Annotated in this window: 45 protein-coding genes and 2 tRNA genes; 17 read left to right on the top strand and 30 right to left on the bottom strand. The window is 61.2% G+C overall.

Annotated features, from left to right (window positions below):
- The 14 genes from rpoB to PLL20_08330 all read right to left on the bottom strand — a co-directional run.
- Positions 1-2,653 (bottom strand): DNA-directed RNA polymerase subunit beta (rpoB, locus tag PLL20_08395; protein HPD29997.1); only part of this gene is annotated, 2,653 nt, incomplete at its 3' end.
- Between the two features lie 614 nt (positions 2,654-3,267).
- Positions 3,268-3,684, bottom strand: coding sequence for a 50S ribosomal protein L7/L12 (gene rplL / locus PLL20_08390; protein ID HPD29996.1), 417 nt, complete (start codon positions 3,682-3,684; stop codon positions 3,268-3,270).
- 185 nt (positions 3,685-3,869) lie between these two features.
- The gene (gene rplJ / locus PLL20_08385) at positions 3,870-4,391 is read right to left on the bottom strand and encodes a 50S ribosomal protein L10 (protein ID HPD29995.1); all 522 of its coding nucleotides are present in this window, start codon (positions 4,389-4,391) and stop codon (positions 3,870-3,872) included.
- Positions 4,392-4,467: 76 nt separating this feature from the next.
- Positions 4,468-5,193, bottom strand: a complete 726-nt coding sequence (gene rplA, locus PLL20_08380) for a 50S ribosomal protein L1 (GenBank protein HPD29994.1) — start codon at positions 5,191-5,193, stop codon at positions 4,468-4,470.
- Between the two features lie 131 nt (positions 5,194-5,324).
- On the bottom strand, positions 5,325-5,753 hold the full coding sequence (gene rplK, locus PLL20_08375) for a 50S ribosomal protein L11 (GenBank protein ID HPD29993.1): 429 nt from the start codon (positions 5,751-5,753) through the stop codon (positions 5,325-5,327).
- A gap of 140 nt (positions 5,754-5,893) precedes the next feature.
- Positions 5,894-6,571, bottom strand: a complete 678-nt coding sequence (nusG, locus tag PLL20_08370; GenBank protein ID HPD29992.1) for a transcription termination/antitermination protein NusG — start codon at positions 6,569-6,571, stop codon at positions 5,894-5,896.
- A complete protein-coding gene (secE, locus tag PLL20_08365) occupies positions 6,568-7,095 on the bottom strand; it encodes a preprotein translocase subunit SecE (protein ID HPD29991.1) in 528 nt (175 codons plus the stop codon). The genes nusG and secE overlap by 4 nt, the downstream gene beginning before the upstream one ends.
- 110 nt (positions 7,096-7,205) lie before the next feature.
- Positions 7,206-7,279: transfer RNA gene (locus PLL20_08360), tRNA-Trp, on the bottom strand.
- Between the two features lie 92 nt (positions 7,280-7,371).
- Positions 7,372-7,539 carry a 50S ribosomal protein L33 gene (rpmG, locus tag PLL20_08355; GenBank protein ID HPD29990.1) on the bottom strand — a complete coding sequence of 56 codons (168 nt, stop codon included), beginning with the start codon at positions 7,537-7,539 and terminating at the stop codon, positions 7,372-7,374.
- Positions 7,540-7,654: 115 nt separating this feature from the next.
- On the bottom strand, positions 7,655-8,860 hold the full coding sequence (gene tuf / locus PLL20_08350; protein HPD29989.1) for an elongation factor Tu: 1,206 nt from the start codon (positions 8,858-8,860) through the stop codon (positions 7,655-7,657).
- Positions 8,861-9,099: 239 nt separating this feature from the next.
- A tRNA-Thr gene (locus tag PLL20_08345) sits at positions 9,100-9,171 on the bottom strand.
- A gap of 601 nt (positions 9,172-9,772) precedes the next feature.
- Positions 9,773-11,440: a creatininase family protein gene (locus tag PLL20_08340; GenBank protein ID HPD29988.1), complete on the bottom strand. Its 1,668-nt coding sequence runs from the start codon at positions 11,438-11,440 to the stop codon at positions 9,773-9,775.
- Positions 11,441-11,584: 144 nt separating this feature from the next.
- Positions 11,585-12,241, bottom strand: coding sequence for a hypothetical protein (locus PLL20_08335; GenBank protein HPD29987.1), 657 nt, complete (start codon positions 12,239-12,241; stop codon positions 11,585-11,587).
- A 141-nt stretch (positions 12,242-12,382) separates the two neighbouring features.
- Positions 12,383-13,492, bottom strand: a complete 1,110-nt coding sequence (locus PLL20_08330; protein HPD29986.1) for an endonuclease/exonuclease/phosphatase family protein — start codon at positions 13,490-13,492, stop codon at positions 12,383-12,385.
- 191 nt (positions 13,493-13,683) lie between these two features.
- Between PLL20_08330 and PLL20_08325 the strand changes: the two genes are divergently transcribed.
- Both PLL20_08325 and PLL20_08320 read left to right on the top strand, forming a co-directional pair.
- Positions 13,684-13,872, top strand: coding sequence for a hypothetical protein (locus PLL20_08325; GenBank protein HPD29985.1), 189 nt, complete (start codon positions 13,684-13,686; stop codon positions 13,870-13,872).
- Positions 13,857-14,165 carry a type II toxin-antitoxin system RelE/ParE family toxin gene (locus PLL20_08320; GenBank protein HPD29984.1) on the top strand — a complete coding sequence of 103 codons (309 nt, stop codon included), beginning with the start codon at positions 13,857-13,859 and terminating at the stop codon, positions 14,163-14,165. Before PLL20_08325 ends, PLL20_08320 begins: the two co-directional genes overlap by 16 nt.
- A gap of 316 nt (positions 14,166-14,481) precedes the next feature.
- Here PLL20_08320 and PLL20_08315 read toward each other — a convergent pair whose 3' ends face one another.
- The 4 genes from PLL20_08315 to PLL20_08300 all read right to left on the bottom strand — a co-directional run bounded on the left by PLL20_08315 (position 14,482) and on the right by PLL20_08300 (position 19,738).
- Complete coding sequence (locus PLL20_08315; GenBank protein ID HPD29983.1) at positions 14,482-15,642, bottom strand: phosphoserine transaminase; 1,161 nt, start codon at positions 15,640-15,642, stop codon at positions 14,482-14,484.
- 274 nt (positions 15,643-15,916) lie between these two features.
- Entirely contained in the window at positions 15,917-16,591 is a 675-nt protein-coding gene (locus PLL20_08310) for a ThuA domain-containing protein (protein HPD29982.1), read from the bottom strand.
- Positions 16,592-16,796: 205 nt separating this feature from the next.
- Positions 16,797-17,660: a sigma-70 family RNA polymerase sigma factor gene (locus tag PLL20_08305; GenBank protein ID HPD29981.1), complete on the bottom strand. Its 864-nt coding sequence runs from the start codon at positions 17,658-17,660 to the stop codon at positions 16,797-16,799.
- Positions 17,661-17,914: 254 nt separating this feature from the next.
- On the bottom strand, positions 17,915-19,738 hold the full coding sequence (locus tag PLL20_08300) for a 30S ribosomal protein S1 (protein ID HPD29980.1): 1,824 nt from the start codon (positions 19,736-19,738) through the stop codon (positions 17,915-17,917).
- 350 nt (positions 19,739-20,088) lie between these two features.
- Here PLL20_08300 and PLL20_08295 point away from each other — a divergent pair, with 350 nt between their 5' ends.
- Entirely contained in the window at positions 20,089-20,808 is a 720-nt protein-coding gene (locus PLL20_08295; GenBank protein HPD29979.1) for a hypothetical protein, read from the top strand.
- Here PLL20_08295 and PLL20_08290 read toward each other — a convergent pair.
- On the bottom strand, positions 20,805-21,182 hold the full coding sequence (locus PLL20_08290) for a DNA polymerase ligase N-terminal domain-containing protein (protein HPD29978.1): 378 nt from the start codon (positions 21,180-21,182) through the stop codon (positions 20,805-20,807). The genes PLL20_08295 and PLL20_08290 overlap by 4 nt on opposite strands.
- Before the next feature lie 105 nt (positions 21,183-21,287).
- Between PLL20_08290 and PLL20_08285 the strand changes: the two genes are divergently transcribed.
- The gene (locus tag PLL20_08285; GenBank protein HPD29977.1) at positions 21,288-21,884 is read left to right on the top strand and encodes a tetratricopeptide repeat protein; all 597 of its coding nucleotides are present in this window, start codon (positions 21,288-21,290) and stop codon (positions 21,882-21,884) included.
- 55 nt (positions 21,885-21,939) lie between these two features.
- On the opposite strand, the gene PLL20_08280 is transcribed toward PLL20_08285, so the two are convergent.
- The 3 genes from PLL20_08280 to PLL20_08270 form a co-directional block, all read right to left on the bottom strand.
- The gene (locus tag PLL20_08280; GenBank protein HPD29976.1) at positions 21,940-22,944 is read right to left on the bottom strand and encodes a DUF4922 domain-containing protein; all 1,005 of its coding nucleotides are present in this window, start codon (positions 22,942-22,944) and stop codon (positions 21,940-21,942) included.
- 129 nt (positions 22,945-23,073) lie between these two features.
- Entirely contained in the window at positions 23,074-24,207 is a 1,134-nt protein-coding gene (gene proB, locus PLL20_08275; GenBank protein ID HPD29975.1) for a glutamate 5-kinase, read from the bottom strand.
- A complete protein-coding gene (locus tag PLL20_08270) occupies positions 24,185-25,657 on the bottom strand; it encodes a 3-deoxy-D-manno-octulosonic acid transferase (protein HPD29974.1) in 1,473 nt (490 codons plus the stop codon). Before PLL20_08270 ends, proB begins: the two co-directional genes overlap by 23 nt.
- A 235-nt stretch (positions 25,658-25,892) precedes the next feature.
- On the opposite strand from PLL20_08270, the gene PLL20_08265 reads away from it, so the two are divergent.
- The 3 genes from PLL20_08265 to PLL20_08255 all read left to right on the top strand — a co-directional run bounded on the left by PLL20_08265 (position 25,893) and on the right by PLL20_08255 (position 29,243).
- Positions 25,893-26,744, top strand: a complete 852-nt coding sequence (locus PLL20_08265; protein HPD29973.1) for a hypothetical protein — start codon at positions 25,893-25,895, stop codon at positions 26,742-26,744.
- A gap of 631 nt (positions 26,745-27,375) precedes the next feature.
- The gene (locus PLL20_08260) at positions 27,376-27,999 is read left to right on the top strand and encodes a GNAT family N-acetyltransferase (GenBank protein ID HPD29972.1); all 624 of its coding nucleotides are present in this window, start codon (positions 27,376-27,378) and stop codon (positions 27,997-27,999) included.
- A gap of 17 nt (positions 28,000-28,016) precedes the next feature.
- Positions 28,017-29,243 (top strand): PTS transporter subunit EIIC, encoded by a 1,227-nt coding sequence (locus PLL20_08255; protein ID HPD29971.1) that lies wholly within the window; start codon positions 28,017-28,019, stop codon positions 29,241-29,243.
- Between the two features lie 463 nt (positions 29,244-29,706).
- On the opposite strand, the gene PLL20_08250 is transcribed toward PLL20_08255, so the two are convergent.
- On the bottom strand, positions 29,707-30,648 hold the full coding sequence (locus PLL20_08250; GenBank protein HPD29970.1) for a PEP-CTERM sorting domain-containing protein: 942 nt from the start codon (positions 30,646-30,648) through the stop codon (positions 29,707-29,709).
- Positions 30,649-31,201: 553 nt separating this feature from the next.
- Between PLL20_08250 and PLL20_08245 the strand changes: the two genes are divergently transcribed.
- Complete coding sequence (locus tag PLL20_08245; protein HPD29969.1) at positions 31,202-31,363, top strand: hypothetical protein; 162 nt, start codon at positions 31,202-31,204, stop codon at positions 31,361-31,363.
- Positions 31,364-31,868: 505 nt separating this feature from the next.
- On the opposite strand, the gene PLL20_08240 is transcribed toward PLL20_08245, so the two are convergent.
- A complete protein-coding gene (locus tag PLL20_08240) occupies positions 31,869-32,066 on the bottom strand; it encodes a PspC domain-containing protein (protein ID HPD29968.1) in 198 nt (65 codons plus the stop codon).
- 1,136 nt (positions 32,067-33,202) lie between these two features.
- Here PLL20_08240 and PLL20_08235 point away from each other — a divergent pair.
- The 6 genes from PLL20_08235 to PLL20_08210 all read left to right on the top strand — a co-directional run bounded on the left by PLL20_08235 (position 33,203) and on the right by PLL20_08210 (position 36,420).
- Entirely contained in the window at positions 33,203-33,400 is a 198-nt protein-coding gene (locus PLL20_08235) for a hypothetical protein (GenBank protein HPD29967.1), read from the top strand.
- Positions 33,397-33,825 carry a PIN domain-containing protein gene (locus PLL20_08230; protein HPD29966.1) on the top strand — a complete coding sequence of 143 codons (429 nt, stop codon included), beginning with the start codon at positions 33,397-33,399 and terminating at the stop codon, positions 33,823-33,825. The genes PLL20_08235 and PLL20_08230 overlap by 4 nt, the downstream gene beginning before the upstream one ends.
- Before the next feature lie 82 nt (positions 33,826-33,907).
- The gene (locus PLL20_08225) at positions 33,908-34,096 is read left to right on the top strand and encodes a hypothetical protein (GenBank protein ID HPD29965.1); all 189 of its coding nucleotides are present in this window, start codon (positions 33,908-33,910) and stop codon (positions 34,094-34,096) included.
- An 80-nt stretch (positions 34,097-34,176) separates the two neighbouring features.
- The gene (locus PLL20_08220; GenBank protein HPD29964.1) at positions 34,177-34,431 is read left to right on the top strand and encodes a hypothetical protein; all 255 of its coding nucleotides are present in this window, start codon (positions 34,177-34,179) and stop codon (positions 34,429-34,431) included.
- Complete coding sequence (locus PLL20_08215) at positions 34,428-34,826, top strand: type II toxin-antitoxin system VapC family toxin (protein ID HPD29963.1); 399 nt, start codon at positions 34,428-34,430, stop codon at positions 34,824-34,826. The genes PLL20_08220 and PLL20_08215 overlap by 4 nt, the downstream gene beginning before the upstream one ends.
- Positions 34,827-34,890: 64 nt before the next feature.
- Entirely contained in the window at positions 34,891-36,420 is a 1,530-nt protein-coding gene (locus PLL20_08210) for a YifB family Mg chelatase-like AAA ATPase (protein HPD29962.1), read from the top strand.
- Between the two features lie 325 nt (positions 36,421-36,745).
- Here the strand turns inward: PLL20_08210 and PLL20_08205 are convergent, their stop codons facing one another.
- Positions 36,746-38,455, bottom strand: a complete 1,710-nt coding sequence (locus tag PLL20_08205; protein ID HPD29961.1) for a CTP synthase — start codon at positions 38,453-38,455, stop codon at positions 36,746-36,748.
- Between the two features lie 115 nt (positions 38,456-38,570).
- Positions 38,571-39,347 (bottom strand): 3-deoxy-manno-octulosonate cytidylyltransferase, encoded by a 777-nt coding sequence (gene kdsB / locus PLL20_08200; GenBank protein ID HPD29960.1) that lies wholly within the window; start codon positions 39,345-39,347, stop codon positions 38,571-38,573.
- 242 nt (positions 39,348-39,589) lie between these two features.
- On the opposite strand from kdsB, the gene PLL20_08195 reads away from it, so the two are divergent.
- The 3 genes from PLL20_08195 (at position 39,590) to lptB (ending at position 44,512) form a co-directional block, all read left to right on the top strand.
- On the top strand, positions 39,590-41,392 hold the full coding sequence (locus tag PLL20_08195) for an NCS2 family permease (GenBank protein HPD29959.1): 1,803 nt from the start codon (positions 39,590-39,592) through the stop codon (positions 41,390-41,392).
- A gap of 157 nt (positions 41,393-41,549) precedes the next feature.
- Positions 41,550-43,424, top strand: a complete 1,875-nt coding sequence (locus tag PLL20_08190; GenBank protein HPD29958.1) for a S26 family signal peptidase — start codon at positions 41,550-41,552, stop codon at positions 43,422-43,424.
- Positions 43,425-43,732: 308 nt separating this feature from the next.
- On the top strand, positions 43,733-44,512 hold the full coding sequence (gene lptB / locus PLL20_08185; GenBank protein ID HPD29957.1) for an LPS export ABC transporter ATP-binding protein: 780 nt from the start codon (positions 43,733-43,735) through the stop codon (positions 44,510-44,512).
- Positions 44,513-44,592: 80 nt separating this feature from the next.
- Here lptB and PLL20_08180 read toward each other — a convergent pair whose 3' ends face one another.
- The 4 genes from PLL20_08180 to PLL20_08165 all read right to left on the bottom strand — a co-directional run.
- On the bottom strand, positions 44,593-46,587 hold the full coding sequence (locus tag PLL20_08180) for a glycosyltransferase (GenBank protein HPD29956.1): 1,995 nt from the start codon (positions 46,585-46,587) through the stop codon (positions 44,593-44,595).
- A 217-nt stretch (positions 46,588-46,804) separates the two neighbouring features.
- Positions 46,805-48,001, bottom strand: a complete 1,197-nt coding sequence (locus PLL20_08175; GenBank protein HPD29955.1) for an aminotransferase class I/II-fold pyridoxal phosphate-dependent enzyme — start codon at positions 47,999-48,001, stop codon at positions 46,805-46,807.
- Between the two features lie 81 nt (positions 48,002-48,082).
- Positions 48,083-49,726 carry an NAD+ synthase gene (locus PLL20_08170; protein ID HPD29954.1) on the bottom strand — a complete coding sequence of 548 codons (1,644 nt, stop codon included), beginning with the start codon at positions 49,724-49,726 and terminating at the stop codon, positions 48,083-48,085.
- Positions 49,727-50,029: 303 nt separating this feature from the next.
- On the bottom strand, positions 50,030-51,011 hold a 982-nt coding region (locus tag PLL20_08165), incomplete at its 5' end, for a twin-arginine translocase subunit TatC (protein ID HPD29953.1).

Below are 51,011 nucleotides of genomic sequence, written 5' to 3'. Positions count from 1 at the left end.
GCTGCCTCTTGTAGTCCTTCATCTGGATGCCGAGGTTCTTCTTCTGCTCGTCGGTGAGATGCATCCGGCGGCTGAACCACTTGGTATCGATGACCACGCCTTCCTCGCCGGCGGGCAATTCCAGCGAATCGTTCTTCACGTCCTCGCCGGCCCGGCCGAAGATGGCGTACAGCAGTTTTTCCTCGGGGGACAGCTCGCTCTTGCTCTTCGGGCTCACTTTGCCCACCAGGATGTCACCGGGCCCGACGCGTGTGCCGATCCGGACGATCCCGTTCTCGTCAAGGTTGGCCAGGGCCTTCTCCGAAACGTTCGGGATATCCCGGGTAAACTCCTCGCGGCCCAGCTTGGTCTCGCGAATCTCGATGTCGTACTCGTCGATATGGATGCTGGTGAAAACGTCGTCCTTGAGAAGACGCTCGCTGATCAGGATGGCGTCCTCGAAGTTGTACCCGTCGAAAGTGATGAACGCGACCAGCACGTTACGACCGAGCGCCAGCTCACCGTTCTTGCAGGCGGGGCCGTCGGCGATGATGTCGCCGGCCTTGACCTTTTGTCCCAAAGATACGATCGGTTTCTGGTTGAGGCAGGTTCGCTCGTTCAGGCCCTGGAACTTCCGGAGAATGTACTCGTCGGTCCCGTCAATCTCGATGCGCGTGGCGTCGACGGCGGTCACCGTGCCGCCGCGCGATGCCCGCACGACCATGCCGCTGTTCAGCGGCACGAGCTTCTCCATGCCCGTGGCCACGATCGGCGGCTCGCACCGCAGCAGAGGCACCGCCTGACGCTGCATGTTGGAGCCCATGAGGGCGCGGTTGGCGTCGTCGTGCTCCAGGAACGGGATGAGTGCCGCAGACACGCCGACGACCTGTTTCGGTGAAATGTCAATGTAGTCGATCTCGTTCGAATCGACCATCGCCAGTTCGCCGTTGACCCGGGCGAGAACCGGGCCCGGAACGACTTTGCCGGTCTGAGGTTCCACCGACTCGGGCGGGGCGAGGACCGCACGCATCTCCTCGTCGGCTCGCAACATCGCAACATCGCCGTTGACCTTGCCTTTTTCAACCTTCCGGTAGGGAGTGACCAGGAAACCGTAATCGTCAACCGTGCTGTAGATGCTCAGCGAGGCAATCAGGCCGATGTTCGTCCCTTCCGGGGTCTCGATCGGGCAGATACGGCCGTAATGGCTGATGTGCACGTCGCGGACCTCAAAACCGGCCCGCTTGCGATTCAGCCCCCCCGGCCCCAGGGCCGAGAGCCGTCGCTCGTGCGTGAGCTGACTGAGCGGGTTGGTCTGGTCAACCACCTGCGACAGCTCGCCCCGGCCGAAAAAGAACTCGATGCTGGAGGAGATGCTCTTGGAGTTGACCAGTTCCGCGATGCGGCCGAGGTTGTCGGGATCCTTGAGGCTCATGCGCTCCTGAACGGTGCGACGGAGCTTGAGAAAGCCCTTGCGCATCTCCTCCGCGGCCAACTCGTCAATGGTGCGGAGACGGCGATTCCCAAGATGATCGATATCGTCAACCTCATAAGCGCTCTCACCGCTTCGCAGCAGCAGGATGTAACGGAGCGAGTTGACGACGTCTTCGACCCGCAAGGTCATCTCCGTCTCAGGCACGTTCTGATTGAACTTGCGGTTCAAGCGGAAGCGCCCGACCTTGCCCAGACGATAACGGTTCTCGTCGAAGAACTTCTCGTGGAAGAGCTTCTGGGCTTTCTCCAACTGCGGGGGGTTGCCGGGCCTCAACTTCGCATAGATCTTCAGCAGGGCGCTCTCATAGTCGTGGCACCCGTCCTCCGCCATGGTGTTGAGAATGAGCGGATCCGGAACCTGCTCGATGACCGAGACCGATTTCACGCCGGATTTCTGGAGACGCTGAACGGCGTCCCCGATCTGGCAGCCGCCTTTGACCAGCACTTCGCCGCTTTCCTCGTCCACGATGTCGCTGACCGCGTACATGTCGGGCCTCAGGCCGCCCGCCTTCACGTTCTTAATCTTACTGTCATAGAACGTCTTGATGATCGCCTCGTTGCTGGCGTACTCCGGACCCATTGCCCTGAGGAATGTGGTCGCCGCGATCTTGGCCGACTGGTCGATGCGCACCGCGAGGACGTCTTTCTTGGTGACGTTGATTTCGATCCAGCTTCCGCGCTCCGGGATGATGCGGCATCCGTGGAGGGCACGGTCGCCCTCCGCCTGGGCTTTGATAAAATCAACGCCCGGACTACGGTGGAGCTGATTGACGATAACACGCTCCGCACCATTGATGATGAACTCGCCGCCCCCCATCATGACGGGCAGCTCACCCAGATAAATGGCGTCCTCGCTGATCTCGTCCCGGTCCTTGCGAACCAGCCGAACGTGAACACGGAACGGCATCCCGTAGGTCAGCCGGAGCTGACGACATTCATCCGGCGTGTAGCGCGGCTTGCTCAAGTCATAGTAGACGTACTCCAGGGACATGCTCCCGTCGTAGCTCTGGATGGGAAACACCTCCCTGAGAAGGGCTTCCAGGCCGATGTTTTGACGCTGGTCCGGCGGAACATCCTGTTGCAGGAATCTCGCATAGGACTCGGTCTGAATGCTGGTGAGCGAAGGTACCGGCATCGTATCGCCGAGCCGACCGAAATTCCGCACTTCCTGGGGAGTAAGCATACCGGTTCGTCCTTTCCTGCGGCCAAAGGTAAAGCCGCACGCCTGGCACCCGTTGCGGGACGCCAGCCGTCATCATCCGACCTACGCCGATTCGTCTTGCGAGAAGGCGACCTCGCCCTTCGCGCCTAACGCATCATGCCTCACACAGTCTTCAGGACGGAGAACCCAACGCGAGGCCATCTGTTCGACTGACGGTCCTGCCCCCACCGGGTCCCGTTTGCCCGGCGCGTCAGCCGATCTCGCCTCACGGAGGAGGGATTATGATGAAAATTCAGGTCCAACCCGATAGACCTCATGGCACCGCGCATCCGTGGGAAAGCCCAGAGTCACGGTTCACGCCACTTCCCCCGCGCCCGATACGCGCGCACCTTCACCTTCGTAGCTCAAAGGCATTCTATCGCTGGGCATGCTGTCTGCCAAGCCCATTTCCCGATAAGCCCTACCGTGGCTAGGCCCCCCACCGCAACCGGGAGACCCTTGACCACGAAACCTCCGAGATCTTGGTGCGGCCACACCAACCCCAGCTCACCGCCGGGCGGTGCGACAAACCTACCGGCTTCTCGGCTCAAGACCCTTAACAATCATAATACTGAGGATTTCGTAAGGTCTTGTTATCACTTGACTTCGACAACAGCACCGGCTTCTTCAAGCTCCTTCTTGAGCTTCTCGGCCTCTTCCTTCGATACGCCTTGCTTGACCGGTTTTGGAGCGCCCTCGACCAAGTCCTTAGCCTCCTTGAGACCCAGATTGGTAGCCGCCCGGACGACCTTGATCACATTGATTTTCTTGTCGCCGCCGCTCTTGAGAATGACGTCGAAGGCGGTCTTTTCCTCTGCCGGAGCCGCCGCACCCTCGCCGCCGGCGCCGGCGGCACCGGCGACGATCATTGCCCCGCCGCCGGCCGGCTCGATCCCATACTTCTCCTTCAAGCAGTCCACCAGTTCCTGGGCCTGCTTGAGGGTCAATCCCGCGATTTTCTCCGCCAGCGCAACCGTTTCAGCGCTGAATCCCTTTGCTGGTGCATCCGCCATGGTATCCAGAACTCCCGTCATCACAGTGCAGTCCGCCGATCAACCTGATAGGTGACATCCCGTTGATGTCATTTAACCCGCCGAGCGGGCCAATCCGCAGCAACCGGCTGCTGCTGACAATCTCTTTGCTCGTGCTCTCTCCCAGGTTCCACAAAGCCGTTGTCGTCCTGCTTGCCTCTCAAGCCTTACTGACTACCCTCTTGTTTGTCCGCAATCGCCTTGAAGCAACCGGCCAGACGCCCACCCGGTCCGCGGATACAGCCTGCAAGCCGCCGGCCGGGACTGGCGATCAGCATCGCGATTTCCGCCAGCAAGTCTCCGCGGCTCTTCATCTGCGACAGCCGCTCGATATCGAGCAGATCCGGGTCGCCTTCCAGAATGCCTTTCTTCAGCTCGATCGCCGGGTATTTCTTCTTCAATTCGACCAACGCCTTGGCCACGTCGATGATCGACTCGCCCCCCACCACCAGGGCACACGGCCCCTCCAGCGCGCTGGCCAGCGGGGCCAGGGGCCCGTCAGCGAGCGCGCGCCGGGCCAGGCTGTTCTTGACCACGTGGAGCGAAATCTTCATCGAACGAAGCTCGCCGCGAAGCTTGTTCGTCGAAATGGCATCGAGGCCGATGACGCTGACCACGCACGCGTTGGCCAGATTGGCGTAACGGCCCGCATACTCACAGGTGATGAGATCCTTAGTCGCCTTGCTCATGTTGGTTGCCCTTGTATCTGTCCGCCGGTCCTAAGGCCGGCACATAGTCGTCCATACGAGTCCGTGACCCCGCGTATCAACCGACGTCCAGGGTTACCGAGGGCGTCATGGTCGCCGTCAGGCAGACACGTTTGAAATACTGGCCCTTCGATGTCGCCGGTTTGCTTCGGCGTATGTGGGCGATGAATGCCTCGATGTTCTCCACGAGGTCTTGATCGGGAAAGCTCACCTTGCCGACCGGAGCGTGGACATTGCCGCCCGCATCGGTGCGAAACTCGACCTTGCCGGCGCTGTACTCTCGAACGGCTTGCTCGATATCCGGCGTCACGGTGCCCGACTTGGGCGAGGGCATCTTGCCTTGTGGGCCCAGAACCCGGCCCAACTTGCCGACCTTGCCCATGACCGCCGGATGAGCAACAGCTACGTCGAAGTCAGTCCAACCGTCGTTGACCTTCTTGATCAGTTCGTCGGCTCCGGCGTCGACCGCTCCTGCGGCCTTGGCCTTCTCAGCCATGTCGTCCGGACAGAACGCAATGACTCGCTTGGATTTGCCGATGCCCTTGGGCAATGAGACGGCTCCCCGTAGAGCCTGGTCGGCCTGGCGAGGGTCGACGCCCAACCAGCAGACCAGTTCGACGGTCTGATCGAATCCTTTGGGTTTCTTCCGGCCCTTGTAGTCCTTCTTCTCGGGTCTGGCCGCGGCCATCGACTTGACCAGCTTCACCGCCTCCGGAATGGAGAGACGGGCCGCGTTGCCCCGCGTCTCCAACTGAAGCTTATATCTGGCACTTTGCCTCGGCATATGACTGCCTCCCACTGAAAAACCGACTCGGGCCCGTGGTCAGGCCCTGTATCAACAACGCGGGGGCGTATCCGCTGCCCCGCCACGATGCCGCCGTCCCTCGAACCGCGAGCGGACGGCCGCTTTGCCCGTCAACCCTCTACGATCTCGATGCCCATCGAACGAGCAGTACCGGCAATGATCCGATCGGCATGCTCAAGATCGAACGCGTTGAGATCCTTGGCCTTGCGCTCGCTGATCTTGCGGATCTGAGACCATGTGACCTTGCCGACCTTCTCTTTGTTGGGCGTGCCGCTGCCTTGGGCGACGCCCGCGGCTTCCTTGAGCAGAACGGCAGCCGGCGGGCTTTTCACCACAAAAGTGAAAGTCTTATCCTTGTAAACGGTAATCTCGACGGGCACGATCATGCCGTTCAACGCGCCCGTCTGGGCGTTGAACTGCTGAACGAACTGCCCGATGTTCACGCCGTGCTGACCCAGAGCCGGACCGATCGGCGGCGCGGGCGTCGCCTTTCCCCCCGGGGCCTGCAGTTTGATCTTGACAAGAACTTCCTTGGCCACGTTATCAACCTCTCCAGCGGTTCAGATCCCCACCGACCGGACCCCACTGTGTCATCCGACCGTCTAAGGCGGACCGCAACCCAAGCCTACTGCCATCCAGAAACATGTGCGCAAGACGCACAATGTCTGGCCGCAAGGTTCTAAATCTTCTCCAACTGCCAGTACTCGACGTCCACCGGCGTTGACCGCCCGAAAATCGTCAGCAGCACCGTCACGATGCCCTTGGTCTCGTCGATGCTCTCGACCGTGCCCTCAAAGTTCTGGAACGAGCCTTCCTTGATCTTAACCTTGTCGCCCTGGGCGAATTCGAGACCCTGCAGCGAAGCCTCATCATCCGGCTTGGCCGCCGCCAGCAGCATCATCTCGACGTCGTGGTCCTTCATGCTCGTCGGCTTGCCGTCCGAGCCGATAAAATCGCCGACCCCCGTCGTCTCTTTAACCAGGAACCAGATGTTCTCAGGAATGGTTCCGTCCGCTTCCGTCGCCATCTCGACGAACACGTAGCCGGGGTAGAGCTTCTTCTCGATGATCTTCACCTGGCCGCCCTTCATCCGCTTTTCCTTGGCGGTGGGTACCAGGATTCGGCCGATGCGGTTCTGCAGATTCTCGATCCGCACTTTGCGCTCGAGGGTTTCGCAGACCTGATCCTCCTTGTTGCTGGCCACGCGCAGGACGTACCACTTCATGCCGGGTCGGGTCGGCTCGACACCCTTGACCGCAGTCGTGGACTCGCTTGCCGGCGAGACATGATCCGGCGTGCCTCCGCCTCCGCCTGCGGCCTGACTTGCGTCCTTGTTGTCCGTCTCCGGACCGCTCATGATCCACTCCCGAACAGGCGGCTCAGCGCGGGCGCTCCCTTAAGCACACCGATGGCCTGGAAAAACACCATGAAGAACACGTCCCACACAAACAGGAAAACCCCGAGCACTACTACCGTGAAAATCACAACCTTCGTCGAACGGGTGAGCTCCTTGCGGGTCGACCAGCGCACTTTCTTCATTTCGCCCTCGGTGGCAATGAAAAAGTCGTTGGCCTTCCTCGACAGCCCCGTCAGCCAGTATACCAGGACGCCCATCGCAATAATGAAGCCGGCCGGCACACCGTATTGAATGGGCAGCCTGTAGGGCCCGCTCAGCCCGGAATTCTCGATCTGGTTCATCAGGGCATAAGCCCCCCATACCGCAAGAATACCGATGCCAATCGCCGTACCGATGCGGGTGTAGTATCCCTGCCCGGGCTTGTACAGTCGCAGGGCAAAGCCGCCCCCCGCCGGTCGTTCAATCGTCGGGCGCTGTTGAGCCTGTTCCTCCCGCGATTCCTGTCTTACAACTTCGTCGCTCACCGGGGACTCCTCTTGCCCGCGCTACCAGTTAGTCGATCCACTCGCCATCCTGCTTCGTTCTCGCCCCGCGCCCCGAGTCGCAACCACCCGATCACCCGACCCTTGACGCACAGGAGTGGAGGGACTCGAACCCCCAACCGCCGGTTTTGGAAACCGGTGCTCTAGCCAATTGAGCTACACTCCTTGGCAGACCGGCCGAAAGGTCCCGAAACGTCAGCGGTCCCCATTTCCCGGCACGGCTCGGGCAGCCGCGAAGACAACCGGCTGCCCACGCCGTTACTTCCGTTTCACCTTGTGCACCGTCCGCTTACGGCTCCGCGGGCAGTACTTCTTCAGCTCCAGCTTGGGAGTGCCCCCCTGCACGTTTACCGACGTGCGGTAGTTCAGGTCACCGCACTCTGAACACTGAAGCCAGACATACTCTCGCTTTACTGCCTTCGCCATAGCGCCTCATCCCAGAGACAACGGCGAAGGCCGGTTGCCACCGGCCTCCGCCCAACAACTGTCGATCCATCACACCGCTTGCCCCCGGAACGCCCCAGGCGGCGAAACATCGGTGCTATTCGAGAATCTTGGTCACCACGCCCGATCCGACGGTTCGACCACCCTCGCGAACGGCAAACCGCAGACCTTCTTCCATGGCGATCGGCTTGCCCAACTCGACCTTCAGAAGAACGTTGTCGCCGGGCATGCACATTTCAGCCCCGCCCAGCAGCGTCAGACCGCCGGTCACGTCCGTCGTCCGGAAGTAGAACTGCGGACGGTAGCCGCTGAAGAACGGCGAGTGGCGGCCGCCTTCTTCCTTCGTCAGGACGTACACCTGAGCCTCGAACTTGGTATGCGGCGTGATGGTGCCAGGGGCGGCCAGCACGTGGCCTCGCTCAAGCTCATCCTTTTCAACACCACGCAGCAACAAGCCGACGTTGTCCCCTGCTTGCCCGTACTCCAGCGTCTTGTTGAACATCTCCACGCCGGTGACGGTCGTCTTCCGGGTCTCGCCGAGACCGACGATCTCGACCTGGTCGCCGACCTTGACCTTGCCGCGCTCGATACGGCCGGTGCCGACCGTGCCGCGCCCCTTGATGCTGAACACGTCCTCAACGGGCATCTGGAACGGCTGGTCAACGTCACGGACGGGCTCCGGAATGAACGAGTCAATCGCGTCCAGCAGCTCCTGGATGCACTTGGTCTTCTCGGGATTATCCGGGTTGAACAGGGCCTCGCTGGCCGAGCCTTTGATAATCGGCGTCTCATCACCCGGGAAATCATACTTGCTCAGCAACTCGCGGACTTCCAGCTCCACCAGCTCGAGCAACTCGGCGTCGTCAACCAGATCGACCTTGTTCAGGAAGACCACCACGGCCGGCACGTTCACCTGGCGGGCCAACAGAATGTGCTCGCGGGTCTGGGGCATTGGTCCGTCAGCCGCCGACACCACCAGAATGGCCCCGTCCATCTGGGCCGCGCCCGTGATCATGTTCTTGACGTAGTCGGCGTGTCCCGGGCAGTCCACGTGGGCGTAGTGTCGCTTCTCGGTCTCGTATTCGACGTGCGAAGTGGCGATGGTCAAGATCTTGCTGGCGTCTCGACGGCCTTCCTTTTCGGACGCCTTGGCAACTTCGTCGTAGCTCTTGAAGGTTGCCAGTCCCTTCTTTGCCTGCACGGCCGTCATCGCCGCCGTCAAGGTCGTCTTGCCGTGGTCGACGTGCCCGATGGTCCCAACGTTCACGTGCGGTTTCGTGCGTGAGAAAACGCCTTTGGCCATGAATCAACTCCTTCAGTTCTGCAATCGTATCCGGCGCCTATCGCGTCGAATGAACCGGCAACCAGGCAACGATCCGACAGGCCGTTCCTGTCTTTGCCCCAAAAATACTTCCCAACGTCTATTACCGTCACCGATCCGCGGATGCATGCGGAACAAAGAGAATGCATCACTTTGCCCGCCAAGCCCTCACGCATCCGCCGGGAGGCGTCCCATCCCGTGCCGCCCTCCGTCTGGCATAAAGCTGCTGATGGGGGTTGAACCCATGACCTCGTCCTTACCAAGGACGCGCTCTACCACTGAGCTACAGCAGCGGGCGTCTCTCGGTTCGTCACGCGTCGCAGCCCACGCCAGGCAGACCCACAACCCGGACAAACCGCGGGCATACCGTCTCTGGTATGCACTAGGTGCCGGAGTCCGACAAGTATACGGCTTCCGCAGCTTCTGTCAAACAAGCAACCCGCTCCCTCCACGCGGTCTTCGGGGAAGGCTTTGCCCGCTCCAAGCCGGTCCATCGGACCCCGAAAGCATGAGGCATCGCAGTAACCTATTGTCAAAAAAGATTTTATGTCTAATAAGACCGTTCCGCTAGGACTGGAAAAACGCTAACTGCAACCTCCTGACGACTTATCGGACAAGAACAGTGCTCAACAAAAGCGCCGGAATCAGTCTGCGGCTGACCACCTGATGGATTGAACAAAGGCGAGCCGCCTCCAGCGCTGACCTGCGGCCTTAACCACCCGGTCACAGCATCGCCCCGACCGCAGTCGGCTCAGAACAATACGGGCCGATCAACCGCATCACCATTGTTCAGAACCTCCAATGTTCTCTGCGACATTGCCCAATCCTTGCGCCGAGTGCGCCAGATTCGCAGGATACGGCCTGGCAGCAAGTATCGTAGGGAAAGTGACGGCGTCATCTCCACAACCGCAAAATCACCGGCCCGGCCAAGACCGGCGGACCTGGCGTGTGGAAGAACTTGTCCAGCGTAGGCTGTGGCTTGTTGCGCGCAACGATCTTGAGGCTGTTGACCCCCGGCTTCAATCGGCCTGTCACGAGGAGCCTGTACGGCGGCCAGTGATCGACCTGCGGCGAGGAATCGTTGACCACCACTTCACAGAGATTGACGACTTGGCCTAAATCCAGCATTGCGGACATTCGCGCCTGATCGGCAGACAACTCAAACGTGGTCTCGTAAATCCGTTCACCCCCGGGAGAAGCCGATACCTGCTCGGCAAGAGCACCAACCTGCAACTCACCATCGATCGTCCATGGGCCGCCAAGCCGCACGTTGCTCGGCTGCCGTGGTATCGTTGCGATGATCGCTTCGGCAAGCCCCCGAGGTGCCGCCCCGCTGCCGGGATCTCCGACCAACACCCTGCCCTGCTCCTCAGGCAGCTTCACAGCCCTCAAGGCCTCCCGTGAACCCGGCTCGACGTCGCGACCGGGCATCAGGACAACGATGCGAAAACCCATGCCGGTCAGGGTCTCCACGACCTCCGTCACGATCTGCCGGAACGACTCGGCCGATACCGCCACGCATCCTTTGTCCGTCGATGGTGCGTACGAGAACGCCGGAAAGACCATTCCGCCCCTCTCTACGGCCAGTTGTTCCGCCCCCCGCATGATCGACTGCCTTGACTGAGGTGACTCGGCCGCGGCAACAAGCGGCCAGTAGACGATGGGAGCTTTGTCGAAGCGCTCACACCACTGATACGGCAACTGATGGCAGTATCGAACCCCACTCCCCTCCCCTGAATCGCCGGGCCACTCGATTCCCGTCCGCTTCTGCCCGTAAGAGCTATCTCCCAGGGCCTCAGCCACCTCACGAGCAAGACCTTCCAGGATGGCCTCCGTTCCCCTACGTCCGTAAGTCTTGTTGGCCCAGACGCGCGGATCGGCGCCGTAAACGCCGTAATACTCCTTTGTCGGTATGAACTGGTAAGGCTCCGCCACCTTCTCCCCGGCCGGTTTGACGCCCTCCGGCAGCGGCGGCAGGCGAGTGAGGTCTACCAGTCCCGGCCTCAGTACCATGAGCAGTGACGTTTCCCACGCCGCCGCGTGATCACCGGCGGGCATGCCTCGGACCACCTGATTCTCGCTGGCCGAGATGACCTTCATCCTGCCTCGTTGATTGAACTTCTCGGCCAGCTTGGGAACCACGCCCGGATAGTGCCCCGACAAATGCACCGCGACTTTGAAACCCAGACTCTCGAGATGGTTGAGCAGCTCCTCCATCTGCCTCTGGTAGAGCTTCTCATCGATGGTCACCGTCCCTCGCGGATAAAGTCGCGGGTCAAACGGCGTCGAGCCGCCCGGACCTGTCCACACCGTCGGAAAACAGATTCCACCGAGCATCTTCGCGGCCATCTGACCGAGCGTCTCGGCCTTGAGTGCATCCAGCCCACAGGCATTCTGCTCGCCGTGCCACTCGGGAATCCCCGTCGGCAGATACGCGACCGGACACTCGACCACGGCCTGCTTCAACTGTTCCGGAGTCATCTTCTCATAAAGGTATTGATCGCCGTCCGTCACCGCACATGCTCCCAGAATCGTCGCAACGACCACGAGCAATTGAAACATGATTGCTACCTCCCGCACGCTCAAGCCCGACAGCATACCAGTCAGGTGCCAAGGTGCCCAGCCCGGCGTCCTGCGACCGATTGCATCTTCATCACGCCTTTGGCAGGGTGGTTCCCGCAGGCGTACCCGCAAGCAACCCATGCGTTAGTCAACCGCAACCTCGATGCGTTGTTCGGTATCAGGAAAGCACTGGCCAAGAAGCGCGATCGGCGAGAAAAGCAACCACATGACCCGCCACTGCCAGGCGAGAACCCGATCCATAAACGGGCTGCGGATTCTCCTGTCGATCAGAGCCGGTGGGTATGGAGACTTCTTGAAGCCCGTCGTTTTCCGGCGAACCGCAAGGATCTGATTGAGAGAAGCGAACGGAACCAGCCTGATCAGATGATTCGTCTGATCGACGGGCATCGTCCTGCCACACCGCGAGAGCACCATCGAGGCGAGTCCAAACGGAACCGAGACGACCAGGAGATGCAGACCCCATCCAAGCGAAGCCAAGACGGCGGCGAAACAGACCAACAGCATCGCGGCTACCAACTGTCTCCACGACCACGTACGTCGCCGTTCAACGCGAACAGACGCATCTGATTTCAGGATCAGCACCAGGCGTTGAAAGTAATCCCACTGCGCTCCGGAGAGAACAACCTTGTGGTCTTTGCAGTCGTCATAGTGAAACCAGAGCTCATGTGCGATTCGTTTCACAGTCTCGTCTTTGGTCTTGGCAGATAACTCGGTGAGCTGATCGTCGAATGCGAAAGCCGAGATCTTCTCGCCCAGGTAGTCCTCGACGACCACTGCCATTCTATCTCGTGTGTCGCGGTCGATCATCATGACCTCCGTTCCGTGTGAGACAGATATCACACGCAGAAGTGCAAGTCCAGACGTGAAAGCCGCAGGTATGTGTTCGAAACACAGACTAATCGGCCGCGTTCGGAGCACGCCCTACCATGAGAAACCGATCTTCGCGATCACGGGGCGGTGATCGGACCCCCGGCCCTGGCCGACGCGGCAATCCGAGCACGCCAGGCCGCCGCCCAGGTAGATGTGGTCAAGCCGCAGACCCGGGACATATCGAAAGACTGAGTTCACCGGCCAAGTCGACCCTCGCCCCCAGCCCCCCTGATCGAACGCTTCAATCAGCCCCAATCGCCGCAGAGCCGCCGCCTGCGGGGTGCGCTCGGTGAAGTTGAAATCTCCCGCAAGAATGAATGGTCGCGACTCTCCCGCCAGATGGGCGAGCAGATCGGCGAACTGCAGTCGAGTCTCGGTCGTGTACTCCAGCCCGATCGGCGGCAACAGATGGACGTTGTAGATGGCCACCGGCCGATGGGAGATTTCGACAACTGCCCGAATCTGCGGCAGAGAGGATACTCCCAGCGGCATGTCCAGTTCCGGCTCGCTGATGAACGGCCGACTGGAGTAGATCGCCGCGCCAAACGAGTCCTCACGACAGACATGACACTCGTAAGGGTATTCTTGCCCCAGCGATGCTCGCAGCACTTCGTGCCAGTGGTCCGTGTACTCCTGCAGGAACACGATGTCTGCGCCGGAAGCTCGGATTTCCTCGACCAGCGGGGCGCTGTTCCTGTTGACCATGAGGAGGTTGACGCTCGCGACCGTGACCACCTCGCCGACCAGAGATGGCCGAGTCTTGGGACGATACGTCCACACCGCCGGCCCCAGTGTCCACAGAAACAAAGGAATCGTCGCGGCAAACAGCCGCCACTGGCGGGTGTGCAGCGAGACGACGGCCACAATCACCAGCAACAGGCCCAGATGAAACTCGAACACCCGGACCATGAACGCGATCAGCGAGACCGCCACATACGCCTGCGAGGTCTCGCGGAAATCCTGCGGCCAAAGAAACGCGAAGACCACGGCAGCGTACGACCCGATCACCAACAGCCACGCCTCGCGGCGAAGGGCACGCTTACGTTGCCGCCAGGAAGGAAAAAGAATACGACGGACCAGCGACGGCTCCGCCTCGGCGTTTTGCTCAATCCCAGGCTTGCTCTCCGACCGTCCGGCATCCATGAGGGCAAGGATAAACAAGACGGACTGCCGAAGGCAACTGCCCGTGAGGCCACGGTAACGGCAAGCCCCGCCAAACCTCGGCCTGCCGTGCCTCCCTGCAAATGATTGTCTTGGAGGAGGCGTATTGGTAGGATGATCAGCAGAGATTTGTACGATACGAGCGTTGCGTTGGCGTGCAAAACGATGACCGCCACGACGGGGGCCCTTCCATGGCAAACGTGAAAGAACAGCTCCGAGAACTGCTGGATCGCCTGCCCGATGACTGTTCAATCGAGGACGTCCAGTACCAGCTCTACGTGATGGAGACCATTCAAAGACGAATCGAGCTGGCCGAGAAAGGCGAGGTTGTCAGCCAGGCTGACGCCGAGAAGAGGCTCGACAAGTGGATCACGAAGTAGTCTGGCTCAAAGCGGCCCTTGACGATCTTGATGATATCGCCGAGTACGTTGCTGCGGACTCACCCGCATACGCCTCCGTGGTCGTGTCCAAGATGCTTGCTCAAGCAAGGGAATTGGCTGGCTTCCCGCAACTGGGCCGTTGTGTTCCCGAGTGGAACAGGCCGGACGTACGCGAACGTATCGTGTACGGATACAGGCTCATCTACCGAATCGTCGGCGACCTGGTCATCATTCTGGCGGTGATTCACGGTTCGCGCCGTCTGTTAGACAATCTGCAGGACCGACCTCATTAGTCCAAACGGCGCACGAACAGAACCGCGGAGCACGATGCGCACATCCTGGAACGGCGGAGGCCACCTGCAGCAACAAAGAAAAGGACACCGGCCTCCGGGGAACGACTCCCCGAAGGCCGGCAATGCATATCAGAACGACTCGCACAACCGAACAGTCCAGGGCGGACCGCCTTTTTGCGGGCCGCAACCCAAACGTTCTGCGATCCAGAAACATGCGCAAGCCGCACACATATCCGGCCGTAAGGTTCTAATGGTCGAACAGGCCAATAGACTAACAGACCAACAGACCAACATACCAACATACCAACGGACTGCTCTACTTCTTGTTCGCGTCGTAGGCCCAGGCCAGCCACTCGAGGGCGATGGCCATGTCGGCCGGCTCAACGGTTGGGCCGCCCCAGAAGCGGAAGCCCGGAGGCGCATCCCGGTAGGCACCGAAATCCTTGGCGACCCCTTCGCTGTCGAGCGCCGAGACCACCTTCTTGCACCACGCGGCCTGATCCTCGGGACTGAGCTTCCTGAACCACTCGGCCGTGATCTTGAGGCAAATCGAGGTACAGCTTCGGATCTCGGGCTTGACCGGCAGGAAGTCAATCCAGTCATGCCTGCCCACGAATTCTGCGACCGCCTCCAGATTGGCCTGGCTCTTGGCAAAGCAGGCCTGCAAGCCGGTCCTACCTCCGAAGCTGAGGTTCCTGGCAAAGTTGAGACCGTCAATGTAGTCCTCGACACAGAGCATCGACGGAGTGTTGATCGTGTCGCCCTGGAAAATGCCGGCGCTCAGTTTGCCGCCCTTGGTGAGGCGGAAAATCTTGGGCATCGGCCACGGGGGCGAATAGGACTCCAGCCGTTCGACCGCTCGGGGAGAGAGTACGAGCATGCCGTGGGCCGCCTCCCCGCCGAGGCATTTCTGCCACGACCAGGTGATCGCATCCAGCCGCTCCCAAGGTACGGGCATCGCGAAGACCGCGCTGGTGGCGTCACATAGGGCCAGGCCCTTGCGATCGACCGGTGGGGCCGCGTCATCAGGCATCTTCACACCGCTGGTGGTACCGTTCCAGGTGAAGACCACATCGGTATCCCAGTCAACCTCCGCGAGGTTGGGAATCTCGCCGTAAGGAGCCTTCATGACCTTGGCGTTCAGCTTGAGCTGCTTGTTGATGTCCGTCACCCAGCCCTCGCCGAAGCTCTCCCAGGCCATGGCTGTGACCGGCCTGGCCCCCAGCAGGCTCCACATGGCGCATTCAAACGCGCCCGTGTCGCTCCCTGGGATAATCCCGATCAGATAATCGGCCGGGATGGCCGCCACCTCCCGGGTCAGCTCAAGAGCCTGTTGAATACGGGCTTTGCCGGGCTTCGAGCGATGAGAGCGGCCCGTCAGGGCCCCCGTAAGAGCATGGACGCTCCAACCCGGACGCTTGCAGGTGGGACCGGAGCTGAAATTCGGTGTACTCGGTTTTTTGTCAGGTTTGTCCACAACTGTTCTCCAGGTGCAAATGACCTCCGCTTCCGCAAAACAGCGGGCAAAAAGGTTACCCAAAAAGCTTGATCACTTCAACATCAGGGTAGCATCGACCCTCGTTGGCGGGTCCAGAGATGAATGATGACGGTAGAATTGAGAATGGGGCATGCTTTGTCGTCGCTCAGCCCCCCGCCGGTAAGCTTCGGAAGCATCGGCGAACCCGCATGAAACACCTGATTCACACGTGTCTTTCAACGCCTTTGCGGCGTTTTTTATGCAAGTGGGGATTCTACTTGGCCGCCGCCCAGCGGACGGCATTGCGGAGCACCCGCCGGACGTCGGGGTTGTGGTAAATCGGCAGGGTCTCGTGGCCGGGGCGGAAGTAGAAGACCCGGCCTTTGCCTCGCTTCCAGCAGCAACCGCTGCGAAACACCTCGCCGCCCTCGAACCACGAGATGAAGACCAACTCGTCGGGCGCGGGGATCTGAAACCACTCGCCGTACATCTCAGTCTGGGGTAGTTCGATCTTCTCGTCGATACCGCCGGCGATCGGGTGGGTCGGATCGACCACCCACAAGATCTCTTTCTTGTTGTCCACCCGCCACTTGAGCCCGCACGGAGTGCCCATCAGCCGCTGAAAAGGCTTGGAGTAGTGTGCCGAGTGCAGCGCGACAAACCCCATTCCGTTCCAGACCCGCCCCAGCACTCTCTCGACGACGGCATCCGGCACTTCGTGATGTCGCATGTGCCCCCACCAGACGAGTACGTCCGTGACCGCCAGAACGTCGTCCGTCAACCCGCATTCCCGATCCCGCAGTGTGGCCGTCCGCACTTCCAGGCCGCTCTCTTCGCGCAGCCCGGCCGCAATCGCACCATGGATGCCGTCCGGGTAGATCTTCGGAACAACCTCGGTGTTGTATTCGTGCCAGCACTCGTTCCAGACGGTGACGCGGATGGCGCTCACGGTGTACTCCTCTCTAGCGGCTTCTTGTCTGGCGACAATATACCGCGAGGCACACAAGCCTGCGAGAAGACAAGGCTGAAGGCGGAAGGATGAGTCAAGACAGGATGGAGTGCGGAACAGATTCCGCAAACAAAACCGGCCCGGAAGGATTCCGGGCCGAGCGGTCTAGTAGTCTAATAGTCGAACAGTCTAAAAGTCTAGCAGCCTACATCTCATTGAACGCTTCCCGCAACTTCTTGAGGGCCTCGCGTTCGAGTTGGCGGACGCGCTCGCGAGTCAGGCCGATCTTCGCCCCGATATCCTTGAGCGTCATCGGGGCCTGGTGCTCGCCCATCCCGTAGCGCATTCGCAGGATGGTCGCCTCGCGTTCGTCGATCTTCTCGAGCAGCCGCTGGATGACTTCGGCATCGGCGTTGCTGAACGCCGCCGCCTCGGGCGAGGGGGTCCGAGAATCGGCGAGAATATCCGACAGACCGAAGGAGCCTTCGGCGCCTCCCGGCTGGACCGGTGCCGAGAAGGCCTTGACCGCGCGGCGAATGATACGCAGCTTGCGCTCCGAGAGCTTCATGTGCTCGGCCATCTCTTGCAGAGAGGGATGCCGGCCAAGCTGGTTCTCGAGCTCGGCCCAGGCCTTCTTCCAGTCGGCGATCATCGCGACCATGTAGGCCGGAATGTGCACCGGTTGGGAGCTGTTGATCAACGCTCGCTTGATGGCCTGCTTGATCCACCACGAAGCGTACGTGCTGAAGCGGGTCTCCATGGTCGGATCGTAGCCCTCGACCGCCCTGAGCAGCCCGATGTTCCCCTCCTCGATCAGGTCCGACAACGACAACCCGCGATTGAGGTAATTCTTGGCGATGTTGACCACCAGGCGCAGGTTGGACAAGACCATCCGGTCCCGAGCCCGGGCGGCCTCCTCTTCCAGTTTTTCCTTCTCCTGGAGCGAGATTCGACCCTCCCGCAGCAACTCGCCGGCCCTGATCGATTTCTGGATGATCGAACCCAGTTCGATCTCCTCCTTGGCCGTCAGCAGGGGAGCCTCATCGATCTGCTTGAGATAGTGTTGCAATCCGCTTTCGACCGCGATGGCGCTACCCTCCCTTCATCGTCCGGGTCTCTGCGACCCTGCCCGTCCCTGCGCGACCGGAGACATCCGCTGTCTCCGAGGAAGGATGAAGTCACACTCGGGCCGGACCGGCACTGCCCGTCCCCATCGGCAATCGACCGGACCCGGATTAACCGGCCCCTGATCTTCGCCGAGGTCCAAACCCGCTGCGGCGGGGCTCGCGAGGCTTCGGTCGGGGCTCCTGGCGATGCGAGCACTCACTCGCCGGCAACCTGTTCATCGGTTGTCTGGCCCCCCTCGGCACTCTGTGGGCTCGACTCGGCCGGGCGGATGGGCGAGTACTGAATCACATCTGTTGATTCGGCGCCCGGACCGTGCAAGCCGCCGCGACGAGGCTTCGGTTTGCTCGTATCGCGGGTGCCGTCGTCGGCCGCCGCCCATTCCGCGCGTTTCTTGCTCAGACCGATCTTCCGCTCTTGAGGATCAACCCGCAGAATCTTCACCTCGATCTCGCTGCCGATCTTGACCTCGTCATGCGGGTTCTCGACCTTATGATCCGCCAGCTCGCTCACGTGCAACAGGCCTTCCAGCTCCGGCTCCAGCTCGACGAACACGCCGAAGTTGGTGATCTTGGTGACCTTGCCCTTGACGATCTGCCCCGGAAGATAAGTCGAGGGAATCGCGTGCAACCACGGGTCTTCGGTGAGTTGCTTCGTCCCCAAGGCCACGCGCATCTTCTCCTGGTCCACCGAAAGAACGACGCACTTGACGGTGTCGCCCTTCTTGAGCACCTCGGACGGGTGACTGATCTTCTTCGTCCAGCTCATGTCGGAAACGTGCAGCAGACCGTCGATGCCTTCTTCAATCTCGATAAACGCCCCATAGTTCGTGAGGTTGCGAACCTTGCCTTCGATGATCGTGTTGGGCGGATACTTCTCGGCCACGCGCTCCCACGGGTTCGTCTCGATCTGCTTCATGCCGAGACTGATTTCCTGCTTTTCTTTGTTGATGTCCAGGACCACGACCTCGATCTGGTCGCCCAGGCTGATCAGCTCCGAAGGATGATTGATCCGGCGGGTCCAGCTCATCTCCGAGATGTGAACCAGTCCTTCCACGCCGGGTTCCAGCTTCACGAACGCGCCGTAATTGAGGATATTGACCACTTCACCCTTGATTCGCGAGTTGACCGGATAGCGCTGCTCGATGCTGTCCCAGGGATTCTCGGTCAACTGCTTGAGCCCCAGGGCGATCTTCTCCTTGTCTTTGTCGACGTTCAGAACCTTGACCTCGATCTCCTGGTCGATCTTGAGCATATCCGAGGGATGGTTGATCCGCTCCCAGCTCATATCGGTGATGTGCAGCAGGCCGTCGATCCCGCCCAGGTCGACGAACGCCCCGAACTCGGCCAGGTTCTTGACGATGCCCTTGCGGACCTCGCCGACCTGGATCTCGCCGAGGACCTTTTCCTTGGCCGCCTGCCGCTTCTCTTCAATGTACTTGCGGCGGCTGATAACAATGTTGCGACGCTCGGTGTCGATCTTGAGGATCTTGGCGTCGATATCCTTGCCGATGAACTCACCGATATCGCTCGGCCGGCGAATATCCACCTGCGAGGCCGGCAGGAACACCGGAACGCCGATGTCCACCAATAGGCCGCCCTTGATTTTCCTCATCACGCGGCCGCGAACGTCGTCGCCTTCCTTGGCGGTCTCGACCAGACGCTGCCAGTTGAGCAGGCGGTCGGCCTTGCGCTTGCTGATGACCACCAGGCCGCTGTCCGACTCGACCGTTTCGAGCCAGACGTCCACTTCGTCTCCAACGTCAATCGAGGACGGATCGTCCCACTCGGAGGCCGGCACCACGCCCTCGCTCTTGAGACCGACGTCGACGACAACGTCCCCCCCAACCAAGCCGACCACGCGACCCTTCAGAATCGCACCGGTCTGGAAGTTGCCCAGGGTGGTGTCAATGGTCGTGGCCAGCGCCTCATCCGTGGTCTGGCCGCCCATCATCTCAGCAAGTTCCTTTTCGAACGAATCCTCGTTCACATCCAGAGAGTTGATCAGGTTGTAATCTACCATCTATGTTCCGGAAGCCTTCTGTGCATCAGGAGATCCCGCGAGGCAAAAACTCACAGCCGTGACAGGCCTGGTGGACCTGCCTCGGACGTCCCCATGAACGTCGGCGACGCGGCGCAAACCTCTTGCGCTCTTCCCGGTCGTGCCGAAACGGATACTATAGGCGAAAGCCGCCCTTTAAGCCAACCCCGCCTGCGCGGCCTGAAAATGCTCACGCAGCCGGGAGGCTGATCAAAACCTTGCGGCCGGAGATCCGCGCATCTTGCGAGCGCGCTGCTCCCCGATTGCAGTCTTTGCCTGCACGCCGCGAACAGGCGGTCTGCGTTAGCTCAGGTGCGGAAAGGGTTTACGGCATGGCTGGACGTCCAGGCAGATTGAAGTGGGTGCGGCGTATCCTTTGCGCTGCCGGCCTGCTCATCTTGGTTACCGGCGTTACTCTCTGGCTGATGTTCCAGCACATCCCTTCGTGGTACCGCCCCCCGGCCATCGCCCCGGCCAACCATCAGCGAATCCGCAACGACTGGGCCGGCAGCCGCGACAGCCTTCAACAGGCTATGTTGCGCGAAGAACCTTTCGAGTTTGCCGTGACTCAAGACCAGATCAATTCCTGGCTGGCCATTCGCGAGGCCATATGGCAATTGTCCAGAGAATGGCTGCCCTCCGCCTTGTCCGAACCCTTTGTACGGATCGAGAAAGACAGCTTGCGCCTGGCTGCCACGTACCGCAGCGGGAGTATTCGAACCGTGCTCTCCGCCCGCCTCGAAATCGCCCTCCGAGCCGACGGAATATGGGTCAGGCTGGCCGGCCTGGACGCCGGCTCTCTGGGCGTTCCCGACGCGTGGGTGCGCGAGCGGTTGAGGTTGATCGACGGCCGGGCATGGTCGCCCGGCAAGAAAAGCCGCTATCAACTGGGCGGGCCGCCTCTACCCTCCCTGCCCACGCTTCCCGACGGAGCCGTCTTCCCCGCGACCTGGGTCTGGAAAGAATCAGAATTAGCGCTGCCCTTTGAGATCGCCGGCCTGCGTTTCGAGCCGGGGGTGCTCGTGGTCAGCCTGCGACCTTTGCCCCGCTAATCCAGCCTTGTGAACCGCCAAGACTCCCCGCTCGGTCCGTCAGCCTGCAGCCGGAACCGCCCGGAAAGCCGCTCCCCGCTCAGGATGACGACATATGATCGAGAGTTGTCCTCCAGGATACGATAGGTCCCTCGATCGCTTCGGGTCACGTACCCCCGATTTCTGCTGATCGGACCTTCATAGTCCAAGTAGTCATACCTGTGGTCCGGCAGGCGACGGGCCGAAATCTCTTGCGGACCCGGTCCCGCGGCCGACGGGTCGGCCGCCAGTTGCCAGGTCGCCAACACGGACCCCGTATCCAGCATCAGATCCCAATGGACCCCGTCCCGAGTGTCATGTCTCAACAGAACGAAGGCAGCTCCGGGTTCACCCATGCGTCTATTATATGCCGATGTATCCTTGATGCCCGTCCAAGCGGAGGATAATATCCCCCGACAGACACGGATGATACCCTGCCCGGGTCATGGAGGTGATCACTCATGATGCGATGCACATCGCCCGTATCCATGGTGACGGTGGCGGTCGGGCTGTCGCTGCTCGCCGTCATGACTGGTTGCACGCCAGATGTGACGGATATCCGCAACGTTGGGATCAAACAATACCAGGCCGGACTTCAGATTGAATCCATGGCGACCTTCCGCCGAGCGCTCGAACTGGCCCCTAACGATGCCGTCAGCAATTACTACATGGGCCTTCACTACAAGAATCGCGCCGATCGCAAGTTCTCCGAGGGTGACCTGACCGGAGCGTACAAGCAGCTCGACACGGCCATTATGTACTTCAATCAGGCCACCACGAGCATCCCCAGCTTCATCGAAGCAATCAAAGAAAAGAAAGACGCCTTGGCACGCCGCGGGAAGTATGAACAAGCGGTCAACATGGCCGAGCACGTAGCTCAGCGGATCCCGGGTGACAAAGTGACGCAGTACGTTATCCTCGGCAATCTGTATCGCGACGCCGGTGACGCCGATAATGCACTGCGAGCCTACAAGCAGGCCCTTGCCATGGACCCCTCCTCCACCGAGGCCCGGGTCGAGATCGAGCGTCTTTACGAGAGAGCCCGCCGGCCCCGGTAATCCGTGGCCGCCTGTCCTCACGAATGCTCAACGGGGAACGGAAGCACGCCGTGCCTTACCTGCGGCCCTTTCGGGCAAGCAGATCTCTTACCTCGGCGAAGCTTTCGGGGGGCAAAAGGGCCTCGCGAAAGATGGTTTGCATGATTTCATCGGTCAGCCGCTCGAAATCACGCGGGCGAGGTGAGACGACGATGCCTGCCAGGTCGGCTGCGCCGGGACTGATAAGAAAATCATCCTCGCCCGTTCCGTAAAACCGCGGCCGATGCGCGCCTCGTGGAAAAAGCCAGGTAACCCAACGCTCCTCGGTATAGGTCGCGAAAAGGTTAAGCATCGGCTCGGGCTCGACCGGCCGCACCTCTCCCAAGACGATCACCACCTCGCGCAACGAGGCGGCCATGGCATCTTTCGAGTCGCCCATCAGCACGATCACCGGCAAACTGCCGGGACGCGTGACGGCGATCCGCACAGGGTCGTCACGAACCCATTCCAGCCGGCGTTGCCCGTCGGCAGGATCACCGGCCGCCAACTGGGTAGCCAGTTGAGTCTCAAACGGCAGGGCCCCCGCCCGCGCCGCCTGAAGATGAAGATGGTCAGGAGCCGAAGCACCACTGGCCGGACCGTTATAGAAAACGGTGTACCGGCCGTCGAGATCCCTCGACATACTGAGCAGCCCCTCGATCGCGGGACCAACCCGCTGCGGTTCGTGATCGATCCATGCCACCGTGTAGTGCGGCTCAAACAGCGGCGCAGGATTGCAGAGAATGAGCCAGCGGTCGCGGTAAGGCACTGAAGCCTGAGCGACCGGACGATTCTCGGTGCACAGAAAACAGGGTCGTTGGGCCAGCGACTCCGCGTCCACCTTTGCCCCGCTGCTTTTGATCCGCGCCGGGTTGCATTGCGCCGTTACCCGCCAGCCGTTGACGTGAAAGGTTCGCGTCCGCGCCTGCCTCAGCGCCGCCAGTCCCTCGGCCAGCATCTCCCACGTTTCCGTTTGCCGTTGCCAAAGAGCTGAAAGCTGATACGCCAGTTCACCGGGACCGGTCGCTTGCTGCTTGTCCATCGAGTTCTGATCTCCACATCATATCCCCCGTAACCGGCCGTCCCCCCGTGCGCCCCCATGTTAGCACGTCCCGCCACGCAACGGTAATGCCTCGACCCGAGGCGTTGCTCCCGGCGGCAACCACGCAGTTCATCTCTGTCCTGCGATGATCACCAGATTGTCGCGATGGACCGCCTCATCGAAGGGTTTTGAGCCTAACGCGGCCGCTATCTCGCAAGACTTCAGGCCTTTGATCATCGCAAGTTCGGTCGAGCTGTAGTTCGAAATGCCGTGGGCGAGGACGCGGCCATCGGGACCGGCGATCTGCACGATGCTGCCGCGGTCAAATTTGCCTTCAATCCGGGTAACACCACGGGCCAGCAGGCTCTTGCCCTGCGTGTGTACCGCGTTGGCGGCGCCCGCGTCGACGACGATCACGCCCGTCGGCCGAGCCGCCCCCACGATCCATCGCTGCCGAGCCGACAACTTGCGTGCGGCCGGGGCAAAGATCGTGCCCACCCGCTCGCCGTTGAGCAGCCTGAGCAACGCGCCGGGCTCGCGACCGTTGGCGATCACGACGCACTCGCCGGCCTCGCTGACCATTCGAGCCGCCCCCAGCTTGCTGAACATACCACCGCTGCCAAGCGGGGATCGTTCGGCCCGGGCCAGCGACTTCACTTCGGTGTTTACGGCCGGCACAAGATCGACCAGTTGCCCTCCGGAATCCAGTAACCCGTCAACCACCGTCAGCAAGACCAGCAGGTCGGCACGCAGCAGGTTCGTGACCATCGCCGCGATCGTGTCGTTGTCGGCGAAGCGGTCGAGCTCGTCGATCGCCACGGTGTCGTTCTCGTTGATGATCGGTACGGCCTTGAGCCGCTGCAGGGCGGAGATGGTGTTCGAGATGTTCACATAGCGGTTCCGCTGCTCGAAATCCTTCCGCGTCACCAGCACCTGACCGACCAGCAACTCATGCCGGGCAAACTCCCGCTCGTACATGCTCATCAGCGAAGGCTGGCCGATGGCGGCCACCGCCTGGAGCACCGGCATTGAACGAGGTCGCCTGGCCACGCCGGTCTTGCCCATGCCGGCCCCGACCGCCCCACTACTGACCAACGTGACCTTCACGCCACGCTCGATCAGGGTCGCAATCTGATCGGTGAGCGACGCGATAACCGTCTGGTCGAGCTTGCCGTTCTCGCAGGTCAACAGGTTGGTGCCCGCTTTGACCACGATGCTGCGAACGCCGGCCATGATCTGTTTACGAAGCGTCGTGCTGGGCACGTTCCATGATCTCCATCAGGTGGTTCACCGTTCGCTCGGTGGCACCACGGTTACGTTTGACGATTTCCTGGCCTCGGCGGGCCATCTCCCCCGCGGCAACCGGGTCGTCGAGCAGGTCGCTGACCGCCTCGGCCAACCGCTCCGCCGCGTCAGGAGCCGACGAATCCACCGAAAGAATGCGAATTGCCCGGCCGGCGTCAAGACGCTCGACGGCCTCGGCAAAATTCTCCGTGTGCGGACCCACAATGATCGGCCGGCCCAATCCGGCAACCTCCATCATGTCCGAGCCACCCATGTCCGCCAACGTCCGGCCCACAAAAACGACGTCCGCCAAGGCATAGAACTTGCGAAGCTCGCCCATGGTGTCGCCAAGCCGAACCGCCGGTGATTCCTCACCTGACGAGCCGCCGGGCACATGTGCTAGGGCAGCGTCGAGGTCGCTGCGGCGACCGAGACCTGCCGCATGGTCGAGCGCAGGACGGCAGGTCTCCGCCGCCTCCGGCGGCTCCGACCGTGCCCTACCCTTCTCGCACACTTCTCCGGCTGGACGGTCCCCGTCCGGACACCGACTCCGCCGCAGACACGCGAAACCCGACTGCCGGATCAGCTCGGCGACCTCGTCGAATCGCTCCGGCTTGCGAGGCACGATCATGAGCTGAAGCTGGGGCCGTCGATGCCGCAACAAAGCATAGGCCCTGAGGATGATCGCCTCTTCGCCGTCGCCGGTGCTGCCGCATACCCACACCGGCCGGTTGCGGTCGATGCCCATGGCTCGGGCCAGTTCATCCCTGCCGGGCAACGAATCGGCCACTTGGGCGGTGTCCCATTTCATCGAACCGGTCACCGTGACCCGATCCGCCGGCACGCCCAGCCGCCGGAAGCGATCCGCGTGCTCCTCGGCCAAGGCCCCCACCCACGTCAGCGAGCCGAACATTCGGCGGGCGATCGGCATGATCCAACGAAACCGCCGCATGCTCTTCTGCTCGGTCAACCGGCCGTTGATCACCACCACAGGAATGTTCCTCACCTTGGCCTGGCTGATGAATTGGTACCACACTTCCGCTTCGACCAGGACGATCATCGTCGGAGCGATGCGGTCCAGAGCCCGCCGCACGAACCGACTGAAATCCAGCGGGTACCGCACGACGATCAGGTCTTTGAACAGCTTGCGCGCCTGGTCGATGCCGGTGTCGGTGGTCGCCGAGATGACGAAATCGAGCTCAGGGCAACGGGCCCGCCACATCTCCACCAGCCCGCGGATGGAGTTCATCTCGCCCATCGAGACGGCGTGGATCCACACCCGAGGCCGACCCGGCGGTAACTGCGGCAACAGGCCCCGCCGCTGGTCCCAGTCGCGCCGATACTTGCCCGTCAGCCAACGTCGATAGGCTACAATCGGCGCAAACGCCGCCGCCGCCAGAAGATAGCACAAATCAACGACCCAACGCATGGGACTATCATAGCCGTTCCCCGGCCGCAGGGAAGACCGCTCTTTGGCTCCCGCCACTCCCCTCCCAGTGATCGCCCCGCCGGGTGATGCGAGCGATTAGCCAGGCAAAACCACCCTCGCTATCCGAGGCCCGCAGCCGGCAGAAGACCATTTTGGAACCCAACGCAAGAAACAGGTATGCTATCCCCCGACGACTCCCTGAACGTTTCTTTCGTCCTTGAACGGAGGTCCATCGATGTCCTCGAGAATCAGAAGCGGTCTCTTGGTGACGGGCGCGAGCATCATGGTCGCGGGGACCATGTCGGTCATTGCGATTCTCAGCATAACGCCGGTCCGGGCGGCCGACGAGGCGGCAAAGCCCACGATCCACATCTGTGGTATCCGCGTCGTCGGAACAGGTTTCAAAGACAAGGAATCGGAACAGCAGCCCTTCAATCAGCCGCAGGGCACGACGCTCGCGATTCTCGTCAGGCAACCGTCGGGCGAGTTGATCGGTTTTGACGAACAGGAAAGCGTGTTGTCGGCCTTCACGAACGACAAGGGCGACAGCCTTCTGGACAAAAAGGAATCATTCGACGAGGGCTTCGGTTCGTTCCCACAGGTCAGCAAAGACGGAAAGGCCGCCATCATCGAGTTGTCCGCCAAGCGCCTGCCCGGCAAGGGCGCCCGAGAGTTGCGCGCAAAGGGGAGCCTTGCCTTCAAGACCGGCACGCAGAAGAAGACGGCCGTGGAGAAAGCCGTGGCCTTGAAGAAAGGCACCACGTTCAGCGTCGGGCCCATTGAGATCACCATCAAACAGACCGGTAAGCCGCAATGGGGCGATGAGCCCCTCGAAGTCACATTCGAGATGGGCAAAGCGGGTGACAGCCTCGCAGGCGTCCGCTTTCTTGACGACAAGGGCACGCCCATCAAGTCTTCCGCTTCGAGCTCGGCGAGCATGAGACTCGCCGGCATGGTCAAGCTCAACAAGAGTTACAGGCTGGCCCGGCAGGTCGAGACCGCGACCGTTGAGGTCACCTATTGGACGGATATGAAGACCGTCCGAGTTCCCTTCGACCTGACGGTCGGCCTGGGATCGGTCGAGTAGAAAGAATATACGTGAAAACCGACGGCGCTGGTCGGTGGAGAAGTATCGAGGTCCCCGTGGCCACCGAGATCTGCCAAGAGGGCGCAATCGAGGCTGGCAACCCCGTCTTCGGTGACTTCGACCCAACCTTGCCGTTTTCATACGTTCTTCCAGCCGGACGCCGCCGAAAAGAGTTCGCACCTGGCTGATAGAACCTTTCAGCTGGACATCGGTGCGGCTTGCGCGCATGTTTCTGGATGGCAGTGCGCTTGGGTTGCGGCCCGCAAAAAGGCGGTCCGCCTTGGGTTATCACGCTCGACGTCGGGTTTGGCTGGAGCGAGCGGTCGGCGATCAGCCCTTGACACGCGGCGGTCCCTTCGCGATCTCTCGCGGCCAGGCCGCGCCGCGGGTCAAGGGTCGGCTATCCGCAAATTGCTCCGTGAGCGCGGATCCCACGAGCTTCGTGCGCGGTTGCCTCCGCGTCCGGAACCGGGAAGACCCCGGGATGCCCCGGTTCCCCTCGCCGGGGCACCTTTCGCGGCGGCATAGCGGCGCGATGGCGGCGCCTCGTAACTCAAAACCCTGATGGCTCTTGCGCGCCGCCGGTAGGTATTGACTCGAGGCACTCCAATCCTGTATGCACATCGGCAGCATGAACAGATTCACGATTCGTTCCGCCCTTCCCGGCGACGAGGCCGGCGCCTACTATGTCTGCCTGAAGACCGGAGACAACGGCAAGGATGGTGAGCCGCTTTACCGCGACGATCCGGATGCATTGGGAAGAATCTTCGTTGGCCCCTACCTTGCTTTTGAGCCGGAGCTGAGCCTGATACTCGAGGATGAGCAAGGTATTTGCGGCTATGCTTTGGCGGCCTTCGACTCTCGCTCATTTTACGCGCGCTATGAGGCCGAATGGCGGCCGCAACTGTGCGCCCGTTTCCCCGAGCCGCAAGGCGATCCCGGTCGATGGACACGGGCTCAGCAAGTTCACTACTGCTATCACCATCCCGACTATTTCTGTCCGGAGCCATATGCGGTTTTCCCCTCGCACCTGCACATCGACCTGCTTCAACGGGCGCGGGGGCTTGGTTTCGGACGACGCATGATGGAGCAGGTGATGAACCGACTCCGCGAGCGCGGTTCACCCGGCGCGCATCTGGGGGTGAGCACGCTCAATACCCCGGCTTTGGGGTTCTATGAGAAGCTCGGCTTCCACGAGTTGGTTCGGGTTGGAGGGGACAAGGATGGCTGCATTTACTTGGGAAAGAGACTTTGAACTCCGCCGGCGGCCTATTGAACCGATACATCGTGCCGTCGCTCACCACGCTGAGCGAGAACACGTGCCTGTCCGCAATCCGCGCCGGTATGATGACCGTCGTGCCGCTGACGATCATCGGCGGCTTGTTCATGATCGTGTCGTTTCTCCCGGTGAAGGGCTGGAACGATCGGGTCGCGCCCTGCCTGCCGTTGCTGCAGATCCCCGTCACCGCCACTTTTGGTCTGCTCGCCGTCTTCGCGTGCTTTGCCGTTGCGTACGATTACGGGAAGCGGCTGAATCAGGAGGCCATTGTGAGCGCCGCCATGGCCGCGCTGGTTTTCCTGATGGTTCAACTCAAGCCGGATGACCAGGGCTTTTCCATGGACGGCCTCGGCTCGAAAGGCCTGTTTACGGCCATTCTCATCGCCCTGATCACCGTGCGCGTCCAGAAGTGGTTCACGGACTCGAACCTCGTCGTCAAGCTGCCCCGGAATGTGCCGCCGGTCGTCTATGAATCGTTCCTGTCGCTGAGCCCGATGTTCTTTCTGGTAGTGGTTTTCTGGTTGATCCGGTTCGTGGCAGGGTTGGACATCAACCACCTGCTGCAAACCGTGTTGACCCCGCTGGTCTTTGCCCTGAACACGCTGCCCGGCATCCTGGTGTACGCGTTTCTCGTCACCCTCCTGTGGTCCGTGGGCATCAATGGCGACAACACCATGGACGCCGCTGTCGCGCCCGTCTTCCTGCAATACCTGGCAGCAAATGTGGAGGCCGCTTCGCGAGGGCAGCCGCTGCCCTATGTGACCGCGCTCGGCTTCTTCACCAGTTTTGTCAACGTCGGCGGGACGGGTGCCACCATTGGGCTTGCCTTGGTCATGCTGCGATCGAAGGAGCCCGCCTTTCGCAAGATCAGCCGTCTCTCACTGCCCACCCAGATCTTCGGCATCAACGAACCCATCTTCTTCGGCTTCCCTGTCGTCCTGAATCCGATCTTGATGATTCCCTACATCTTGAACGCGTTGATCCTCACCACCGGTTCCTACCTGCTAATGAGCTGCGGAGTGATTCAAAAGCCGTTTGTCGCCGTGCCGTGGACAACCCCGCCGGTCATCGGGCACTACCTGGTTTCCGGCGGCGACTGGAAGGCGGCAGTCTGGGGAGTCGTTTCGATCGGACTGGCGATGTTGGTTTACTACCCCTTTGCCAAGGCCGCCGAGCGCCGGCGCCTCCACGCGGAAACCAAGAGCCAGGCCCGGGAATAACCTGATCCATCGGGATGCCAGATGTGAACGACGAATGTCCGAAAGAGTCTGCCTTTCCGCCAAACGTGCGGTCGTTCGTCCGTCGCTCTTGCCGGTCCTGCCAAACCTGGGCCAAAAGAAGAGTCAGAGAACGGTCCTGGCTCGGGCCCGCCCGAGAGCAGGCTTGACTCCGCGATGCCCGGGCCGCAGATCGTTGCGTGCGAGATACGATTCTGCCATCCACGTGCAGCATCGTGTTGCCAACCCACGTGGTTGCGGGCAACGTGGACCAGAGAACAACGAAGGGCATCCGCGACCCGGCAACAAGATGGTTTTCGGATCTGTTCCCGGCGCAGGGGTTGGCCGTGTGGGAATCGCGACCAGAGCCGATCAATGTACGGATCTGCTCCCGGCGCAGGGGCCGGTCTCTTTCGGTTCTCACGCTTGCCGATGCCGCGGGCTCCCGCCGTCAATGCTTCGTCGTTTAGAACCTGCGACGATGGTACAGGACAGCCGCCCCGGCAAGACCAAGCAGAACCATTGTCGCCGGTTCAGGAACCGGCAGGATGGTGAGGTGCTGGGGCTCATCTTCACCGCTGATCAGCGTGGTGAGACCGCTGCCGTCAAGGCCGCACTGCAGGATGCGGTCGCCCGAGCGGTCCACCAACAACAACCTGCCGGAGTCCAGATCGAGGGTCACATCGTTCAGGTACCCAAGTTCTGCATCGACGATCACGGAGGGCGTGCCCGGTCCAAGTCCGAGACGACGCACCCGCTCGTTCACCGTAACGCCGGTCTCGCTCCAGTAAAGGCGGCTGGACTGCGTGTCGACGGCCAGGTCGGTAACCTTCCACAGAGAACTTACGGAGGTCAGGTACGTGGCGCTGCCGCCGTTCAGGTCCCCCATGTAGATGTCGGTCCCGACGCTATACTGAAGCCAGAACAGCTTCTGATGGATAGGGTCAATCTCGATCGCCCCGGACGAAGCCAGGCCGGAGCGCACGAGCTGCTTGTTCGACCCATCCGGACCGGCCCGCCACAGCTCGCCGTTGACATTCGCCCAATACACGTCGCCGTTGAGGCGGTTGATGGCAAAGTCCCCCGCGGTCGTGTACATCTTGGTGTCGGTAATCACGAGCTCAGCGTTGCCGCCGTCGTAGTCAGCGCGTTTGATGTAACCGCCCGATTCAAACCAGTAGACCTTTCCCACGGCAGGACTGTCGTGGACCTCGGCGAAGATGGGATAATTGGGCTTCGACAGCCACGTGTTGATGTTGGTCCCGTCAAGGTTCGAGGTCCGTATGCCGTCGTGCATGGACCAGCACAGCAGAGGCGCCGCCTGAGCTGCACCCGCCAACGTCAGGAAACAGAGGATTGCTGCAAGACCCCACATGGTGGTGCGTGTGGAAACAGATAGGTGAATCACGACGATCTCTCCTCTCCCTATGCGGGTCCCTCACCTCTGTGGGCACGTCGACTTGTTGACGATACACACAACGCGAAATTGTCAGCCGACGCGGCTGACTCTCAGAGCAGGCTCGTAGCCTCACGTGTGGGTCGATTCCGGCGAGGAACCACAAATCTGGAATAGCGCCCGATTACACTCGACCCGTCCCGGACTGCTGCGGCCCGGGTTGATGCAGTATCATCTTATCCGATTCGTGCCGGATATGCTATGACTCACCACACCCTGGATGACTTTTTTTGCAAAATATTTCTGAACGGAATCCACCGAGGCCCGCGACTCTTTTCGGACTACCCCCTCAACGAAGATTGAAGACAAGTGTGGTTTCAAGATGCTCGTACGCTTCTTGCAGGACCGAGACCCATGTTGCCCGGGGTCCTCGTGAGAGTCAATCTGACGGGACAGGCGGGCCTGACTGCCAAGCCCCCGCGCAGAAACAGACCGGGCTCGACTGGCCGGCCACCCGATGCCTGTGGCAGCCTGAACCCTTCGTGTGCAGGCATACGATGCCCCCATGCGCTCCAGGTTAAGCAGCGTCGCTTTAATGGGGATTGAGGCCTTGACCTGCCGGGTGGAGGTGAACTGCGCCGAACATGGCTTCGAAAAGGCGGCCATTGTGGGCCTGCCGCTGCCGCCGACTGAGCCGTTTCGAGCCGGCTCGGGCCTTGGACTGTGATCAGGTTACTCTCTTCCGTCGCGACTGGTGCGCATTTGGCGCGCATGTTTCTGGATCGCAGACCACTTGGGTTGCGGCCCGCAAAAAGGCGCTCCGCCTCAGAGGCCGTGTTGCACAAGTACAATGCCACCGAAGACCTCCGTGCGATTGACGACTATCTCGCCGACGCTCGGGCTCTTGAAGAACTCCACGCCGCCAAACACAGATGTTGGTCATCTCCGACACATCCCCACTCCTCCCGCTCGTGGGAATCGGCCGCGCTGATGTGTTGCCACGCCTGTGCGGTTCCGTAGTTGTCCCGACGCAGGTAGTCGAGGAATTGGCGAGTCACAGGCGACCGCCCGAACCGGGATTGCCTCGACTAGCGACACAGGACAACTCGCTTATCGCGAACCGGAGAATTCGCCAGGAGCCCGAGGACTGAGACCGAGGCAACCAGGCACAGACCCGCACCCGAACTGTCGCAGGGGAAGGCCTGGACGACTCGCGCGAAGCTCTGCATCGCCTAATCCTCGAGGGGCATGAGCAGCCAGAGGATGAGGTAAACGATGATTCCCGGAAAGGCCGCCGACAGGACGCTGACGGCGACGTAAAGGATTCGCACGTTGGCGGACGACAAGCCGAAGAAGTCGGCCAGACCGCCGCAGACACCGGCGATCATCCTGTCGGATCGGCAGCGGCGCACGACCTTGTACTCAGCCATGGGCAGACTCCAAGATGCGTTCGCAGGGGGGGCGAGAATTTGGTGCCCGGCCGACTCTTCCATGGTGCCCCTGCGCGGTTACCCCACCGGAACCTTCTGGGCCATTGTATAGCCACCTTCCCCGCCACACCTCCCAGGTCTTCCACCAAAGAAGACACCTTCAAGTTGTATACATGTCTTAACTCATCCTCCCGCCCTCACCCTTCGTTCTTCCATCCCCCCGTTCCGCTCCAGCTCACTTTTCCGGAACGTATGGCGTGTTCTGTTCACAAAGGACTGACGGGGCCACTCTGCGCGCCGGCTCATGGCAGGAGCGTCCGAACCGATGCCATCGTGCCGCCTTCCGATGAGCAACCCGCCGACCTGTCGCAACCGCTGGCGCGGCTGACCGCCCCAATGTACCTCTTGGTGCGGATTGGAGATGACCCCCTGGAGACCGACGGCCGATCGCTCAGCGCGGTCCGCTATAGGAGCTTTAGCCTATCAGCCAGACTGATATCGCAGAGGCAGATGATGATCCGGAAAATCTTCAAGATCCCGATACATAATAATGCTAAACGATTATTCGAAAATAGGTTATATCGATCAAGCCGGTCTCTGACCTCGGCCCTTTCCCCACGCCTCACGCAAAGCGCCAAACGAACCCAGCTTGCAGCCCCGCTTTATTCAGCAGACAATCCCGCCGGCTACCGCATCAGAGGAACAACGAGTATCGATCACCCGTCACTTATCCGCCGGACGAATCTCGGTCTGTCCCATCCCGCTCGCCGCCGAACACCGACGCCCGAAAGCCCGCCGGGCCAAACGAACCCGTCCAAAGCCCCGGCCCGCCCTCGTCGCTCAGCAATCGCCCTCAGCCGATTGACCCGATCTTTGGTCCTGCCCTACAGGCAATTCCTAGTTCTTCATTTGATGCTCGTGCCCTTTGTCTCTAGAATCCCAGCCACGCCCTTGAAATTTCACAGCATTGCTTTAATGCCCATCGAGGCTCTGCCGCGCGAGATCGAGGTGGACTGCGCCGAGCACGGGTTCGAGAAGGCCGCTATTTTCGGCCAGGCGGATGTTGCCGCTGAGCACAGGGTTGAGTGTATGCGACCACCGTTCTATCGGGCTATAATCTCCGATGGAGGTCGCCCATGACGTACAAGGGAATCGTGAAACACGGCAAGATCGAACTGGAGGAGGGCATGCCGCTGGCCGAGGGGACGCCAGTGCGAGTCGAGGCTGAGCCGGCCGATTGGCAATCCGAGTGGGAGGCATTCGCCCGTGAGGTTGACCGAGAGTGGAAGAGTCCACTGTCTGCCCTGGAAGCCCTTCGAGAGTCCCGACGATGAGTGTGGTCGTTGATGCGAGCGTGTTCGTCGCAGCTTCACGGCCATCGGAGGCACACTATCGGGAGAGTGTGGAGTTCCTCGTGATGTTGCGTCGTGAGGCAGAGACGATCTGTTGCCCGGTACTGGTACTGGCTGAATGTTCCGGCGCGATTGCCAGGATGACTCAAAGCTCAGCGCTTGCCGGACGAATCGTACGTCTGATCGAGGGAATTGAAAACCTGCAAATGATTCCCCTGACACTCGCGTTGGCAAAGCAGGCCGCACAACTGGCTGGCGATCACCGTCTTCGGGGTGCAGATGCCGTGTATGTCGCGGCAGCTTCGGAGCTCAAGGCTGCGCTCGTGACCTGGGATGATGAGATGCTGCAGCGAAGCCCGCGGACTGTCTCCGCTATCACCCCCGCACAGTGGATCAGGAAAGCATAAACGCTGTCTGGAATCTGGTCCCGCTTTACGGTTGCGACCCAAGGCATCTGCCTTATCGCCGATGTCCCCGTAGAATCCCCCCATGCTCTCCAAATTACACAGCGCTGCTTTCATGACCATCGAGGCTCTGCCGCGCGAGATCGAGGTGGACTGCGCCGAGCACGGGTTCGAGAAGGCCGCCATCGCTTGCCCCGGCGAAGCCTACGCCCCATCCGGTACACGGGGCGAGACCTGTGGCGTAGCCGGGTCGGCCTGCCCGATGCGGCCGTGAAGGAAAGCCTCGAACGCGTCCGGGCGAAACCTCATGCCGTCGCTCGGCCGATCAAGGTATGATGCGACTGGAGGTGACCCGTGAGCAGCGAAAGCGTTACCACCCGCGGCATCGCGCGGGGCAAGACTATCGAACTGGAACGGGAGCCGGGGCTGCCGGACGGTCAACAGGTCAAGGTCACGATGGAACCGGCTGACAAGGAGAGCGATCTGTCTCCAGGCGAGGGCTTGCGCCGATCGGCGGGGGCTTGGGCTGATGACGCCGAAGGCTTGGACAGGTATCTCGAATGGAATCGGCAGCAGCGCAAACTGGGGCGACGGGAACGACCTGAATGAGCTTCCTCGTCGATACGGACGTTTGTTCTGCTCACCTCAAAGCGAAAGGTGTGGTCACCAACCGCTTTCTGCAATACGCCGGTCGGTTGCACATCTCGACAGTCACACTCGGCGAATTGTACGCTTGGGCATTGCGAGCCGAGGCTCCGCCGGCACGACTTCGAGGTTTGCGGGAAATGCTCGCAGATGTAACGGTCCTTGAAGTCACCGCGAGGATCGCCGAGAGGTTTGGGCAGGTGCAAGCCGGTTTGCTCGATGCGCGCAGACCCGCCCCCGCCATGGATCTGTTGAACGGTGCCGTCGCCCTTGTCCACGATCTGACCCTGATGACACACAATGTCCAGGACTACGCCGGCATACCTGGTCTGCGGGTCGTGGACCGGACAGTGCCCTGACGCTCCGGCAGGATCATTCGCCCGTGAGTTTGCCTTGTCCGCAACCCGCCCGTAGAATCCTTCCATGCTCTCCAGATTACACAGCGTTGCTTTAATGGGGATCGAGGCTCTGCCGTGCGAGATCGAGGTGGACTGCGCCGAGCACGGGTTCGAGAAGGCCGCCATCGTCGGCTTGCCCGATGCGGCGGTGAAAGAGAGTCTCGAACGCGTCCGGGCGGCCTTGAACAACTCCGGTTATGACTGGCCTCGATACAAGACGGTCGTCAACTTGGCCCCGGCAGACGTGAAGAAGGAAGGGCCGGCGTTCGACCTGCCCATCGCACTGGGCATGATCTTCGCCAACGGCCAAGGCACGCCCGAGCCGGCAGGCCAGTACCTGATCGCCGGCGAGTTGGCCCTCGACGGGCGCGTACGGCCGGTCAAGGGCGCACTGTCCATGGCCATCCTTGCCCGCGACAAGGGTTTTAATGGCCTGATTCTGCCCCGCGAGAACGCCCCCGAGGCGGCTGTCGTCGAGGAGATCGAAGTCATCGGCATCGGCACACTGGCCGAGGCCGTCGGCTTTCTCACCGGCCAGCTCCCGCTGGAGCCCACGGTGATTGACATCAACGCCGTCTTCGCCGACGCCTCGCGATATGAGGAGGATTTCAGCGAAGTTCGCGGCCAGGAGTCGGTCAAGCGGGCGGTCACCGTGGCTGCTGCCGGCGGACACAACATCCTGCTGATCGGACCACCCGGAACCGGCAAAACGATGCTCAGTAAGCGGATTCCGACGATCCTGCCGCCACTGAGCCTGGCCGAGTCGCTCGAGACTACGCGAATATACTCTGCGGCCGGCAAGATGCCCGCCGGACAAGCCCTGCTCGCTCGACGGCCGGTGCGATCACCACACCACTCGGCCAGCGGACCCGCCCTGGTCGGGGGCGGCTCGATCCCGCAGGCCGGCGAGGTCTCGCTGGCTCATCATGGGCTGCTGTTTCTCGACGAGTTCCCCGAGTTCCCGCGGACGATTCTGGAGACGCTCCGTCAACCCCTGGAAGACGGCGTGGTCACCATCGCCCGCTCGCACTCCGCCATCACCTTCCCCGCCCGCTTCATGCTCGTCGCGGCCATGAATCCTTGTCCCTGCGGCTACTTCACCGACCCGAACAAGCCGTGCAAGTGCAGCCCGCTGCAGATCGACAAGTACCTCTCGCGGATCAGCGGCCCCCTCATCGACCGCATCGACATCCACATCGAAGTCCCGCCGGTGCCTTACCGTGAGCTGCGCGGCGAGCACGCCGGCAGCAGCAGCCCCGAGATGCGCGCCCAGGTCGAGCGGGCCAGGCGGATCCAGCGAGAACGCTTTGGCGACACGAGCACCATCCTCAACGCCCGCATGACGCCCAAACAACTCCGCAGGTATTGCAGGCTCGATGCGGCGGGAGAACAACTGCTCAAACAGGCCCTCACCGAGCTGGGTCTGTCCGCCAGGGCCCACGACAAGATACTCCGCGTCGCCCGGACGATCGCCGACCTGGCCGGGGAAGAAAACATCCGGCCTGAGCACGTGAGCGAGGCGATCATGTACCGGCGGCTCGACCGGCAGTTGTGAAATGGACCCACCGGTACGCTGTAAAGGATACGGATGCGCTGCGACCGGCAATTGCAGATGCCTTTGAGGGCGAACGGGTTGAGGTGGCTCGCTTCTTCCTCGACGAGTTGCGGGCCGGTCAATTCGTTCTCACTGATGTTCGCCGCGCACTCGTTTCAATCGCGACTTCCGGGGTCTTCGTCAAAGAGCGGCAGGCGAATCCCAAGGCCGACCGCCTTCTTGCGGCGCGCAACCCCAGCGCACTGCGATCTGCAATCATGCGCGCAAGCCGCACAGATCTCCGGCCGCAAGGCCTTAGACTCCCTGACTCCCTCCTCCCGGACTCTTATGTTCCCGCGTTGACCTTTGTCGCGTCGACCGCGGTCGTTCGGCCGGTATCCGATGATTGCGCCTTGGCCAGTGCGGCTTTGACCAATCCGAGAAACATCGGCTGCGGGCGCAGCGGTCGGCTTTGGAACTCGGGATGCGCCTGGGTCGCAATGAAATAGGGGTGAACGTCCTGCGGCAGTTCAAGAATCTGCATGATCGGGTAGTCGGGGGCTTTGCCCGAGAAGATCAGCCCGCCGGCCTCGAGCCGCTCGATGTACTGCGGATCCACCTCGTAGCGATGGCGGAATCGCAAGCGGACTTCCCGCGCCCCATTGAACAGCCGGGCGGCCAGCGTGTTGGGCTTGATCTCCACGTCTCGTCCGCCAAGCCGCATGTTGCCGCCGAGCCCCTCGATTTGTTTCTGCTCGGGCAGGATGTCGATCACCGGGTGCGGAGTGTCCGGGGCAATCTCGGTGCTGTTGGCGTCCTGCAAGCCGCAGACGTTGCGCGCGTATTCGATCACCGCCATCTGGAAACCGTAGCAGATTCCCAGGTAGGGAATACCCTTCTCACGGGCGCACTTGATGCAGCCGATCTTGCCCTCGGTGCCACGCACGCCGAATCCGCCTGGGACGATGATGCCGTGAACGTCACCGATTGCCCGCGCGGCCTTCTCGGGATCCAGTTCGGTTGTGTCGACCCACTTGATATTCACGTGGCAGTCCGCCGCCGCGCCCGCGTGCTCCAGGGCATGGATGATGCTCGCGTAGCTGTCACGCACGGACGTGTACTTGCCGATCAGACCGATGGTAACCTCCCGCGACGGGGACTGAATGCGATTCAGGAATTCGCCCCAGATCGCGCAAGCTTTTTTCTCGCCTTCGGGGTGCAGCCGGCCGCGAATCCTGAGCGTATCGATCACCACCTCGTCCAAACCGGCTTCACGCAGCATCTCGGGAATCACGTAGATGCTTGCGCAGTCATGCATCGAGAAGACGTTGCCAATGGGCACGTTGCTGTACAGGGCGAGCTTCTCCCTGACCTTCTGACTGATCGGTTCCTTACCGCGGCAGGCGATGATGTGTGGCTGGATGCCCGTGGCCAGCAGCCCCCTGATGCCCAACTGAGCGGCCTTGGATTTCTGTTCGCCCAGCATCGGCGGCGAGATGATGTAGGTGAGGGCGACGAAAGTGCACGAGTCGGGCCCCTCTTCGAAGGCCAACTCGCGCATCGCCTCGATGTAGTAGGAGTTTTCCACGTCCCCGACCGTTCCGCCGATCTCGACGAAGACGACATCAGCGTCGGACGTCACCGCCAGCTCCCGAAGCTTGCTCTTGACCTCGCCGGTGACGTGGGGGATCATCTGAACGTCGCGCCCCAGGTAGCTGCCCTGCCGCTCCTTTTCCAGCACGCGGGAATAGATCTGACCGCTGGTCGCGAAGTTCATCCGCGTGAGGTCTTGATCGAGCATCCGCTCGTAGGTACCCAAGTCCATGTCCGTCTCCATGCCGTCGTCGAGGACGAAAACTTCGCCGTGGCGGTAGGGATTCAGCGTGCCCGAATCGATGTTCAGATACCCTTCGAGTTTGATCGGCGCGACCGTCAAACCCTTGTCCTGGAGGCATTTGGCCAGCGAGCTGGAGAAGATCCCCTTGCCCAGGCCGCTCATGACCGTGCCGAAGACGATCACATACTTGGTGCGACCGGGCCTGTAGCCGGCGGGCATGGGGGCGTAGAACTCGGTGTCATCGGAGGTGTAACTCAGGGAGGAAAGCATCTTTTCCACATCAACCGTCTTGCCTTTACGTTCGGGGTTCATATTCGCGTCCTTGTCCTGCTGCTCATCCTTTTCCTGTGGGCAGGGTTCCCGCCTGAACGCGGGCTGCCCGATAGCGTTCAACAAAAGCCGAATACTGCTCCGGCGTGTCCACGCCGTTGCTCTCGTGCGGGACCACCGCCATCGCGATCCTGGCCCCCATGGTCAGGGCCCGCAGTTGTTCAAGCTGCTCGAGCCGCTCCAGCTCCGCCGGCGGCATTTGGGTCAACCTGGCCAGGAAGTCCGGACGGAAAGCGTAGATCCCCAGATGCAGCAGCCAGTTGGCCGGCTGCTCGATTTGCCCGCGGGCATCACGCGGATAAGGAATCACGCTTCGACTGAAATACAGGGCATAACCGTTGGCGTCGAGAACCACTTTCACACAAGCGGGGTTGAGGACGTCCTCAGCCCTCTTGAAGCGACAGGCGAGTGAGCCCATCTGGGCCTGCGGACGCTGCTCCATCAATTCGACCAACGTGTCGATGGACTGCGGGTCCATCTCCGGTTCGTCGCCCTGCACATTGATGATCAGGTCAGCATCGAGTCTCGAAGCTGCCTCGGCGACGCGGTCCGTGCCGCTTGGGTGGTCCGCGCGGGTCATCACCGCTTCACCGCCGAAAGACCGCACCGCCTCGGCGATTCGCAGGTCATCCGTCGCCACCAGCACGCGTTCCACACGCCGAGCTCCGCGCACGGCTTCGTAGACGTGCTGGATCAGAGGCTTGCCGGTCTGATTGGCGAGGGGTTTCCCTGGGAATCGTGTGGACGCGTAACGCGCGGGGATGATCGCGGCTACGGACACCGGGGAGCACTTCCTCTTCTGCAGGCAAAACGTACTCTCATCGGAACAAGCACAAAGGATAGCGGCCGTCATGCGGTTTGTCAAAGCGGTAAGGCCGTGAGTCCGCGATCCGTTCGGCAGAAGACCCTGGTGCCTGTGAGTTTCTGCGCGTCTTGTCAGTGGCACCCGCGCGCCGTAGGATCACCGCTAGGTTCCGCGGCCGAGGCAGGCCCTGGACTTCTCACTTGATGCGAGGACCGAATATGTCAGCCGGTTATCCCGTTTTCGTCAAACGCGATCTCGATGGGTTCTTTGGCTTGGCGATCGACAATCTGGTCCAGTTGCTCCTGATCGTATCCTTGTGCACGACAGTCTGCGGCATGACCGGCGACAACGCCAGATTCATTTACGAATACATCATGCCGGGGGCAGCCGTCTCGTTGCTCATCGGGAACCTCTTCTATGCCGCCCAGGCACACTGGGTCGCCCGCCGTGAACGTCGGTCAGACGTCACCGCCCTACCCTATGGGATCAATACGCCTTCCCTGCTCGTGTACGTCTTCTTCGTGATGAAACCGGCCTTCGACCGCACCGGCAGTGCCGAGTACGCCTGGAAACTCGGCCTGATCGCCTGTCTCGGCAGCGGCTTGATCGAGTTCGCCGGCGCATTCGTGGCCGAACGCCTCCGCCGAAACACCCCCCGAGCCGCCTTGCTGAGCACCCTGGCCGGCATCGCTATCACCTTCATCGCCATGAAATTCGCCCTCGAAATCTGGGACCGGCCGCTGGTGGCAATGGTCCCGATGGCCGTGGTGCTGTTGGTCTACTTCTCGCAGGTGCGCTTCCCCCTCGGGCTACCCGGGGGGTTCGTGGCGGTACTCCTCGGAACCGCTCTGGCCTGGGTTTTGGGAAGCCTGGGCGTATCAACAGGCGTCCCAGTCAGCACGGAAGCAGTCCGGGAAGCCTGCGCGTACTCGGGTCGGCACTGGCCTCAATGGGTCGGACCGGTTCTGTGGGACACGATCCGCAGCGATACCGCTCAGGTCATTTCGCTGCTTTCCGTCATCATCCCGATGGGGTTGTTCAACGTGATCGGCAGCTTGCAGAACATCGAGTCAGCCGAAGCAGGAGGCGACGTCTTTGCCACCGGTCCGTCGCTGGCGGTCAACGGTATCGGGACAATCGCGGCGGCATGTTTTGGAAGCTGTTTCCCGACAACCATTTACATCGGCCATCCTGGCTGGAAGGCATTGGGGGCGCGGGCGGGCTACTCCACCTTGAACGGTCTGGTGATGACCATCCTTTGTGTGACCGGGACAGTGGCGGTCGTAAGCAAGATTGTCCCTATGGAGGCAGGCATCGCGATTGTCCTTTGGATCGGGATCGTCATCACGGCTCAAGCTTTCCAGGCTACGCCGGTGCGGCATGCGCCGGCCGTGGCCTTGGGCCTGTTCCCCGCAATCGCTGCGTGGGGGGCCATGATCGTCTCGGGAGCCTTTACCCAAACCGGCTTGAATACCGTAAACGCTGCGACCACGGCACCTGCGGCGGTCATCACCAGCCTCCCTGTGACTGAGTCCCTGCCCGCACCGGCCACGCAGCTTTCGCAGTGGCCCGGCGTTGCCACCATCCAGAGCATCTTGAGTTCGGAAGATGGCTCCAAGATGGAAACCAGCGGCTTCCTCGTCCACGGCATGAACATCATGGAGCGCGGTTACATCTTCACTTGCATGATCATCGCGGCGATTTCGGCGTTCCTGATCGACCGGCGATTCTTCCACGCGGCTGGCTGGTCGCTGGCCGCCGCTGTGTTGACGATCCTCGGCCTGATGCACGCCTACCAGATGGTGGGCAACACCGCTGACTACTGGCTGATCGGGACAACCCCGGCCGAGGGAGCCTTCACCTACCATGCCTATCCTGTGGTCATCGGCTATCTGCTGATGGCAGCGGTTTTTGTGATCATGGGTTACCGGCACCGACACGAGGCAGTCGGCACGGCCAAGACGCTTGAGGACGCCCGAGTGGTGACGCCTGGGAGTTTATCCGGGGAGTGCTTCATTTGACAACACGATAAGTCTGTTTCTGACAGTGATTTGACGCTTTGGAGGGCAGCGGTTAACCTCTTGCCGTTCGGCTTGCCCGTGAACTGGACACCGGAGGCGGACGTAAGCACCCGGTTGCCGGTGTACTGGACGATCTGAGGTTTGTCGAGACTGATTGATGGCCCCGAATAAGACTGCTGCCGCTTCCGACCCCAGGAATGTCCGCCCGGCGCCCCGCCCCGCCCCCGGCCAGCGGGCAGCCACCATTGAAGAGGCTGAACGTAAGAGTCTCGCCGTCACGGTGAAGGAGACGCTCGAGTCAATCGTTGTGGCATTCATCCTGGCGTTCGTCTTTCGCGCCTTTATCGTTGAAGCTTTCATCATTCCGACCGGGTCGATGGCCGTCACCCTCTACGGCAAGCAACTGACCAAAACCTGCTCCACCTGTGGCTACGAGTATGCCTACGGTCTTGTTGACGGCAGGCCCATCGCCGAAACGCGGGTTCGATGCCCGAATTGCCGTGCTTTGTACGACAAGTTCAGCGCCGCCGACCTGGAAAGGCCTGACAGCGGCGACCGCATTCTTGTTCACAAGTGGCCGCTCGATCTTCCAGGAGGTTGGCTCGGTCCGGACCGCTGGGACGTGACCGTGTTCAAGGATCCGGAAGACGGCACGACCAATTTTATCAAACGGCTCGTTGGCGAGCCCGGCGAGGCTCTCGAAATAATCGACGGCGACGTCTACGCCGCCAAAATGGATAACCTGCCTGCGGAATTGATCGAACAATTCGAGCAGCTTCGCAAACTGGTTTACCGGTATGGCCACGGCGACAGGCAGTCGGACTCGTCGGATGCCCGTGAAGAAATCCGCAGACTCTTTGCCGAGATCAACAAGAAGCTTCTGCCTCGCCTTGAAATTCAGCGAAAGATCGATCAGGCACCGCGCGCGCAGGAGTCGCTCTGGTTCAACGTGTATAACCACGACTACCTGCCACGCTACCAATTGCGGGATGATCAGAACAAACCCCGAGTGGGCTGGGTGCCCGACAGTCCCGATGCCGCCAAGGCATGGAAAGATACCGACCGGCGCACCATCAAGTTTGACTCCGTCAGCGATGAGATTCTCTATCTCAAGTTCGAGGGAACCATCGATGACTTCTACGCTTACAACTTCAGTGATAGCGCGAATGAAGCGATGGATTTGCGAGGCGGTCCTTCGTCAGGCCGATGTCCGGTGGGCGATGTGCGGCTGAGGTTCAGTTGGGTCGTCCGAGCCGGCAGTGGCGATCTGCTGCTTGAAATGAACCGCGACAAGGACAAGTTCATTGCCAGCATCAGCACGACAGGCAGAGTCAAGCTTGAACTGGAACGTCCGGTTGGCGGAACGGCCACCCGGCGAGAAACCATCGCAGAGACGGCACCCACGCGTTCGTTCAGCCGCGACCGGGCGGTCCAGGTGGAGTTCATGAACGTCGATTACCGCGCGATGGTCCTCATTGATGGCAAGATCGTGGCCAAGAGCAACGACAAGCAATACCACCCGGTTATCGAGCGGCTGGAACGGTTTTGTCACCCGACGCCTACGGACGCGACCTGGGGCACGGTTGAACCCACCACCGTCCGGATCGGCGGCAGGAACATGCAGTGCGATCTCAAGCATCTCGTGTTGGAGCGAGACGTATACTACCGATCCCAGCCGCTTCTCGGCGCTCCATGGAAAGGTGGAAGCTTGCGGCTGCACGACTGGGCGGGCTGGGGAACGGCCGGACATCCGATTCTCCTGCGCCCCAAGCGAGTCCGGGATGGCAAGACGTTCGAGGCCGAGTACTTTATGCTCGGAGATAACAGCCCCCACAGCAAGGACTCCAGGCTTTGGGAGACCGCCGGCAGTCATCTCATCCCCCTGGAAGATGAATATCAGTTGGGTACCGTTCCGGAGGATCAGTTGATCGGCAAGGCGTTCTTCGTGTACTGGCCGGCGGGATATCGCGCAAAGTGGACTGCGGGGATCGGTTTGATACCCAATTTTGGCCGGATGCGATGGATTCGTTAGGGGATAACCCGCATAGTTATCCACACAACTGGCGTGAAATTGCCATGACTTTAATTCCTTCTGGGTGAGTCTGGCTGTGATTAAATCTGAGCGCGGGAGCTGATTAACAGGTGATGCATAGCCCCCTAAAACCTTGTCAGGAAGATGCTTGTACGCTGTTGTCTTCCTGCCCCGAAAAAGGGCACAGGGTTTTTGTATCAGAAAAGCAAGGCGCCTCGTCGGTTTTTCGTCGTGGACGCAGGGCTTTTCAACAGGCTATCCACAAGGAAAACTGGTGACAACCCGACAGCGATTCTGCCGAGGTGGTGATGCCTAAAACTCGCAACCTGCTGACAACCATCGATCTGATAAAACGCTACGGCGCGCGGACGGTTGTGGACCGCGTCAGCTACTCCGTAGGGCAAGGCGAAATCGTGGGCCTGCTGGGGCGAAACGGGGCGGGCAAAACCACAAGTTTCCGTATCACCATCGGCATGATCACGCCTGACGGCGGGCAGGTGTTGTTCAATGGTGAGGATCTGGCCAGTTTACCCATGTACAAGCGAGCACAGCGGGGTATCGGCTATCTCTCTCAGGAGCCCAGCGTGTTTCAGCGGCTGACGGTCCGACAGAATCTGCTGGCTATCCTGGAGTGTATGAAGCTTGGCCGCCGTGAGCGCAACCTGCGCGCCGACGCGCTGCTTGAGCAATTCGGACTGCGACACCTCGAAGGTCAACTGGCCCGCAATCTGTCCGGCGGCGAGCGACGGCGTCTGGAGATCGCCCGGGCCTTGGTGACCGAGCCGCTGCTGATCCTGCTGGACGAGCCGTTCAGCGGCGTCGACCCGATCGCCGTCGAGGGGCTTCAGAAGGAGATCATTCGCCTGCGGGCTGAGCATGGCATCGCCATTCTCCTGACAGACCACAACGTCCGGGAGACGCTTTCTGTCACCGACCGAAGCTACATCATCCATGAGGGACAGGTCATCGCCGAGGGAGCGCCTCGCGACCTGATCAACGACTCCAAAGTCCGGGAAATCTACCTGGGCAGCACCTTCCGCGGCGACGAGTTCGACCATCCCAGGTACCACGCTGGAACGACCGGATAGGCCGGCCGCGCCATGGCGGCGCATGACCGATCGTTGGACCGTTCCGTTGCACAAGCAGGCACCGCAGAACGAAGCCGGGCTTACGCCTTGGGTGGTGCCGATCCCCCTATGTGCTTGCGTTTCTTCTCCGGTGCCTTCATCAGGCGGGGGGCGGGGGCGACGTCGACCTCATCGTCGTTGTCCGACAGCAGTACGTTGCTGTTCGGGTAATGCTTGTGAATGGCAAACCGGCGGGCGGCCCGATAGTAGCGGGTCATCCGGTTCCAGTCGAAATGCTCGGCGTAAGCCTCGACCTCATTGCGGAGTTGAATGCGCTGTCTGGTCGACATCCGCGTCAGGGCGTGCATCCAGTCGGTGATCAGGTCGATGGTCTTATCGATGCTCACGCCACGACGACGGGCGATGAAAATGCCGTGCTGGTTGTGTTGGGGAAAATGACTCATCACATAAGCCCCGAAACCGCTGTAGTCGCTGGTGATGGCGGGTATCCCTCGAATCACGCATTCCATCGGCGTGTAACCCCACGGTTCGTAGTACGAGGGGAACACGCCCATGTTGCAGCCGCGAACAAACTGGTCGTACTCCAACCCCAGGATCGGGCTCGTCGAGGTGATGAATTCCGGGTGAAAGATCACTTTGACGGGATCCTCGGATAGATTGATCAAGCCTCGGTGACGCAGGTGTCGAAGGATCAGATCGCCGCTGTCGTCAACCAGGTCGTGGGTGACGATCGTGGGCGGCGGGCCTTGGCGCCACGCATGCATCATGCGTTTGAGCCGGACGCGGGCGAATTCGTCGAGCAGGTCTTCGGTGGTGGGCATTCGCCCGAACGCGATCGTCCGAAACAAGTGTTCGCCCATTTCGTCCTTGATGGCTTCGCATGTTTCGCGAAGCTCGTTGAACATAGCCTGCCGGTTGAGCGTTTCGACGTTCGGCGAACGATAGTTGGCCGGAGCAATAATGAAAGCAACGACCGTTACGCCGTTGGGGTGCGCCTTGAGTCGCTGATTCAGACGGTACAGGGCCTCAATATACAGATCGAAGCCCTTGTTTCGGTATTCGTAGCGTCCTGCAGTGAAGAAGTAAAGCGTTTTTGTCAGGTCAAACGTATAGCTGGGGAAAAAATGCCCCATGGTGAACTCGTGAATGAGGGCCTTGTTCTCGCGGTGCAATTCCTGAAACCGGTACGGCGCGGCAAACCGCTCGACGTTGAGCCCGTTGGGCAAGAGGATGTCGGGCTTGCGCCGGAGGAACTGCTCGGCCTCAAGGGCGGTGATACCCGAGACGGTGGTGAAGACATCAGCACAATGGGTGGCCGCTTTTTCGAGTTGAAACCGCGAGCCGATGCCATGCTCGTTGGCGACGGCCTCTCCGTCGCTGTGCGGCAAGTGGGCGTAGAGATCGACGTTGGCGGCGCTGAGGCTCCGGCCGACCAGTGTGGCATGCGTCGTAAAGACCGTGGGTAGGGCAACCTGCCGATGTTTCAGGATCGGCAAGGCGGCTGCGCTCTGGTATTCATGAAAGTGCGCGAGCATAGGCCGGTCTGCGCTGCGATCGCGAATGGCCGAGAGCAGATCCGCCACCGCATATCCGAAGACGACCATGTCGCCCATTTCGCGATCGCCGAACGGCGTGCCGATGCCGATATCCTTCCAGAAGAAGTACTTCATCTGGTCGGCGTGGGGAGCCAGCGACGAGAGGTCCACGAGTAGAACCTGGGGCCGGCCGGTGATCAGCCAACGGCCAAAGTGGATCACCACGCCCCGTTCCCTCAAAAGGCTCAGAGCCTCACCGACGATGCCCGAGGCGGCTTCCGGCTCGAACTCGACTGCGGCGGCAGCCGGCCGATAGGGCCCCACCAGCCAATACCCGTCACCCCATCGACGGGCAGTCGCCGGAGCCTTGGTGCGAAGGACGGTGTAAATCCCCCCAGTCTGACAACAGACCTCCCAGGCTATTTCGAAAAGCAAAGGGCGCACCCCCGCAGGAGCAGTCGCGGGCGAGGACTCGGTTACTGCCCCCTCTGGTGCCGACTGATCGGGCGCGGACGAGTGATGGACATCCTGATCGGCCATGCGATAACCTCGGATGGACCCCTTCCCCGCCGAGACGGCGGGGAATAATACGCGCAGAAGGGCCAACAGACAAATCTGCTGTCCACCTCTCGACACAGCCTGGCGCGTGGCATTTCGTTTGAAAGGCAAAAGCAACGCGACTTGCCCTGTGTGCCGCGCCTCGCAGATCCGGCTCACCCGTTGCGTGCTCTGGACTCTGAACCCCGGCCCCTCCGCCTCACTTTGCGCCGCATTTGGCGAGCCCTTGCTCCAGGTCGGCGATAATGTCCTCGGGGTCTTCCAGGCCGACGGAGAGGCGGACCAGTTCGTCGATGATGCCGAGCTGGTAACGTTCCTCGCGAGAGACGTTGTAGTAGCTGTTGAGGGCCGGGTGGGTGATCAGCGTCTCCGGTCCGCCGAGGCTCGGGCCCATCAGGCATAGCTTGAGCGAATCCAGGAAAGCGAGAGTTTGCTCGAGATTGCCGTTCACCTCGAAGGTCACGACCGCGCCGAAACCCCGCATTTGACGCCGGGCGATGTCGTGATGGGGGTGAGTGGGCAGGCCCGGATAGTAAACCCGCTTGACCTGCGGCTGCTTCTCGAGCCACTGTGCGACCGTCATGGCAGTGCTGTTCAACCGCGCCATGCGCAGCCCAAAGGTCTTCAGCCCACGAATCAACAGGTAACAGCTCATCGGGTCCATGACCCCGCCGGTAACCCGCTGCCACTGGTAGATCGGCTCAACCACGGAGGCCCTCCCGGCAACCGAGCCCCCCAGAATATCATTATGACCGCCGAGATACTTGGTTGTACTCTGAACGACGAGATCGATGCCCTGCTCGAGCGGCCGCTGGTTGAACGGCGTGGCGAAGGTGCTGTCGATAACGCTGAGAACCTTTTGGTCGCGCGCGATCCGGACGACCCGTTCGACGTCGGCGATGTTGAGGTACGGGTTGGTGGGCGATTCGGAAATAATCATGACGGTGTCTTTGCACACCGCGTCGGCCATGGCGTCGTAGTCGCCCATCGGCACGACGCTGGCCCGAATGCCGAATCGCGGCAAAACCGTCCGCACGAAATTGAGCGTCTGCTTGTAGGCGTCGTCGGTGATGACCAAGTGTTGTCCCTGGCTGCAATAGGCCAGGATGGTGGCGCACACGGCGCTCATCCCGCAGTCAAAAAGGACCGCTCGCTCCGCCTTTTCCAAGGCGGCCAGCTTGCGTTCCGCCGCCTGGCGGGTCGGGTTGCCGTATCGGCTGTATTCGTAATGCGGCACTTCGGCCTTGCCGAAAGCCAGCATTTCATTAACGTCCTTGAAAACGAAGGTGCTGCTGTAGGCGATCGGCGTGGTGATTGTGCCGCGCCAGCGGTTCTCTCCGCAATGTACCGCATCCGTGTCCGGATGCCCGGTCGGGCGCTTGGTGAAATCGCTCATGGTGTCTCCCGAATCACGTCTTACATCTCAGTCATCAAGGTATATTCTATTGAGGGTGGCAAGTTGGGTCCACGCGTGGCGTCAGTAGCGGAACTTCGCGGCGATCGGCATCCGCCGACCGAAGCCGAAGGCTCGGGAGGTGACTTTCAGGCCCAGTGCGGCCTGCTTACGCTTGTACTCGGCCGTGTCGACCAGGCGAATAACCTTCTGCACGGTCCGGGCATCGTATCCGGCGGCCACGATTTCGTCGGCGCTTAATTCCCGGTGGATGTACATGTCCAGAATCGCGTCGAGCAGGTCGTAAGGCGGCAACGAATCCTGATCCGTCTGGTTGGGCCGCAGCTCAGCCGACGGCGGTTTGGTCATGGTGCTGCGCGGTATCAGCTCGCGTCCGGCTCTGTTGTTGATGTACTCGGCGAGCCTGTAAATCATGGTCTTGGGTACGTCGCTGATCACCGCCAGCCCGCCGCACATGTCGCCGTACAGGGTGCAGTAGCCCACGGCCAGCTCGCTCTTATTACCCGTCGTCAGCAACAGACAGCCGAACTTGTTCGAGAGAGCCATCAGAAGCACGCCGCGGATGCGGGCTTGAATGTTCTCTTCCGTGACGTCCGGCGCACGGCCCTCGAAATGCGGCTTGAGCTGCTCCTCAAAGGTCTCGTGCAGGGCCCCGATCGGTATGACCTTGTAGCGAATACCAAGGTTGCGAACCAGGGCTTCCGCGTCGGCAAGGCTGTGGTCGCTGCTGTAACGGGAGGGCATGGCGACGCCGGTGACGTTGTCCGGCCCAAGGGCATCAGCGGCCAGGGCGGCGGTCACGGCCGAGTCGATGCCGCCGGAGAGCCCCAGCACGACACGCTTGAAACCGCACTTAGCCGTGTAGTCCCGCAAGCCCAGAACCAGTGCGGCGTGCAACGAAGCGATTCCATCGGGGTAGGGTTCAATCCGAGCACCCGAGGGCGTGCCGGTGTCGACGACCAGAAGATCTTCGTCGAATGCCTTCGCCTGGGCGACTACTTCTCCCCGGGCATCGATCATCATTGACGCCCCGTCGAATACCAGCTCGTCGTTTCCGCCGACCTGGTTGACGAAAATGATGGGCAGGTGGTGCCTGCCTGCCTGGTGGCTGAAGAGCCGCCGTCGGAAGGCGTGCTTGTCGAGCCAGAAAGGCGATGCGCTCGTGTTGATCAGCAACCTGGCGCCGGCTGCCGCCAACTGCCCGATGGGGTCCTGATGATAGATCCGCCGACCGATCAGTTGTTCGTCGTTCCAAAGGTCCTCGCAGATGCTCACCCCGAGCGGGACGCCCTCGTGTTCGATCAGAGACACGGACGGGCCCGGTTCGAAATAACGTTGCTCATCAAAGACGTCGTAGGTCGGCAGCAGCGACTTATGCCGAACCTCCCTGATCTGGCAATCGCGACAGTATGCCACCGCGTTGCGGAGCCGCCGGCCTTCCGGATCCTTGTTCTGCTCGACGAATCCGACGATCGCCGAAACGCCCACACAGTGCTCGGCGATCTGCCGGGCGGCCTCGACGTTTGCCTGTATGAATCGCGGCTTGAGCAACAGGTCTCGCGGCGGATAACCCGTCACGGACAACTCCGGAAAAACGACCAGCGAGGCCATGGCCTGCCGGGCTTGCGAGATCCGGTCGATGATCATGCGTGTGTTGCCGACAATGTCGCCGACAATCGGGTTGATCTGTGCGAGGGCGATTCTCATGGGGTCAAAAACTTCCAGGTCGAAGCGCTGCGGCGCTTCGGCCGCCCGGCAACAGGTCTTGCGACGGAACAACACGGAACCCGCGGAGCGTCGCCGCGCGGATTGCCCAGCATCTTAGTCGTATCGGCCGGTGTCGGCCAGTTGGGGCGAGTCCGCGATGAGCCGGTCCCGAAGAATAGCTGATCAGCCGGCGTCTTACGCAGTGTTTGCGGCCGGCAGTCTCTGTCGGCCGGTCAAACGGGACCGGCGATACTTGTTCCCGACTCTGGTGACGGGGTTTGCCCCACAGCGGGAAGGTGTGGCTTACTCTGCCGGCGTTGCCTGCGGTTTGCGCTTCTCGATAAGTCGTCCTGCCCACAGGCCGACTTCGTAGAGCAGCACCATCGGCAGAAGGAGGAAGAGCATGCTGACCACGTCCGTGGTGGGTGTGATGATCGCCGAGGCGATCGACATGCCGAACCACACGTAGCGACGCAGGCGGGCCATCTGCTCCACAGGGGCAATCCCGACGGCGGCCAGAAAGGCGACGATCACCGGCACCTGGAAAGCAATCCCGAAAGCCGCGGAAAGCTGCAACACGAAGATGATGTTATCGCTGATCCGGATGTCGGGTCTGAGCCGTGGCCCCTGCGTGACCGGCGTGAGGCCGCCGCTGCCCAGATAGTAGACCTGGTTGCCGTAGCGGATGCGGATCTGACGCTCCGTTCTGTTCATCCAGAACACGCCTTCAGGGGGGGCCACGGGGTCCGCGACGAGAGCAGGAATGCGTGTCAGCGGAGGCCAAGATGACTCGGAGCCCTGCGGCAACGTCGTTGCGGGCTGAGAAACGGCCGTTGCAGGCCAACCTTCGTCGGCCTGATCGACCTCGACCGGCTTGCGTTCCGTGGTGCCGAGAAGGAAGGCAGGATACAAGCCCGTTCGATCAGGCAGCTTGTTCTGGTAGGTCAGCAGAAAACTGTAGAGAAGCGGCGCGGCGATCACCAGGAGGAAACCCGCGCCGGTAAAAAACAGGGCGATCGACGCCGGAGCAAAACGTCGGACCCACTTGCGCTCATGCGGATACAGGCCGGCGGCGATGAAACCCCAGATCTGCGTCAGGCTGAACGGCGCGGTGATGATGAAGCCGACGATGATCGCGACCTTGAGCGAGATCATGAAGGCCTCCGCAGGGCTGAAAAAGCCCAGCTCGGCCGGATAGCCTTCCTTGCGAAGGATGGCGAAAATCGGAGCGCACAGAAAGCCCAGCAACTCGTCACTGTAGATGAAGCAGACCACCGCCCCGACC

It is taken from the genome of Phycisphaerae bacterium, assembly GCA_035384605.1.
Classification (GTDB): domain Bacteria; phylum Planctomycetota; class Phycisphaerae; order UBA1845; family PWPN01; genus JAUCQB01.
The sequence above is the reverse complement of the archived record's forward strand: the minus strand, read 5'-3'. Positions and strand labels throughout refer to the sequence as shown.

Coding starts and splice junctions, on each gene's coding strand:
- rplA (HPD29994.1), bottom strand. CDS start 5,193: ATGCCGAGGCAAAGTGCCAGATATAAGCTTCAGTTGGAGACGCGGGGC.
- PLL20_08340 (HPD29988.1), bottom strand. CDS start 11,440: ATGTTTCAATTGCTCGTGGTCGTTGCGACGATTCTGGGAGCATGTGCG.
- PLL20_08260 (HPD29972.1), top strand. CDS start 27,376: ATGAACAGATTCACGATTCGTTCCGCCCTTCCCGGCGACGAGGCCGGC.
- PLL20_08235 (HPD29967.1), top strand. CDS start 33,203: ATGACGTACAAGGGAATCGTGAAACACGGCAAGATCGAACTGGAGGAG.
- rplJ (HPD29995.1), bottom strand. CDS start 4,391: ATGAGCAAGGCGACTAAGGATCTCATCACCTGTGAGTATGCGGGCCGT.
- PLL20_08190 (HPD29958.1), top strand. CDS start 41,550: ATGGCCCCGAATAAGACTGCTGCCGCTTCCGACCCCAGGAATGTCCGC.
- PLL20_08240 (HPD29968.1), bottom strand. CDS start 32,066: ATGGCTGAGTACAAGGTCGTGCGCCGCTGCCGATCCGACAGGATGATC.
- PLL20_08225 (HPD29965.1), top strand. CDS start 33,908: ATGCTCTCCAAATTACACAGCGCTGCTTTCATGACCATCGAGGCTCTG.
- PLL20_08290 (HPD29978.1), bottom strand. CDS start 21,182: ATGGGTGAACCCGGAGCTGCCTTCGTTCTGTTGAGACATGACACTCGG.
- PLL20_08205 (HPD29961.1), bottom strand. CDS start 38,455: ATGCCCGCCGGCTACAGGCCCGGTCGCACCAAGTATGTGATCGTCTTC.
- rplL (HPD29996.1), bottom strand. CDS start 3,684: ATGGCGGATGCACCAGCAAAGGGATTCAGCGCTGAAACGGTTGCGCTG.
- rpmG (HPD29990.1), bottom strand. CDS start 7,539: ATGGCGAAGGCAGTAAAGCGAGAGTATGTCTGGCTTCAGTGTTCAGAG.
- PLL20_08335 (HPD29987.1), bottom strand. CDS start 12,241: ATGGCAGTGGTCGTCGAGGACTACCTGGGCGAGAAGATCTCGGCTTTC.
- lptB (HPD29957.1), top strand. CDS start 43,733: ATGCCTAAAACTCGCAACCTGCTGACAACCATCGATCTGATAAAACGC.
- PLL20_08280 (HPD29976.1), bottom strand. CDS start 22,944: ATGGACAAGCAGCAAGCGACCGGTCCCGGTGAACTGGCGTATCAGCTT.
- tuf (HPD29989.1), bottom strand. CDS start 8,860: ATGGCCAAAGGCGTTTTCTCACGCACGAAACCGCACGTGAACGTTGGG.
- PLL20_08270 (HPD29974.1), bottom strand. CDS start 25,657: ATGCGTTGGGTCGTTGATTTGTGCTATCTTCTGGCGGCGGCGGCGTTT.
- PLL20_08215 (HPD29963.1), top strand. CDS start 34,428: ATGAGCTTCCTCGTCGATACGGACGTTTGTTCTGCTCACCTCAAAGCG.
- PLL20_08300 (HPD29980.1), bottom strand. CDS start 19,738: ATGGTAGATTACAACCTGATCAACTCTCTGGATGTGAACGAGGATTCG.
- PLL20_08295 (HPD29979.1), top strand. CDS start 20,089: ATGGCTGGACGTCCAGGCAGATTGAAGTGGGTGCGGCGTATCCTTTGC.
- PLL20_08285 (HPD29977.1), top strand. CDS start 21,288: ATGATGCGATGCACATCGCCCGTATCCATGGTGACGGTGGCGGTCGGG.
- PLL20_08170 (HPD29954.1), bottom strand. CDS start 49,726: ATGAGAATCGCCCTCGCACAGATCAACCCGATTGTCGGCGACATTGTC.
- PLL20_08325 (HPD29985.1), top strand. CDS start 13,684: ATGGCAAACGTGAAAGAACAGCTCCGAGAACTGCTGGATCGCCTGCCC.
- PLL20_08175 (HPD29955.1), bottom strand. CDS start 48,001: ATGAGCGATTTCACCAAGCGCCCGACCGGGCATCCGGACACGGATGCG.
- PLL20_08180 (HPD29956.1), bottom strand. CDS start 46,587: ATGGCCGATCAGGATGTCCATCACTCGTCCGCGCCCGATCAGTCGGCA.
- PLL20_08265 (HPD29973.1), top strand. CDS start 25,893: ATGTCCTCGAGAATCAGAAGCGGTCTCTTGGTGACGGGCGCGAGCATC.
- PLL20_08230 (HPD29966.1), top strand. CDS start 33,397: ATGAGTGTGGTCGTTGATGCGAGCGTGTTCGTCGCAGCTTCACGGCCA.
- PLL20_08245 (HPD29969.1), top strand. CDS start 31,202: ATGCGCTCCAGGTTAAGCAGCGTCGCTTTAATGGGGATTGAGGCCTTG.
- nusG (HPD29992.1), bottom strand. CDS start 6,571: ATGAGCGGTCCGGAGACGGACAACAAGGACGCAAGTCAGGCCGCAGGC.
- PLL20_08210 (HPD29962.1), top strand. CDS start 34,891: ATGCTCTCCAGATTACACAGCGTTGCTTTAATGGGGATCGAGGCTCTG.
- PLL20_08195 (HPD29959.1), top strand. CDS start 39,590: ATGTCAGCCGGTTATCCCGTTTTCGTCAAACGCGATCTCGATGGGTTC.